This window comes from Micromonospora sp. ATLC16, from assembly GCF_057196645.1.
Genome location: NZ_JBXUOW010000004.1, coordinates 113,901 through 154,931, shown reverse-complemented (window position 1 = coordinate 154,931; position 41,031 = coordinate 113,901). Strand labels below are relative to the sequence as shown.

The 41,031-nt window shown below is 71.3% G+C and carries 40 protein-coding genes and 1 pseudogene (1 of these 41 cut by a window edge); 29 read left to right on the top strand and 12 right to left on the bottom strand.

Annotated features, from left to right (window positions below; genetic code table 11):
- Window positions 1-159 precede the first annotated feature (159 nt).
- Entirely contained in the window at window positions 160-900 is a 741-nt protein-coding gene (locus AC2CHE_RS03510; RefSeq protein ID WP_484503421.1) for a class I SAM-dependent methyltransferase, read from the bottom strand.
- Window positions 901-991: 91 nt separating this feature from the next.
- Here AC2CHE_RS03510 and lysS point away from each other — a divergent pair, with 91 nt between their 5' ends.
- From lysS to AC2CHE_RS03490, 4 genes are all read left to right on the top strand, one after another.
- On the top strand, window positions 992-2,500 hold the full coding sequence (lysS, locus tag AC2CHE_RS03505) for a lysine--tRNA ligase (protein WP_484503420.1): 1,509 nt from the start codon (window positions 992-994) through the stop codon (window positions 2,498-2,500).
- Window positions 2,501-2,612: 112 nt separating this feature from the next.
- Window positions 2,613-2,963, top strand: a complete 351-nt coding sequence (locus AC2CHE_RS03500) for a histone-like nucleoid-structuring protein Lsr2 (protein WP_484503419.1) — start codon at window positions 2,613-2,615, stop codon at window positions 2,961-2,963.
- A gap of 443 nt (window positions 2,964-3,406) precedes the next feature.
- Window positions 3,407-5,941: an ATP-dependent Clp protease ATP-binding subunit gene (locus tag AC2CHE_RS03495; RefSeq protein ID WP_484503428.1), complete on the top strand. Its 2,535-nt coding sequence runs from the start codon at window positions 3,407-3,409 to the stop codon at window positions 5,939-5,941.
- Between the two features lie 332 nt (window positions 5,942-6,273).
- A complete protein-coding gene (locus tag AC2CHE_RS03490) occupies window positions 6,274-6,927 on the top strand; it encodes a C39 family peptidase (RefSeq protein WP_484503427.1) in 654 nt (217 codons plus the stop codon).
- Window positions 6,928-7,024: 97 nt separating this feature from the next.
- Here the strand turns inward: AC2CHE_RS03490 and AC2CHE_RS03485 are convergent, their stop codons facing one another.
- On the bottom strand, window positions 7,025-7,927 hold the full coding sequence (locus AC2CHE_RS03485; RefSeq protein WP_484503418.1) for an HhH-GPD family protein: 903 nt from the start codon (window positions 7,925-7,927) through the stop codon (window positions 7,025-7,027).
- A 95-nt stretch (window positions 7,928-8,022) separates the two neighbouring features.
- Here AC2CHE_RS03485 and AC2CHE_RS03480 point away from each other — a divergent pair, with 95 nt between their 5' ends.
- The 3 genes from AC2CHE_RS03480 (at window position 8,023) to AC2CHE_RS03470 (ending at window position 9,993) form a co-directional block, all read left to right on the top strand.
- Window positions 8,023-8,535 carry a glycine cleavage system transcriptional repressor gene (locus AC2CHE_RS03480; protein WP_484503417.1) on the top strand — a complete coding sequence of 171 codons (513 nt, stop codon included), beginning with the start codon at window positions 8,023-8,025 and terminating at the stop codon, window positions 8,533-8,535.
- Window positions 8,532-9,125, top strand: coding sequence for a peptide deformylase (locus AC2CHE_RS03475; protein ID WP_484503416.1), 594 nt, complete (start codon window positions 8,532-8,534; stop codon window positions 9,123-9,125). Before AC2CHE_RS03480 ends, AC2CHE_RS03475 begins: the two co-directional genes overlap by 4 nt.
- A 136-nt stretch (window positions 9,126-9,261) precedes the next feature.
- Window positions 9,262-9,993, top strand: a complete 732-nt coding sequence (locus tag AC2CHE_RS03470; protein ID WP_484503415.1) for a hypothetical protein — start codon at window positions 9,262-9,264, stop codon at window positions 9,991-9,993.
- Between the two features lie 50 nt (window positions 9,994-10,043).
- Here AC2CHE_RS03470 and disA read toward each other — a convergent pair whose 3' ends face one another.
- From disA to AC2CHE_RS03450, 4 genes are all read right to left on the bottom strand, one after another.
- A complete protein-coding gene (gene disA / locus AC2CHE_RS03465; RefSeq protein ID WP_484503414.1) occupies window positions 10,044-11,222 on the bottom strand; it encodes a DNA integrity scanning diadenylate cyclase DisA in 1,179 nt (392 codons plus the stop codon).
- Between the two features lie 97 nt (window positions 11,223-11,319).
- On the bottom strand, window positions 11,320-12,816 hold the full coding sequence (radA, locus tag AC2CHE_RS03460; RefSeq protein ID WP_484503413.1) for a DNA repair protein RadA: 1,497 nt from the start codon (window positions 12,814-12,816) through the stop codon (window positions 11,320-11,322).
- A 72-nt stretch (window positions 12,817-12,888) separates the two neighbouring features.
- Window positions 12,889-13,611 carry an LPS-assembly lipoprotein LptE gene (locus tag AC2CHE_RS03455; protein ID WP_484503412.1) on the bottom strand — a complete coding sequence of 241 codons (723 nt, stop codon included), beginning with the start codon at window positions 13,609-13,611 and terminating at the stop codon, window positions 12,889-12,891.
- Between the two features lie 139 nt (window positions 13,612-13,750).
- Window positions 13,751-14,590, bottom strand: coding sequence for a UbiA family prenyltransferase (locus tag AC2CHE_RS03450; protein WP_484503411.1), 840 nt, complete (start codon window positions 14,588-14,590; stop codon window positions 13,751-13,753).
- 46 nt (window positions 14,591-14,636) lie between these two features.
- On the opposite strand from AC2CHE_RS03450, the gene AC2CHE_RS03445 reads away from it, so the two are divergent.
- The 4 genes from AC2CHE_RS03445 (at window position 14,637) to AC2CHE_RS03430 (ending at window position 18,365) form a co-directional block, all read left to right on the top strand.
- Complete coding sequence (locus tag AC2CHE_RS03445; protein ID WP_484503410.1) at window positions 14,637-15,374, top strand: methyltransferase domain-containing protein; 738 nt, start codon at window positions 14,637-14,639, stop codon at window positions 15,372-15,374.
- 46 nt (window positions 15,375-15,420) lie between these two features.
- A complete protein-coding gene (locus AC2CHE_RS03440) occupies window positions 15,421-16,590 on the top strand; it encodes an acyl-CoA dehydrogenase family protein (protein WP_484503409.1) in 1,170 nt (389 codons plus the stop codon).
- Between the two features lie 90 nt (window positions 16,591-16,680).
- Window positions 16,681-17,730, top strand: coding sequence for a type III polyketide synthase (locus AC2CHE_RS03435; RefSeq protein ID WP_484503408.1), 1,050 nt, complete (start codon window positions 16,681-16,683; stop codon window positions 17,728-17,730).
- Between the two features lie 26 nt (window positions 17,731-17,756).
- Entirely contained in the window at window positions 17,757-18,365 is a 609-nt protein-coding gene (locus AC2CHE_RS03430) for a hypothetical protein (protein WP_484503407.1), read from the top strand.
- Window positions 18,366-18,395: 30 nt separating this feature from the next.
- Here AC2CHE_RS03430 and AC2CHE_RS03425 read toward each other — a convergent pair whose 3' ends face one another.
- Entirely contained in the window at window positions 18,396-19,061 is a 666-nt protein-coding gene (locus AC2CHE_RS03425) for a hypothetical protein (protein ID WP_484503406.1), read from the bottom strand.
- Window positions 19,062-19,431: 370 nt separating this feature from the next.
- On the opposite strand from AC2CHE_RS03425, the gene AC2CHE_RS03420 reads away from it, so the two are divergent.
- Genes AC2CHE_RS03420 through AC2CHE_RS03405 form a run of 4 tightly spaced genes read left to right on the top strand, consistent with a single transcriptional unit; the run spans window position 19,432 to window position 22,456 of the window.
- Entirely contained in the window at window positions 19,432-19,917 is a 486-nt protein-coding gene (locus tag AC2CHE_RS03420; RefSeq protein ID WP_007073334.1) for a CarD family transcriptional regulator, read from the top strand.
- A 56-nt stretch (window positions 19,918-19,973) separates the two neighbouring features.
- The gene (gene ispD, locus AC2CHE_RS03415; protein ID WP_484503405.1) at window positions 19,974-20,669 is read left to right on the top strand and encodes a 2-C-methyl-D-erythritol 4-phosphate cytidylyltransferase; all 696 of its coding nucleotides are present in this window, start codon (window positions 19,974-19,976) and stop codon (window positions 20,667-20,669) included.
- A gap of 13 nt (window positions 20,670-20,682) precedes the next feature.
- Window positions 20,683-21,168, top strand: a complete 486-nt coding sequence (gene ispF, locus AC2CHE_RS03410; RefSeq protein ID WP_484503426.1) for a 2-C-methyl-D-erythritol 2,4-cyclodiphosphate synthase — start codon at window positions 20,683-20,685, stop codon at window positions 21,166-21,168.
- A gap of 10 nt (window positions 21,169-21,178) precedes the next feature.
- Entirely contained in the window at window positions 21,179-22,456 is a 1,278-nt protein-coding gene (locus AC2CHE_RS03405; RefSeq protein WP_484503404.1) for a tetratricopeptide repeat protein, read from the top strand.
- Between the two features lie 6 nt (window positions 22,457-22,462).
- Here the strand turns inward: AC2CHE_RS03405 and AC2CHE_RS03400 are convergent, their stop codons facing one another.
- Window positions 22,463-23,629, bottom strand: a complete 1,167-nt coding sequence (locus AC2CHE_RS03400; RefSeq protein WP_484503403.1) for a homogentisate 1,2-dioxygenase domain-containing protein — start codon at window positions 23,627-23,629, stop codon at window positions 22,463-22,465.
- Between the two features lie 79 nt (window positions 23,630-23,708).
- Between AC2CHE_RS03400 and AC2CHE_RS03395 the strand changes: the two genes are divergently transcribed.
- From AC2CHE_RS03395 to AC2CHE_RS03375, 5 genes are all read left to right on the top strand, one after another.
- The gene (locus AC2CHE_RS03395) at window positions 23,709-24,575 is read left to right on the top strand and encodes a hypothetical protein (protein WP_484503402.1); all 867 of its coding nucleotides are present in this window, start codon (window positions 23,709-23,711) and stop codon (window positions 24,573-24,575) included.
- A 43-nt stretch (window positions 24,576-24,618) separates the two neighbouring features.
- Complete coding sequence (fahA, locus tag AC2CHE_RS03390) at window positions 24,619-25,815, top strand: fumarylacetoacetase (protein WP_484503401.1); 1,197 nt, start codon at window positions 24,619-24,621, stop codon at window positions 25,813-25,815.
- Between the two features lie 174 nt (window positions 25,816-25,989).
- Complete coding sequence (locus tag AC2CHE_RS03385) at window positions 25,990-26,199, top strand: DUF397 domain-containing protein (RefSeq protein ID WP_484503400.1); 210 nt, start codon at window positions 25,990-25,992, stop codon at window positions 26,197-26,199.
- Window positions 26,200-26,288: 89 nt separating this feature from the next.
- Entirely contained in the window at window positions 26,289-26,759 is a 471-nt protein-coding gene (locus AC2CHE_RS03380) for an SRPBCC family protein (RefSeq protein WP_484503399.1), read from the top strand.
- A gap of 254 nt (window positions 26,760-27,013) precedes the next feature.
- On the top strand, window positions 27,014-28,264 hold the full coding sequence (locus AC2CHE_RS03375) for an outer membrane protein assembly factor BamB family protein (RefSeq protein ID WP_484503398.1): 1,251 nt from the start codon (window positions 27,014-27,016) through the stop codon (window positions 28,262-28,264).
- Window positions 28,265-28,346: 82 nt separating this feature from the next.
- On the opposite strand, the gene hisC is transcribed toward AC2CHE_RS03375, so the two are convergent.
- The 3 genes from hisC to hppD all read right to left on the bottom strand — a co-directional run bounded on the left by hisC (window position 28,347) and on the right by hppD (window position 31,765).
- Window positions 28,347-29,447, bottom strand: a complete 1,101-nt coding sequence (gene hisC / locus AC2CHE_RS03370; RefSeq protein WP_484503397.1) for a histidinol-phosphate transaminase — start codon at window positions 29,445-29,447, stop codon at window positions 28,347-28,349.
- Complete coding sequence (locus tag AC2CHE_RS03365) at window positions 29,444-30,412, bottom strand: RDD family protein (protein WP_484503396.1); 969 nt, start codon at window positions 30,410-30,412, stop codon at window positions 29,444-29,446. The genes hisC and AC2CHE_RS03365 overlap by 4 nt, the downstream gene beginning before the upstream one ends.
- A 147-nt stretch (window positions 30,413-30,559) precedes the next feature.
- Complete coding sequence (gene hppD, locus AC2CHE_RS03360; RefSeq protein ID WP_484503395.1) at window positions 30,560-31,765, bottom strand: 4-hydroxyphenylpyruvate dioxygenase; 1,206 nt, start codon at window positions 31,763-31,765, stop codon at window positions 30,560-30,562.
- Between the two features lie 140 nt (window positions 31,766-31,905).
- Between hppD and AC2CHE_RS03355 the strand changes: the two genes are divergently transcribed.
- The 6 genes and pseudogenes from AC2CHE_RS03355 to AC2CHE_RS03330 all read left to right on the top strand — a co-directional run bounded on the left by AC2CHE_RS03355 (window position 31,906) and on the right by AC2CHE_RS03330 (window position 38,106).
- Window positions 31,906-32,391, top strand: coding sequence for an Lrp/AsnC family transcriptional regulator (locus tag AC2CHE_RS03355; protein WP_484503394.1), 486 nt, complete (start codon window positions 31,906-31,908; stop codon window positions 32,389-32,391).
- A 16-nt stretch (window positions 32,392-32,407) separates the two neighbouring features.
- Window positions 32,408-32,629: pseudogene (locus AC2CHE_RS03350) on the top strand (MFS transporter); the annotation flags it as partial.
- 105 nt (window positions 32,630-32,734) lie between these two features.
- Window positions 32,735-34,171, top strand: a complete 1,437-nt coding sequence (locus tag AC2CHE_RS03345) for an outer membrane protein assembly factor BamB family protein (RefSeq protein WP_484503393.1) — start codon at window positions 32,735-32,737, stop codon at window positions 34,169-34,171.
- 135 nt (window positions 34,172-34,306) lie between these two features.
- Complete coding sequence (locus AC2CHE_RS03340) at window positions 34,307-35,980, top strand: fumarate hydratase (protein WP_484503392.1); 1,674 nt, start codon at window positions 34,307-34,309, stop codon at window positions 35,978-35,980.
- A gap of 38 nt (window positions 35,981-36,018) precedes the next feature.
- Entirely contained in the window at window positions 36,019-36,582 is a 564-nt protein-coding gene (locus AC2CHE_RS03335) for a GNAT family N-acetyltransferase (RefSeq protein ID WP_484503391.1), read from the top strand.
- Between the two features lie 114 nt (window positions 36,583-36,696).
- Entirely contained in the window at window positions 36,697-38,106 is a 1,410-nt protein-coding gene (locus AC2CHE_RS03330) for a class II fumarate hydratase (RefSeq protein ID WP_484503425.1), read from the top strand.
- A gap of 228 nt (window positions 38,107-38,334) precedes the next feature.
- On the opposite strand, the gene AC2CHE_RS03325 is transcribed toward AC2CHE_RS03330, so the two are convergent.
- Complete coding sequence (locus AC2CHE_RS03325) at window positions 38,335-38,880, bottom strand: CGNR zinc finger domain-containing protein (RefSeq protein WP_484503390.1); 546 nt, start codon at window positions 38,878-38,880, stop codon at window positions 38,335-38,337.
- A gap of 82 nt (window positions 38,881-38,962) precedes the next feature.
- On the opposite strand from AC2CHE_RS03325, the gene AC2CHE_RS03320 reads away from it, so the two are divergent.
- The 3 genes in view from AC2CHE_RS03320 to AC2CHE_RS03310 are tightly spaced (at most 35 nt apart) and all read left to right on the top strand, a layout consistent with a single transcriptional unit that may run on beyond the window.
- Window positions 38,963-39,922, top strand: coding sequence for an EamA family transporter (locus AC2CHE_RS03320; protein WP_484503389.1), 960 nt, complete (start codon window positions 38,963-38,965; stop codon window positions 39,920-39,922).
- Window positions 39,923-39,935: 13 nt separating this feature from the next.
- Window positions 39,936-40,676 carry an HAD family hydrolase gene (locus tag AC2CHE_RS03315; RefSeq protein ID WP_484503388.1) on the top strand — a complete coding sequence of 247 codons (741 nt, stop codon included), beginning with the start codon at window positions 39,936-39,938 and terminating at the stop codon, window positions 40,674-40,676.
- Between the two features lie 35 nt (window positions 40,677-40,711).
- Window positions 40,712-41,031 carry the 5' end (the start) of a S8 family serine peptidase gene (locus AC2CHE_RS03310; protein ID WP_484503387.1) on the top strand. The gene runs 1,360 nt beyond the window's last position, so only the first 320 of its 1,680 coding nucleotides appear in the window; it begins with the start codon at window positions 40,712-40,714; the stop codon falls past the right edge of the window.

Sequence of the window (41,031 nt, the reverse complement as noted above, 5' to 3'; positions counted from 1 at the left end):
CCGGGCCCCCCCCCCCGGGGCGGGCGGGGCGGGATACCCCCGCCCCCGGGGCGGCCGCCCCGTACCCCCTTCGGTGGGTACGCGTCATCCGTCCGCTGAGGGTGGGGTCTGTGGTGGGTGGGGGGCCGTCCGTCTGTGGCGGTCTCGTGTGTGAGTGGGTCAGGTTCTTCGGGCGCGGGCTACCAGGGTGGTGTAGGGGAGGGTGATGGTTTCCTGGGTGGCCAGGTCGGGGTGGGTGTGGAGCAGGGTGCGGACCTGGTGGTCGACGTCGGCGCGGCGGGCGGGGGTGGCGGTGAGGTAGTGGGAGCGGGTGCGGACCAGGCCGAGCAGTTCGTCGGGGGTCAGCGTGGTGGTGTGGGTGAACTCGGCCCACTCCGGGCTGGTGAAGGAGTCGCCGAAGTCGGTCACGCTCTGCCGCAGGTACTCGACGGTGTCGCCGATCTCGGCGATCCGGCTCAGCTCGGCCACCCAGCCGCACGAGTCGTCCCGCACGTTCCACAGCGGCGCGAAGACCCCGCCGGGCCGCAGCACCCGGGCGATCTCCGAGTGTGCCCGTGGCCGGTCGAACCAGTGGTACGCCTGGCCGGTGAGCACGGCGTCGGCGAACCCGCCGGGCAGCGGCATCGTCTCGGCGCTGCCGGCCAGTGCGCGCACCGCGGTGTCGACCGACATCAACTGGGCCCGCATCGCGGCGTCGGGCTCGACGGCGGTCACCCGGTGCCCCAGGTCGAGCAGCCCACGTGCCAGGATGCCGGTCCCGGCACCCAGATCGACAAGTTGCGCGGGAGCGTCGATGCCGTCGAGCGCCCAGCGCAGTGCTGTCAGTGGATAGCGGGGACGGTAGCGGTCGTAGTCGGCGGCGGCGGTGCCGAAGGAGAGGGCCTGGGTGGGGTCGGTCATGACCGGCAGGCTATCCAGTAACGGCTGCCGGAGCGTTTGAGTACGCTCGGGGCTTGACCCCGCCCGAATTCTCCCGCTGAGGAAGCGTGCCGTGACCCAACAGAGCCCCGTGCCAGTCGACCCCGCCGACGACCTTCCCGAGCAGATGAAGGTCCGCCGGGAGAAGCGGGACCGGATGCTCGCCGACGGTGTGCAGCCCTACCCGGTCGGCTTCCCGCGCACCAGCACGCTGAGCCAGCTGCGCGAGCGATACGCGGAGCTGCCCACGGACACCGCCACCGGCGACCGGGTCTCCGTCACCGGCCGGGTGATCTTCGTGCGGAACACCGGCAAGCTCTGTTTCGCCACCCTGCGCGACGGCGATGGCACCGAACTCCAGGCCATGCTGTCGCTGGACCGGGTCGGCGCGGACCGGCTGGAGGCCTGGAAGCGGCTGGTCGATCTCGGTGACCACGTCGGTGTCACCGGCGAGGTGATCACCAGCCGCCGGGGTGAGTTGTCGGTGCTGGCCGAGCAGTGGGCGGTCACCGCCAAGGCGTTGCGCCCGCTGCCGGTGGCGCACAAGCCGCTCAGCGAGGAGGCCCGCGTCCGGCAGCGCTACGTCGACCTGGTCGTCCGACCGCAGGCGCGGCAGATGGTGCGTACCCGGGCGGCGGCGGTGCGCAGTCTGCGCGATTCGTTGCACGGCGAGGGTTACCTGGAGGTGGAAACCCCGATGTTGCAGTTGCTGCATGGGGGTGCGGCGGCCCGACCGTTCGTGACCCACAGCAATGCACTCAACACCGATCTGTACCTGCGAATCGCGCCGGAACTGTTTCTGAAGCGCGCCGTCGTCGGCGGCGTCGAGCGGGTCTTCGAGATCAACCGCAACTTCCGTAATGAGGGTATCGACTCTTCGCACTCGCCCGAGTTCGCCATGCTGGAGGCGTACGAGGCGTACGGCGACTACAACACGATGGCGGAGTTGACCCGCGATCTCGTCCAGCGGGCGGCGATCGCGGTCTCCGGATCGACGGTGGTCACCCACGCCGACGGTCGAGAGTTCGACCTCGGCGGCGAGTGGCGTTCGGTCACCCTCTTCGGCGTACTTTCCGAGGCGCTCGGCGAGGAGGTCACGGTGCACACCGACCAGGCGCGCCTGGTCGAGTACGCCGACAAGGTGGGCCTGGCCGTCGACCCGAAGTGGGGGCCGGGCAAGCTCGCCGAGGAACTGTTCGAGGAATTGGTCGTACCCGGTCTGGAGGCCCCCACCTTCGTGCGGGACTATCCGGAGGAGACCAGTCCGCTGACCCGCGCTCATCGCACCGAGCCGGGCCTGGCGGAGAAGTGGGACCTGTACGTGCTCGGTTTCGAGCTGGGCACCGCGTACTCCGAGCTGGTCGACCCGGTGGTGCAGCGGGAACGACTGTCGGCCCAGGCGCAGCTGGCCGCCCGGGGCGACGACGAGGCGATGCGACTGGACGAGGACTTTCTCCGGGCGATGGAGTACGGAATGCCGCCGGCCGGTGGCATGGGAATGGGAATCGACCGCCTCCTGATGGCGCTGACCGGCCTGGGAATTCGGGAAACCATCCTCTTCCCCTTGGTTCGCCCCGAGTAGTCGTACGAAAACTTACCGCCTCGTTACCGCATCCTATTGACGTGGCAAGCATCTGGCGGGTTATTGTGCTTGTGTAGTTGGCAGGATCAGCCCTGCTCGAAAGGAATGTGGCGTGGCCAAGCAGATCATTCACAAGCTGGTCGATGACCTGGACGGCGGGGACGCGGACGAGACCGTCAAGTTCGCGCTCGACGGTGTTCAGTACGAGATCGACCTGTCAGGTTCGAACGCAGAGAAATTGCGCGAGGTATTCGCCCCGTACATCGACCACGGCACCAAGGTCGGTCGCGGCGGTGTGGTCGTCGGTGGTCGGGCCGCCCGTGGCCGCGGTGGCGCCACCGCCGACCGTGAGCAGAACAAGGCCATCCGGGCGTGGGCCCGCAAGGCCGGCAAGGACATCTCGGACCGGGGCCGGATCCCCCAGGAGATCGTCGACGAGTACCACTCGAAGGCCGGTCACTGAGACCAGTCACCACGAGCGGCCACGACGCCGGCCCGGAGAAGCTCTCCGGGCCGGCGTCGGCGTCGGCGGGGCTATATTCGGGATGTATCGCGCGTTGTCCACAACCGGTGGATGTCTTGTCCACAACCTGTGGATGGCGCCGTGGCGGTGCCGTCCCCGGGGCGGGACCCCCCCCGTGCGGCGTTCCCGGGAGTCTCGGCCACCGGACCGAATTTCGCTCTGCGCGTACAGAGACCACGCCCGGAACACCCGTTGAGCGTGGAGGGTTGTGCAAAACGACGCGTACCGGGCCTACGACGCAGACACACGAGGTCAGCCGAGTCGGCTCGCGGCGATAGAGTAATGAGGCGCGGACGCCCGTCCCGGGCGCTCGCGTATCCGGCCCCGCCGAGAGTCTTGACCACCAAGATCGAGTGCGCACGGCACGTGAGGAGCACGAGGGCATGTTCGAGCGGTTCACCGACCGAGCGCGACGGGTTGTCGTCCTGGCCCAGGAAGAGGCCCGGATGCTCAACCACAACTACATCGGTACGGAGCACATCCTGTTGGGCCTGATCCATGAGGGTGAGGGCGTCGCGGCGAAGGCTCTGGAGAGCCTCGGCATCTCCCTGGAGGGCGTGCGCCAGCAGGTGGAGGAGATCATCGGTCAGGGTCAGCAGGCGCCGAGCGGGCATATTCCGTTTACGCCGCGGGCCAAGAAGGTGTTGGAGCTGTCGCTGCGGGAGGCGTTGCAGCTCGGCCACAATTACATCGGTACGGAGCACATCCTGCTCGGGCTGATCCGTGAGGGTGAGGGCGTCGCCGCCCAGGTGTTGGTCAAGCTCGGTGCGGACCTGAACCGGGTCCGTCAGCAGGTGATCCAGCTGCTCTCCGGCTATCAGGGCAAGGAGCCGGCCGCGGCGGGTGCCGCGCCGGGCGAGGCCGCGCCGTCGACGAGTCTGGTGCTGGATCAGTTCGGCCGGAACCTGACCCAGGCGGCCCGGGAGGGCAAGCTCGATCCGGTGATCGGGCGGGAGAAGGAGATCGAGCGGGTCATGCAGGTGCTGTCCCGCCGGACGAAGAACAACCCGGTGTTGATCGGCGAGCCTGGTGTGGGTAAGACCGCCGTGGTGGAGGGCCTGTCCCAGAAGATCATCAAGGGTGAGGTGCCGGAGACGCTGAAGGACAAGCAGCTCTACACGCTTGATCTGGGCGCGCTGGTGGCGGGTTCCCGTTATCGGGGTGATTTCGAGGAGCGTCTGAAGAAGGTGCTCAAGGAGATCCGCACCCGGGGCGACATCATCCTGTTCATCGACGAGATCCACACCCTGGTCGGTGCGGGTGCCGCGGAGGGCGCGATCGACGCGGCGAGCATTTTGAAGCCGATGCTGGCCCGGGGTGAGTTGCAGACGATCGGCGCGACGACGCTGGATGAGTACCGCAAGCATCTGGAGAAGGACGCCGCGTTGGAGCGGCGTTTCCAGCCGATCCAGGTCGGTGAGCCGTCGCTGGCGCACACCATCGAGATCCTCAAGGGTCTGCGGGACCGGTACGAGGCGCACCACCGGGTGAGCATCACCGACGCGGCGTTGGTGGCTGCGGCGACGCTGGCCGATCGGTACATCTCCGACCGGTTCCTGCCGGACAAGGCGATCGACCTCATCGACGAGGCCGGTGCCCGGATGCGGATCCGTCGGATGACCGCGCCGCCAGACCTGCGGGACTTCGATGAGCGGATCGCGCAGGTGCGTCGGGACAAGGAGTCCGCGATCGACGCGCAGGACTTCGAGCGCGCCGCGCAGTTGCGCGACAGCGAGAAGCAGCTGCTGGGTCAGAAGGCGCAGCGGGAGAAGGAGTGGAAGGCCGGTGACCTGGACGTCGTCTCGGAGGTCGACGATGAGCAGATCGCCGAGGTGTTGGGTAACTGGACGGGTATCCCGGTCTACAAGTTGACCGAGGAGGAGACCTCACGCCTGCTGCGTATGGAGGACGAGCTGCACAAGCGCGTCATCGGCCAGGAGGACGCGGTCAAGGCGGTGTCGAAGGCGATCCGGCGTACCCGCGCCGGCCTGAAGGACCCCAAGCGCCCGTCGGGCTCGTTCATCTTCGCCGGCCCGTCCGGGGTGGGTAAGACCGAGCTGTCCAAGGCGCTCGCGGAGTTCCTGTTCGGGTCCGAGGACGCGTTGATCCAGCTGGACATGTCGGAGTTCCACGACCGGTACACGGTGTCGCGGCTGGTGGGTGCCCCTCCCGGCTACGTCGGTTACGACGAGGGTGGGCAGCTGACCGAGAAGGTGCGTCGTCGGCCGTTCAGTGTGGTGCTGTTCGACGAGATCGAGAAGGCCCACCCGGATGTGTTCAACACGCTGCTGCAAATTTTGGAGGACGGTCGGCTCACCGATGGTCAGGGCCGGATCGTGGACTTCAAGAACACGGTCATCATCCTGACCACCAACCTCGGCACCCGCGACGTCGCCAAGGCCGTGTCGCTGGGTTTCCAGGCGTCGGAGGACTCCGAGTCGAACTACGACCGGATGAAGCAGAAGGTCAACGACGAGCTCAAGCAGCACTTCCGGCCCGAGTTCCTGAACCGTATCGATGACACCATCGTCTTCCACCAGCTGCGCGAGTCGGAGATCCTCTCGATCGTCGACATCATGATCCGGCGGATCGAGACCCAGCTGCGGAACAAGGACATGGGTCTGGAACTGACCGACAACGCCAAGAAGTACCTGGCGAAGAAGGGCTTCGACCCGGTGCTCGGCGCCCGTCCCCTGCGTCGCACGATCCAACGCGACATTGAGGACAACCTGTCCGAACGAATCCTGTTCAACGAACTCACCCCCGGCCAGATCGTGGTCGTCGACTGCGAAGGCGACCCCGACGACATCGACAAGTCAAAGCTCGTCTTCAAGGGCTCCGACCGCCCGGTGGAGGTGCCGGACGCCGTGCCGGCCGACCTCGGCGGCAGGACGGCTCCAGCAGGCGCTGACGAGTAAGGTCGTCAGCCGAAGCAACGGCGGCCCGGTGGTGAATGCCACCGGGCCGCCGCCGTCTGTGGGGTCGGGGCGTGAGCGAGCCACCTATAGCCAGGTGGCCGATTTGTGGTGAATTGTCGTGACGGTGGTCACGGTTTGCCGGGGCATGGACCGGTCCGGAGAGCCGTTGTACCGGGAGTAACCGCGATGCCCGGTCGGCCAGCCCGCAAATGATCGGGCACCGAGGTCGTCGCAGACCTGGAGCAGGCGCGCCCGTGCCGCTTCCATCCGACGCGGTATCGCATCCTCCCATCTCCTGGTGTGGTGTCGATCCCCCGAGACGGAAGGCAACGATCATGACTAGTCCGATCCGCAAGGCTGCCCTGACCGCCGCCGGTGCCGTCTGTGCCGGTGGGATGATCGCCGGCCCGGTGGGCGCGGCCGCTGCCCCGCCGAGTTCCGACCCGCTGGCCGCCGCGACCGAGCGGGGACACGGCAAAGGTGAGCGGCAGTTGAAGCTGCGCTACGAGGCCCAGCCGAATTTCTATTACTGCGGCCCGGCTGCGGTGCGCAACACCCTGAGCATCCTGAACAAGGACGTCTCGCAGGACGACCTGGCCCGCGAGATGGGCACCACCGAGCAGGGCACCGACTCGGCCTTCCTGATCACCGAGGCCCTCAATCGGAAGGCCGGCATGGACGTCTACCGCACGGTGGAGATCCCCGGTCAGGCCGCCGGACGGGCGGAGACCGACCGGCTGCGGAAAGACGTCGTCCGCGCCGTCGACAACGGCCGGGGCGTGGTGGCCAACGTCGTGGGCACCGCAACCGACCTTCACGGGGGCAGCCACACCTTCGATGGCGGGCATTACATCGCGGTGACCGGCTACCGCGACGGTGGCGACCAGATGAAGGTCGCTGACTCGGCCAACGCCACCCGAGCCGAGTACTGGATCAGCACCGACGCGCTGGCCGACTGGATCGCCAGCCGTGGCTATTCCGCCTGATCCACCCGCCAGAGATCGAATGCTGAGGGCCGGTCCCGTTCGGGGCCGGCCCTCAGCCGGCCGCCGTTGGTCGCGGCCCGTCGACGGTGACCGGTACTCAGCCAGGCACCGGTGTCGGCGGGCCGTCGCCGATCAACCGGAACGATGCCTCACCGACCGGCTCCACCAGACCGTCGTCGACCAGTCCGGCGAGGGCCCGGGCCCGCTGCACGTCGTCCGTCCACACCTGGTCCAGGCGTTGGTGCGGCACCGGGCCGGTGGCCTCCCGTAGCACTCCGAGCAGCAGGCCGCGTACCTGGCGGTCGGTGCCCGCGTACCGCTGGGGGCGGCGGGTCGGACCGGCTGGAGCGGGGCGTCCCGAGGCCCGCCAGGCGCAGGTCGACTCGACCGGGCACGCCTCGCAACGGGGCGACCGGGCGGTGCAGACGATCGCCCCCAATTCCATGATGGCGGCGCTGGCCAGGGCCGCCGCGGCTGGTTCGGTGGGCAGCAGTTCCTCGGTGGCGACCAGATCGGCGGGGCGGGTGGTCGGGCCGGCATCCGGTTCTCCGGCCACCGCCCGACAGACCACCCGACGTACGTTCGTGTCGACCACCGGGTGACGCTGGCCGTACGCGAAGGCGGCGACCGCCCGGGCGGTGTACGTGCCGACCCCGGGCAGGGCGAGCAGTTGCTCCAGCCGGTCCGGCACCGCACCGCCGTGCCGTTCCACGACGGCGACCGCGCACTCGTACAGCCGGACCGCCCGGCGCGGATAGCCCAGCCGCCCCCACATGCGGATCGCCTCGGCGGGGCTGGACCCGGCCAGGGCGGCCGGCGTCGGCCAGCGCTCCAACCACGCCTGCCAGGCGGGCAGCACCCGGACGACCGGCGTCTGCTGGAGCATGACCTCGCTGACCAGGATCGCCCAGGGGCTCGTCGCGGGCTGGCGCCAAGGAAGGTTCCGGGCGTGCTGCTCGTACCACCGGCTGACCCGGCCGGCGAATGTGGGTTCTGTCATCGCGTCGCTGATGATGTCACGCGCGCCGTTCCCGTCGTTCGGACGGTCGGGCGGGCCGACAGCGACGGCGCGCGACGGTCGGGCAGAATGCCCGGATGAACGAGCTTGCGATCACCGTCATCGGCCGGGACCGGCCCGGCATCGTGGCTGACGTCGCCGAGGTGCTCGCCCGGCTCGGCGCCAACCTCACCGACAGCACAATGACCCGTCTGCGGGGACACTTCGCGATGACCCTGATCTGCGTCGGTCCGGCCGCCGCCGAGGTCGAGACCGCGCTGGTGCCGCTGGCCGCCGACGGTCAACTACTGGCGACGGTACGGACGGTGACGCCCGACGGTGAGACAGCGCCGTCCGGCGAGCCGTACGTGATGGCGGTGCACGGTGCCGACCGAATGGGCATCGTGGCCGCGATGACCCGGGTGCTGGCCGAGGCCGGCGGCAACGTCACCGACCTGAGTACCCGCCTGGTGGGGACGCTCTACGTGGTGGTGGCCGAGGTGGAACTGCCCACCGGCACCGCCGACGCGCTCGGCGGCCGGCTGGCGGAGGCAGCCGCCGGTCTCGGCGTCGAGGTGACCCTCCGGCCCGCCGAACCGGATGTGCTGTGAGCGGCGCGCCGGACGTGTCGAAGTCGGACCCGCAGGCCGACGCGTACGTGGGTCTCGGTGACTGGGGCCCCGAGACGCTGGGCACCGGCCGGGTGATCCCGGTGGTCTCCGCCCCGGACCCGGTGCTCAGCCGGCCGGGCGGGGAGGTCGATCCGACCGCCGAGGAGATCGTGCGGCTGGCCGCCGACCTGATCGCCACCATGCGGGTGTCCCCCGGCTGTGTGGGCCTGGCCGCTCCGCAGGTCGGGGTGAGCGCCCAGATCTTCGCGGTGAACGTCACCGGGCATCCCAAGACCGTCACCGGGCACGGCGTCTTCGTGCTGTGCAACGCCCGGGTCGTCGAGGCCACCCGGTGGAAGGCAGGTCGGGAAGGGTGCATGTCGGTGCCGGACCTGACCGGTGACGTGAAGCGCGCGAGCCGGCTGGTGGTGGAGGGGGCGCTGCCCGGCAGCGGTGAGACCGTACGCCTGGTGACGGACGGTTTCGAGGCGCGTGCCCTGCAACACGAGATCGACCACTGCGCTGGGCTGCTCTTTCTGGACCGGGTGGCCGGCGCGCATGCGATCTACCAGCGGCAGGTCTACCTCTGATTCGACCCGCACGGTCGCACTGAGTGACCGTCGTCGGGCGTACCGTCGTGAATGGAGGGTCGGAGCCGATGGGACGGGGGAGTCACGGCGCGTCGCTGCCGTCCGCCGCACGCGCCGCCGCTACGGTGGGGACATCATGCGTCTGACGGTCGGCCCCCTGCCTCCCACCGTGTACTGGCGGCGTCGCGCCGTCGTGCTCGGTGCGGTGCTGCTCTTTATGATTGTCCTGTTCTATTCGTGTAACGCGCCCACCGGGGGCAACGACGCGACCGGCGACGGCCAGCCCGACTCGGGCGTGGCGACCGGCACGCCGAATCCGACCGGTTCGGTGCTGACGCCACAGACGGGCTCGCCGCCGTCCGGTGATGCCGGGGCCGACCCCGCTGATCCAGGGGACGGGGCCGACCCGTCCGCCCCCGGAAACGAGCCGAGCCTCAGCAACGACCCGCCAGCGGTCGATCCGGTCGCGGACGAGGGCAACTGCGCGGACACCGAACTCTCGGTGACCGCTGCGGCGCTGCCGACGCAGGCCGCCTCGGGCGCCCACGTCGACCTGAACCTGAAGGTCCGTAACAGGTCCGACCGGACGTGCAGCCGGGACGTCGGCGCGACGGCCCAGGAGTTGTACATCAAGGCCGGTGCCGAGGTGGTCTGGTCCTCGGACACCTGTGGCACGGGCGCCGGTTCGGACGTGCAGTCCTTCACTCCCGGCTTCGAACGTTCCTACCAGGTCAACTGGAACGGCAGGGACAGCAGCCGGTGCGCCGACGGCGTGGCGAACGGACCGGCCGTGCCCGCCGGGACGTACGGGGTCTTCGCCCGGGTGGGCACCAAGCTGAGTCAGCCCGCGAAGCTGGTCCTCAGGTAGGTCGGCGCCCGGGCCGCTCGGCCGGGCCTCGGCTCAGTGCGACGCGCGCCTCAGACGTAGCGTTCCAGGATGGACGCCTCGGCCAGCCGCGACAGCCCCTCGCGTACGCCCCGGGCCCGGGCGTCACCGACGCCGTCGACCGCCTGCAGATCCTCCACCGTGGCACCGAGCAGCCGTTGCAGGCTTCCGAAGTGAACCACCAGCCGGTCGACCACGGCCACCGGTAGTCGGGGCACCTTGGCCAGCAGTCGGAAGCCGCGCGGGCTGACCGCCGCGTCCAGCGCGTCCGAGGCGGCCGGGTAACCGATCGCCTTGGCGACCGAGACCAGATCGATCAGCTCGGTGGCGCTGAGCAGATCCAGTTCGACCAGCGCCTCGTCCAGGGTCCGGGACTTGCGGCCGGTGGGCAGGTAGTCCCGAATGACCAGGGTACGGTCGGCGTCGACGCCGGCCATCAACTCGTCCAGCTGAAGGGCGAGCAACCGCCCGTCGGTGCCCAGCTCGACCACGTAGCCGGCGATCTCGTCGGCGATCCGGCGGACCATCTCCAGCCGCTGCACCACGGCCACCGCGTCGCGCACGGTGACCAGGTCTTCGATCTCCAGGGCGGACAGGGTGCCGGAGACCTCGTCGAGGCGGAGTTTGTATCGCTCCAAGGTGGCCAGCGCCTGGTTCGCGCGGGAGAGGATTGCCGCCGAGTCGTCAAGCACATGTCGCTGACCGTTGACGTAGAGGCTGATGATGCGCATGGACTGGCTGACCGAGATGACCGGGTAGCCGGTCTGCCGGGCGACCCGCTCCGCGGTGCGGTGCCGGGTGCCGGACTCCTCGGTCGGGATGGTCGGATCGGGCATCAGGTGGACCGCCGCCCGGACGATCCGGGTGCCGTCGCTGGAGAGCACGACTGCGCCGTCCATCTTGCACAGCTCCCGGACCCGGGTCGCGGAGAACTCGACGTCCAGCGGAAAGCCACCCGTGCAGAGCCCTTCGACCACCTTGTCGTAGCCCAGGACGATCAGCGCGCCCGTCCGACCCCGCAGGATCCGCTCCAACCCGTCACGGAGTGCGGTGCCCGGTGCCATCAGGGCAAGGTTGGCGCGCAGCGGGTCGCCGACGACGCCGCCCCCGGTGACGCTCACGCTGATGGGGCGGGCGGGCGAGCCCACGGCAGCGGTGCGGGCATGGGGCGTCGCGCCGGCTGGCTTGGTGGTATCGCGGTCGATCGGCACGGGCACAGTCTACGGACTGCCGTGCGGTGGGTGCTCTCGCGGTTACTGTGATGTGTCACGATTCGGCCCGCCCTGCCCGACCCGACCGGTGGACGATTCACTCCGCCGACGCCCGCGCGGCGGCCTGCAACGCCGAGCGGACATCGGTGACCTCGATCACGCGCATCTGTTCCGGACCGGCACCGGTGCTGGTGGGCCCGCAGCCGGGCGGCACGAGGGCCAGCCGGAAGCCGAGCCGGGCGGCCTCGGCCAGGCGGCGCGGCACCGCACCCACCCGGCGTACCTCGCCGGTGAGGCCGACCTCGCCGATCGCCACCAGGTGTGGTGCGATCGCCAGGTTCAGCCCTCCGGAAGCGACGGCGAGGGCGACCGCGAGGTCGGCCGCCGGCTCCACCACCCGGATGCCGCCGACGGTGGCCGCGAACACCTCCCGGTCGTGCAGGGTGAGCCGCTCGGTACGGCGCTGGAGCACCGCCAGCACCATCGCCAGCCGGGCGGAGTCCAGCCCGGAGACGGTACGCCGGGGCGAGCCGGCCACGGTGGCGCCGATCAGCGCCTGCACCTCGGTGAGCAGTGCTCGCCGCCCCTCCATCGCCACCGTCACGCAGGTGCCCGGGACCGGCTCGGAGTAACGGGTCAGGAACAGCCCGGAGGGGTCGGCGAGGCTGCTGATGCCGCCCTCGTGCATCTCGAAGCAGCCGACCTCGTCGGCGGCGCCGAACCGGTTCTTGACCCCACGCACCATCCGCAGCGACGAGTGCTTGTCGCCTTCGAAATGCAGCACCACATCGACCAGGTGCTCAAGCACCCGCGGGCCGGCGACCTGGCCGTCCTTGGTCACGTGCCCGACCAGCACGGTGGCGACCCCGCGTTCCTTGGCGACCGCGACCAGGGCGGCGGTGACCGCCCGGACCTGGGTCACCCCGCCGGGTACGCCCTCGGTGCCGGTGGTGGAGATGGTCTGCACCGAGTCGAGCACGAGCAGGCCGGGCTTGACCGCGTCCAGATGACCCAGCACCGCCGCGAGGTCGCTCTCGGCGGCCAGAAAGAGCTGGTCGTGCAGGGCACCCATGCGCTCCGCCCGCAGCCGCACCTGGCTCACCGACTCCTCACCGCTGACCACCAACGACGGACTGCCCGCGCCGGCGGCCCACTGCTGGGCGACGTCGAGCAGCAGAGTCGACTTGCCCACCCCCGGCTCACCGGCGAGCAGCACCACCGCACCGGGGACCAGGCCGCCGCCGAGGACGCGGTCCAACTCGCCGACCCCGGTGGGTCGGGCCCGGGCCGGTGCCGCGCTGATGGTGGCGATGGGCCGGGCCGGCTCGGCGGGCATCCGGGAACTCACCACCCGACCCGAGACGGTCGGACCGGTGATCGTGCATTCGACCACGGAGCCCCATTCGCCGCACTCGGGACAGCGGCCCACCCACTTCGGTGGCTGATGCCCGCAGGCGTCGCACTCGTACGCGGGCCGAGGCTCGCGAGTGGCGGCGCGGCCGCGCGAGCCGGTGCCCGCCCGGGACGGGGTCGATCGGGAGATGCTCACCCGACCGACGCTAACCCCCGGGTACGACGACGGCACCGTCGGCATGGCCGCACCACGCCTACGGTGCCGTCGGGACGTACCTGGACCGGCTCGGTCGGCGCGGCCGGTCCGCCGTGCTCAGTGGCCGCCTTCGCCCTCGTACTCGGTGTGCCGCTCGATGATCGGTGACGGCTGCGGCAGCGGCGTGAGCGGCACGGCGATCGGCGCCGGGCTGGTGACCGTCTCGCCGCCGAAGTCGAAGGTCAGCGTGACGGTCTGGCCGGGGAGCCGGGTCTCGTTCAGCCCGAGCAGCTGAAGCACCTGCTCACCCTCGGTGTTCAGCTGCACGTGGCTCAGCGGAGGAATTTCGATCCGCGCCGGGCCGGATGACGTGGGTGACTCGGTGGGGCTGGGTGACGGGGAGTTGTCCGGCGAGGGAGGGTTGTCCGGCGAGGGGGAACCCTCGGGAGACTGCTCCGAGGTGGGGGAGGTGGTCGGCGACGGCGAGCCGGTGGGTGACGGGCTGGTCGCGGCGGCGACCGTGGTGAGCACCACCTCGCGGGCGTCCGACGAGGTGACCGTCACCGTGACCGGATCCGGCGAGTCGTTGTGGAGGACGACATTGAGCAGGGCGTCGTCGCCGGCCTGATAGCCCTCGACACCAGGGTAGGCCAGCGCGGCTGCGCGTACGGCGTACCGCCCGTCGCCGGTCTGGAGGTTGACGCCCTGGATCGATGGCACCTTGCTGGCCGTCTCGGAGATCTGGCCGGCGCCGCATCCGGACAGCAGCAGCCCGGCTGCCGCCGCGATCCCGGGCAGCAGCACGGCAGCACGCCGGGAACCCCTGAACGAGCGCCTCACGTCGGTCCTCCTCGTCACGATCACACCCGGCTTACCCGCCGGAACCGCTGGCCATGCCCGCGCATACCGGGCTCCAGGGTAGTTGGAGCTGATCGTGGCCCGCACGCCGACCCGGTGCGGCCAGTCGTCTGGGTGGAACTCAGACCAACCGGCCGTTCGTGACCAGCAGTACGACGTCGATCAGGGCGACCAGCAGCACCGCCCGGAAGGCGGCCACCGGCCGGGCGCCTGCGTGCTCGCCGGTCCGGCCCACGTACCAGGCCACGATGAAGATCACAACGGTGGCGCCGACCGCCGCGAGGCCCACGCCCGTCGGCGGCCCGGGCGGCCCGAGCACCAGCGTGACGGTCGCCGCGATCAGCAGCCCGACGGCGGCCGCCCGACTGCCCGTGGCGCCGAGCCGGTGCGGCAGTCCACGGACCCCGGTCCGGGCGTCGTCGGCGAAGTCGGGCAGCACGTTGGCGAAATGGGCGCCCGCGCCGAGCAGCGCCGCCGCGACCACCAGCCAGGCCGGGGGCGGCGGGGCGTCGGGCAGTGCCAGCACCACGAAGGCGGGCAGGGCGCCGAAGGAGATCGCGTACGGCAGCACCGAGATCGGGGTGGACTTCAGCGGCCAGTCGTAAAGCAGCGCCGAGACCAGAGCGATGGTGGCACAGATCGCCGCCGTCGGGTTGGTGGTCAGGGCCAGCGCGACTGTCGCGGTGGCGGCCACGGCGGCGGCCACCGCGACGGTACGCCGGCTCAGCGCGCCGGAGGCCAACGGCTTGTCGGTACGCCCGACCGCGGCATCGCGGTCCACGTCGAGCAGGTCGTTGGTCCACCCGACGGTGAACTGGCTGGCAGCCACGGTGAGCACCACCGCGACGACGCCGCCGGGTGGGTGCCCAACACCGGCGGCGAGCAGACCAGCCACTGTGGTGACCGCCGCGGTCGGCTCCGGATGGCTCGCTCTGACCAGCCCTAACACCGTCGACGACATAACGGTAGTCTGGTCGTTACCGGGGAGTCGTGTCACGCTCGTTGCTATGCGTGACGCCGGCCGCGTGCTGCCCCGCAACGATCCGCGCCAGTACGACGACCTGGCGGCCGAGTGGTGGCGGCCAGACGGCGTCTTCGCCATGCTGCACTGGCTGGCCCGGGCGCGGGCCGCGCTGGTGCCCCCGGCGGCGCGAACGGGTGCGCTCCTGGTCGACCTGGGCTGCGGGGCGGGGCTGCTCGCCCCACACCTGGCCGGGAAGGGCTACCGACACGTCGGGGTGGACCTCACCCCCTCCGCACTGGCGCAGGCGGCGGCGCACGGCGTGACGGCGGTCAACGGCGACGCCACGGCGGTACCGCTGGCGGACGGCTGCGCCGATGTGGTCGCCGCCGGCGAGTTGCTGGAGCACGTCCCGGACTGGCGGGCGGCGGTGGCCGAGGCGTGTCGCCTGCTGCGGCCCGGCGGCCTGCTGGTGCTGGACACCCTCAACGACACCGCGCTGGCCCGGCTGGTCGCCGTCCGAATCGCCGAACGTCTGCCCACCGTGCCGCGTGGCATCCACGATCCGCAGTTGTTCGTGGACGATCGCGAACTGGTCGCCGAGTGCGCCCGACACGGCATCGACCTGCGGGTCCGTGGTCTCCGGCCGGCGGTGCCGGGGTTGCTGCGGTGGCTGCTCCGGCAGGCGACGGGTGCCGCGACGCCGGCCGGTCAGGCACCGCGCATCGTGCCGACCGGGTCGAGGGCGGTGCTCTATCAGGGCCACGGGCTGCGCGACGGATAGCTGATCCAGGTGAGGTAGGGCGATGGCCGAAGAGGGGGTTCCACCCATGACCGAGCGCAGTGGAGTGGCGGTGGCCCGACGGCTGGCGCCCCGGCTGGCGGCGCGGGCCGCCACACACGACCGGGACGGCTCGTTTCCCGTCGACGACTTCACCGACCTGCGCGAGGCGGGACTGTTCGGGCTGATGGTCCCCGCCGAACTGGGTGGCGCCGGCGCCAGCTTCGCGGCGTACGCGGCCGTCGCCACCGAACTGGCCCGGGGCAACGGTGCCACCGCGCTGGTGTTCAACATGCACGCCTCGGTCACCGGGGCACTCGGTGCGGTCACCGAGGAACTGGCCGAGGCGCTCGGCGTACCGGCGGAGGCGCTGGCCGCCCGCGACCGCCTGCTGCGGGCGGCGGCCGACGGGGCGTGGTACGCGGTCGCGATGAGCGAGCGCGGCGCGGGTGCCCGGCTGTCCCAGCTCGCCACGGTCTACGAGCCGGTCGACGGCGGCTGGCGGATCAAGGGCAGCAAGACCTTCTGCTCCGGTGCCGGTCATGCCGACGGCTACCTGGTGGCGGCCCGCAGCGCCGCCGACCCGTCGGTGGTCTCGCAGTTTCTGGTTCCGGCCGGGGAGGGTCTCACCGTCGAGCCGACCTGGGACGCCCTCGGCATGCGCGCCACCGCCTCGCACGACCTGCACCTCGATGTGACCGTCGACAGCGACCGGCTGCTCGGCGGGGTCGAAGGGCTGGCCCTGGTGGTGGCCCAGCTCATGCCGCACTGGCTGGTGGCCAGCTACGCGGCCGTCTACGTGGGGGTGGCCCGGGCGGCGATCGACGCGGCCGGGGAACATCTCAACGCCCGCAACCTCGCCGGGCTGCCGGCGGTACGCGCCCGCCTGGGTCGCGCCGACGCGGCCGTGGCGGCGGCGGAGCTGGTGGTCGCCGAGGCGGCTCGGCGGGTGGACGAGGCACCGGGCGACGCGGAGACCAACCGGTGGGTGTGGCGGGCCAAGTTGCTGGCCGGCACCACTGCGGCGGACGTGGCCGCGTCCATGCTGGAGGCGGCCGGCACCTCCGCCACCCGGCGGGGTCATCCGCTGGAACGCCTGTACCGCGACGCCCGCTGCGGGTCGCTGCATCCGGCCACCTCCGACGTCTGCGCCGACTGGCTCGGCATCGCCACACTCGGCGGTGACCCGGACCGTGACGGATCGATGCCTCGTTGGTGACCGTGAGGAGCGGGCTGCGGGCCACGCAGCCGCGAACGGGGACAGGGCCCGGAAGTGCGAGGAGTCAGCGTGCGAGAGGAAGGTGGGACCGTGTCCGTACCGGTGATCGCGGGCCTGGGCACGGCCCATCCGCCCTCGGCTGACCAGCAGGAGTTGTGGGAGAACTTCTTCTCCCGGCACTTCTCCGGCTCCACCCGCGCGTTGGCCGAGCGGATCTTCGCGCACTCGGGAGTGACCCGGCGGCAGGCAGCGGTCAATCCGTTGCTTGAGGACGTCTCCGACTGGCCGACCGAGCGGCGGATGCTCCGTTACCAGGTCGAGGCGTTGCCGCTGGGTAAGGAGGCGGTAGGCCGGGCGTTGACCGCCGCCGGGCTGGACGCCCGTGACGTCGGCCTCTTCGTGGTGTGCTCGTGCACCGGGTACGCCACTCCGGGGCTGGACATCCTGCTCGCCCGGGATCTGGGCATGGCCGTGACGACCCAGCGCATGTTCGTCGGTCACATGGGCTGCTATGCGGCGCTGCCGGGGTTGGGTGCGGTGGGTGACTTCGTCACCGCGCGGGGGCGCCCCGCGCTGCTGCTCTGCGCCGAGCTGACCAGCCTGCACCTGCAGCCCTCCTCGGCACGGATGGACACCCAGCAGATCGTCTCCCACGCGCTCTTCTCCGATGCCGCCGTCGCCGCGGCGGTCGTTCCCGGTGGGCGGGGCTACGCCGTACGCGAGGTCGCCTCGGTGAGCGACACCTCCACCGCCGATCACATGACCTGGGAGGTGACCGACACCGGTTTCCGGATGGGCCTCTCGCCGAAGGTGCCGAAGGTGCTGTCGGCGCACGTCCGAGGGCTGGTGGACGAGGTGCTGGCTCGGCACGGTACCCGCCGGTCGGAGGTGGATGGCTGGGCCGTGCACCCGGGCGGCCCACGCATTCTCAACGTGGTGGAGCGTGAGTTGGAGCTGGCGCCGATAGCGTTGGCGGCGTCCCGGGAGACGCTCAACGAGCACGGCAACTGTTCCTCGCCGACGGTGTTGTTGATCCTCGACCGTCTGTTCCGGTCGGCGCCGGCACCGCGCCGGGTGGTGATGCTGGCCTTCGGCCCCGGGTTGACCCTCTACGCCGCTCTGCTGGAACGAAGCGCCTGAGCGTTCAACAGAGCTACCCTTCAGGCATGGACGTCGATGCCATCCATCGGCTACGCGGGGCTTTGCTGGCCGCCGCCGCGGTGGCGGCGCTGACCCTCGGTGGCTGGTGGTGGCGGGTAGCGGCACCGGAGGCGCAGACCGGCGTGGGCCTCGCGCCGGGCGGGTCGTCGGCCGGCACGTACCGGCGGGAGAACTCGGTCCCCGCTGGCACGGTGTCCGAGCCTCCGCATGCCACCTCCCCCATCCTGGTCGACCCGCGCACCGGCGCAGTGGTCGGGGCGGACGACGGGCCGGCGGAGCGCCCGACGGGTTCCGCCGCGTCGAGCGGCTGGTGGGCGGGCGGGACCGAGCTGGTCTGGACCGAGTCGGCGAGGCTCGGCTCCGGTGCGGCGGTCATCCGGCAGACCCGGATGGAGCGGGGCGAGCGGCACCTGTTGCGCCTGCGTTGCACCGGTCCGGGTGAGTTGCTGGTAGCCGTCAGCGGCGCCCGGTCGGCGGCCCCGATGACGGTGGGCTGCGACGGCGGGCAGGTCCTGATGGACCTCACCGGCACCGGCGCCGCGGCGCGGCTGTCGTTCTCGCCAGCCGGGTCGGAGCCGGTCCAGATCGAGGCTCGGTTGATCGCCTTGAGCTGAGCGCACCCGGTCGTCTGCGTACGGGGCGGGTCAATCGGCCAGCCGGGACAGTTCGGCGTGGTGGTCGGCGATCGAGGTGACCTCGGGTACCACCAGCGTGATCCTGCCGGTGCGGTCGGCGAGCAGTGCGGTCACGCCGTCCTGGCTGGCCGGCAGGTCCACGAAGGTACGCAGGCCGCCGGCCGGGTCGGCGAGCGAGCGCACCCCCGGTGGCGCTGCCCGGGGCCCGGCGGCGGCCACGCTGACCACGGTCACCCCGGCCGGTGCCGCCATCGCTGCCTCGGCCACCTGCTCCCGGCAGGCACATCCGTCCACCAGTAGCACCACCACCGGCAGCAGCCCACGCAGCGGCACCGGTGCCTGCCCGCCGTCGACCAGGTCGAGCGCGGGCAGGGGGCGACCGGTCAGTTGCGCCGGTGCCGGGTCGGGCGTGGCGGTGTCCGGTCCGGTGCGGCTGGTCCTGGGCCAGGTGACGGCGGCCAGACCGGCGAGGGCGGTCAGGACCGCGACGATCAGCACGATCACCGGTGCGGCGGGCGGACGCCATCGGCGCTGGTCCGCCGCTGCCCGGCGCAGCTCGCGACGGACCTGTTCAGCCTCGTCGGCCAGGGCCGCTATGTCGTCCGGGACGATTACCCGGCCCCATTCCGGCGGCAGGTCGGGCAGCCCGGGACCATCGGCGTCAGCCTTGCCCATTACGACCCCCTGGAACCTCACGGGTGTGGACGCGGCACCTCTCCAGCGTCCCGCACCGGGCCGAGTACCGCTACCGCTGCCCGCGTCGGACTGCGGCGGGATACCATGGAATAGGTGCGTAGCCCTTGATCTCCAGCGGGTGTGTCGCAGGGCCTCGGCGCTTGTCCTCCCGGATCTCCACGTCCATGGCAGTGGTGTCCGGGGGTCATCCCAAGGTTACGCAACGTGTCCGAATCATCGTCTGAATGGTCTGTCAAGCCGAAGAAATACCTCTCACAGGTCCCCTGAGCTGCGCCAACGGTCAGGACAGCGGTGAGACATCGGTGCCTGAGCGTGTTACCCTAGACACAGCGAAAGGGGTTTCGAACCTATGGTTTTCAGTGTCGGCGAGACCGTTGTTTACCCCCACCACGGGGCCGCACTCATCGAGGCAATCGAGACTCGGGTCATCAAGGGCGAGCCCAAGCAGTACCTCGTCCTGAGGGTCGCGCAGGGTGACCTGACGGTCCGGGTGCCGGCCGAGAACGCCGAGATCGTGGGTGTGCGCGAGGTGGTTGGCGAAGAGGGCCTCGGCAAGGTCTTCGACGTTCTCCGGGCTCCGCACACCGAGGAGCCGACCAACTGGTCGCGGCGTTACAAGGCGAATTTGGAGAAGCTGGCTTCCGGCAACCCGCTGAAGGTGGCCGAGGTCGTTCGTGACCTGTGGCGTCGCGAGCGGGAGCGGGGGCTGTCCGCGGGCGAGAAGCGCATGCTCGCCAAGGCTCGCGACATCCTGGTCGGCGAGGTCGCGCTGGCCGAGAAGAGCACCAAGGACGAGGCGGAGACGCTGCTCGACAAGGTGCTGACGGAGGCCTAGTCCGCACTGCATCGTCGTACCCGAATCGTAGCGAACAATCCGTCGAGGACCGCGACGTGACCGCGCAGCTCAATCCGCGCGGTGACGTCGCGGTCCTCGTGCCTGCGGCCGGTGCCGGCGTACGCCTCGGGCCCGGTCGCCCGAAGGCACTTCGGCTGCTGGCCGGTGAGCCGCTGCTGGTGCACGCGGTCCGTCGGCTGGCCGAAGCCCCCTCGGTGCACAGCATCGTGGTGGCCGCTCCGGTCGCCGAGGTGGCGGCCGTGGGTGAGCTGCTCGCACCGATCGCCCCGGTGGTCGTGGTCCCCGGTGGTGCGGAACGACAGGCGTCGGTGGCCGCCGCGCTCGCCGCGGTCCCCGCCGGTCCCGAGATCGTCCTGGTGCACGACGCGGCTCGCGCACTCACCCCGCCCGCGCTCGTGGAATCGGTGGCCATGGCGGTCCGGGCGGGCCATGACGCGGTGATCCCGGTGCTGCCGGTCGTCGACACGATCAAGGAGGTCGACGCGGACGAGAAGGTGCTCGGCACCGTCGACCGGGCCGCGTTGCGCGCCGTGCAGACCCCGCAGGGATTCCGCCGAACGGTGCTGGCCGCCGCCCACGCCGCTGCCGCCGACGCCCTCACCGACGACGCCGGGCTGGTGGAGAAGCAGGGGGTGCTGGTGCACTGCGTGCCCGGTTCGGAGCACGCTCTGAAGATCACCAGGCCGTTCGACCTGGCGCTGGCCGAGCATCTGCTGGCGACCGGACGGTAGCGCGTACCCTCGGATCATGATCGTTCCTCGGGTGGCCATCGGGACCGACGTGCACGCCTTCGAGCCCGGTCGACCCTGCTGGGTGGCCGGTCTGTACTGGCCGGAGCAGGACGGCCTGGCCGGGCACTCGGATGCGGACGTGGCCGCCCACGCCGCCTGCAACGCGCTGCTCTCCGCCGCCGGTCTCGGTGACCTCGGCGCCAACTTCGGGGTGGGACAGCCAGAGTGGGCCGGGGCCAGCGGGGTGGCGTTGCTCGTCGAGACGGCCCGCCGGGTACGCGCCACCGGGTTCGCCATCGGCAACGTGTCCGTGCAGGTGGTTGGGCTCCGGCCGAAGATCGGCCCACGTCGGGACGAGGCTCAGCGGGTGCTGTCGGAGGCCGTCGGGGCGCCGGTCACCGTCTCCGCCGCCACCACCGACGGCCTGGGCTTCACCGGGCGCGGCGAAGGGCTCGCCGGGGTCGCGGTCGCCCTGGTGTACGAGCAGCCGAGCGCCTAGGCTCGCCGCGATGTCCGCCGACGTCCCCACCGATCCGCCCGCCGACGGCTACCTCGAACGTGCCACGCTCCTCGCCGAGTTGGGCCGTTACGACGAGGCCGCGGCCGAACTCGGCTTCGCGCTGGCCCTCGACCCGGCGGCCACCACGGCGTCGACCATGCTGGCCCGGGTGCACCTGGCCGCCGGCCGACCGACCGAGGCGCTCGCCGCCGCCGAGGCCGCGGTGGCCGCCGCGCCGGGGCAGGTGCCCGCGCTCGTCGTCCGTGGGCTGGCCCTCGGCGACCTCGAACGGTATGCCGAGGCCGCCCGTACCGCCGACGAGATCCTGGCCCTGGGGCCGGAGGACGCGTACGCGCAGCGCAGCGCGGCGGCGATCCTGGCCGTCTCCCGCAACGGCCAGCCGGCGTTGAACGCGGCCTGGCGCGGAGTGGAGCTGGCCCCCGACGAGCCGCAGGGCCACCTGGTGCTGGGTCTGGTCGCGGCCAACATGCGGATGTACGACCTGGCGGAGCGGGCCTACCGGGAGGCGCTGCGGTTGGACCCGCGCCTGGCGGAGACCGGCGACGACGTCGGGGTGTTGCGGCTGGAGCAGCGCCGGTGGAGCGCCACGCTGGAGCGACTGGCCGAAGCGGCGGTGGCGGATCTGCCGCCGGATCGACGCCGGGCCGACGAGGTGTCGGACGAATCGACCCGGCCGCCCGAGGCCGGCGGCGATCCGGGCCGGCCAGCCGCAGCCCAGGACGAGTCGGTGGGCGATGTCGATGCCAACCGTCCCGCCGACGGTCCGGAGGAACGCCCGAACTGGCCGGCGCAGAGCGGTGCCGTACCCGCCGGTGGGCCAGCCGTCGTCGGCCCGGAGCCGGGCGGGCGTGGTGCGGCCTGGCCGGGACAGAACGGCGTCGGGCCGGTCGTCGCACGCCAGCCGGTGCCGGCGGCGCTGCGGCAGTTCGTGCTGTGGGGCGCCGGCTGGGCGGTGGTGGCAGCCATCGTGGTCGCCTGTTCGACCGCTACCGGATCGGGATTCTCCCGACTCCTGGCGGTGGCCGCGGCTGCTGGCGGCGGCATCGTGCTCTGGCAACACGCGGCCCGGCTGCCAGGTCTGACCCGAACCATCCTGCCCGTGCTGCGGCGTACCGACCGTCCGCTCGCCCTGGCCGTGTACGCCGCCGCTGCGGCACCTGTGCTGATCCTGCTCTACGCCCTGGTCGGCACCCCGTGGCCGCTGGTACTGGCCATCGCGATCGCCACCGCCGCCCGGTTGGCGATCGTCGGCCGGCCGGTGGCCTGACGGTCTCTAGGGGCGGCGGGCCCAGGTCCAGGCGTACGCGTCGTCCTCGCACTCGGTGGCCGAGTCGCAGAGGTCGAGAGGGCGGAAGGTGTCGACCATGACCGCCAGTTCGTCGAAGAAGTCCACCCCGATGGCCCTTTCCGCCGCACCGGGCTGCGGTCCGTGCGTGAAGCCGGACGGGTGCAGCGAGATGGAGCCCTGCTCGATGCCGGAGCCGCGCCGCGCCTCGTAGTTGCCCCCGGTGTAGAAGAGCATCTCGTCGGAGTCGACGTTGTGGTGGTGGTACGGCACCGGAATGGCGTCCGGGTGGTAGTCGACCTTGCGGGGCACGAACGAGCAGATCACGAAGTTCGGGCCGGCGAAGGTCTGGTGCACCGGTGGTGGCTGGTGGATCCGTCCCGTGATCGGTTCGAAGTCGTGGATGGAGAACGCCCACGGGTAGAGGTGCCCGTCCCATCCGACCACGTCGAACGGGTGGTTGGCGTAGACGTGTCGGGTCCATCCCCGACGATGGCGGACCAGCACCTCGACGTCGGTGCCCTCGACGAGCAGCGGTGCGTCCGGCCCCCGGACGTCGCGCTCGCAGTACGGCGAGTGTTCCAGGAACTGGCCGCGTACCGAGAGGTAGCGCTTGGGCGGGCCGATGTGCCCGGATGCCTCCACGGCGAGCAGGCGGGTCGGAGTGTCGCCGGTGGGCACCAGGCGGTGCACCGTCGAGGTCGGAATGATCACGTAGTCGCCGGCCACCGCGTCGAGCACGCCGAACGTCGACTCGACCCGCAGGCTGCCGGCCTCGACGTATAGGCAGTGGTCGCCGGTGGCGTCGCGGAACAGCGGCGAGGGGCGGTCGGCCAGGACGTAGGCGATCCGCACGTCGTCGTTGGCGAGCAGGTACCGCCGGCCGAGGATCGGGTCCGCGCCGGTCCCGTCGAGCTTGTGGGTACGCAGGTGCCGGGGTTTGAGCGGCAGGTTCGGCATCCGGGTGATGGCCGGCGGGGTGAACTCCTCGGCGGCGACGATCGCGGTCGGGGCGTACCGGTGGTAGAGCAGGGACGAGTCGGAGGAGAAGCCCTCCTGGCCCATCAGCTCCTCGGTGTAGAGGCTGCCGTCCGGCTGCCGGAACTGGGTGTGGCGCTTGCGCGGCAGCTCGCCGACGCTGCGGTAGTACGGCATCTCGCCCTCCCGGTCCGCCTGCGTCCGATAATCGGACGCTGTTGTCCGCTTCTTGAAGCGTCCCGTACATTGTTGTCTCGTGTCAACGCAGCTGCCCACTCTTGTCGCCGGCCTGGTCGACGACGCCGCAGTCTTCCCGCCGGGCAATGCGCCGCTGCCCGACGCCGTAGCTGCCCACCGGCGGCACCGCGCCGCGTGGTACGCCGACCTGGTCGGTCCGCTGCTGCTGCCGGCCTCCACGATCATCACGGGTGAGCTGAGTCCGCTGGTCGACCCCGAGGACAACTTCGCCATCGGGGTGATCGGTGACACCGGTATCGACCGGCTGTCCTTCGCGCTGTCGTTCCTGCCTCCGCTCGGGGTGACCGCACGACAGGTCGAGGTGCCCGTCGCACGACGGGGCGAGGACCCGCAACCCGGACTGACCGAGCTGGTGAAGCTCGCCGAGCGGCTGGACGGCGTGCCCGTCTACGCGGAGATCCCGCTCACCTTCGGGCTGATGGGTGCCCTGGACGCGCTCGCCGACTCGCGTGCCCGGGGGGTGCCGGTCGCCGCCAAGTTCCGTACCGGTGGGCTGGCCGCCGAACTGTTCCCGACCCCCGCCGAGCTGGCCGCGGTGATCTGCGCCTGTCGAGACCGGGACTTGCCGTTCAAGCTCACCGCCGGGCTGCACCACGCGGTGCGGCACCTGGACCCGGAGACCGGCCTCACCCACCACGGATTCGGCAACGTACTCGCCGCGACCCTGGCCGCCGCCGACGGCGCGTCCGTCGGTGCCGTCGCCGAGCTGCTCACCGTGCGCGACGAGCGCCCGCTGGTGCAGACGACCGACGGCCGGCACGACGCGGCGCGTCCGCTGTGGGTGGGATTCGGCTCGTGCAGCATCGTGGAACCACTTACCGATCTGATCCGGCTCGGGCTGGTGAACGGAGGCTTTGAGGCATGAGCGAGCGTCAACGCGGCGGCATGGAGTGCGGCGGAGGGCCGGCATGAGCTGGGTACCGGGTGCGGCGGGTTCCGGGTACGGGGTGCACCACCTGCCGTACGGGGTGTTCCGGGTGGGCGACGACGGGCCGCGCATCGGCGTACGCGTCGGAGATCTTGTCCTGGACCTGGCCGGCGCGGAGGCCGCGGACCTGGTGCTGGCCGGCGGCGCGCTGTGCCGGCCCACGCTGAACGCGTTCCTGGCCCTGGGCCGCCCGCAGTGGACCGCGGTGCGGGATCGGATCACCGAGCTGCTGACCGACCCGACGCACCGGGCGGCGGTGGAGCCGCTGCTGGTGCCCGTGCACGAGGTACGGATGGAACTGCCCTTCGAGGTGGCCGACTACGTCGACTTCTATTCCTCGGAACACCACGCCTCGAACGTCGGCCTGATCTTCCGCCCCGGGCAGCCGCCGCTGCTGCCGAACTGGAAACATCTGCCGATCGGCTATCACGGCCGCGCCGGCACGGTGGTGGTGTCCGGCACCCCGGTGGTGCGCCCGCAGGGGCAGCGGCCCAGCTCCGACGGTCCGACCTTCGGCCCGTCGGCGCGCCTGGACATCGAGGCTGAGGTCGGCTTCGTGGTCGGTGTATCGAGCCCGCTCGGCCGGCCGGTGGCCGCTGCGGACTTCGCCGACCACGTCTTCGGTGTGGTGCTGGTCAACGACTGGTCGGCGCGAGACATCCAGGCATGGGAGTACCAGCCGCTCGGACCGTTCCTGGGCAAGTCGTTCGCCACGTCGATCGCCGCCTGGGTCACCCCGCTCGACGCGCTGCGCGACGCGTTCGTCGCCGGTCCGGCGCAGGATCCGCCGGTGGCCGACTACCTGCGCGACGAGCCGCACCTGGGGCTGGACCTGCGGCTGCGGGTGCTCTGGAACGGGCAGCCGGTCAGCGAGCCGCCGTTCGCCGGCATGTACTGGACCCCCGCCCAGCAGTTGGCACACCTGACCGTCAACGGCGCCTCGCTGCGTACCGGCGACCTGTACGCCTCCGGCACCGTCTCGGGCCCTCGGCGCGACCAGGTCGGCTCGTTCCTGGAACTCAGCTGGGGCGGCACCGAACCGGTCACCGTGGGCGGAACCGAACGCACCTTCCTGGCCGACGGTGACACGGTGACGATCACCGCCACCGCACCCGGGCCGGACGGCACCACCCTCACGTTGGGTGAGGTCACGGGCGGCGTCCTGCCGTCGAACTGACCTGAACCCGACAGCAGTCCTTGATCGCACAGCGGGTGCGATCAAGGAACGTCACCGTCTTCGTTTATCGCCTCGGAGTTCCGTCGCCATGCCGCGCCGGGCCGGCCGGTGTCCCCTTTCCGGTCGGCCCGGCGCGGCATGGCGGAACGTCGAAAACTGAGGGAGATGACGACGATGCGCGATCTCGTGGACGCGGTCTGGCGTACCAGCAGCCGATCCAACGACCAGGGCCTCTGCGTGGAGGTGGCCGACAATCTGGCGGCAGTCCACGGTGTGGTGGGCATCCGCGACTCGAAGGACCAGGCCGGACCGGTGCTCGTGGTGAGCCCGCCGGGCTGGACCGCATTCCTCGACGCGATCCGGGACGGTCGTTTCGTCGGCTGACGCCCGTAGGGGGTCTCCGGCGGGGTTTCTCCGCTCGGGGACCCCGCGCCACGCTCACGCCGCGTACCGTCGGTGCCACGGGAGGTGGCATGACGACCGTTGCGGTGAACGGGGTGGTCGCGGCATCCGCGGCCGATCTGTGGCGGGTGCTTACCGACCTGTCCCGGTCCAGGTGCGGTGATCGGCCCGTGCAACTGCTGACGCCGGGTCCGCTCGGCCCGGGTACGTCCTGGCGGGAGATCCGGACCAGACCGGGTGGCGGCACGATGGCCGAGGAGTTCGTCGTGTTGGCCGCCGAGCCGCCCCGGCGGCTGGTCCTCGGCTCGCCCGGTGCGGGAGCCGACTACCGGATCACCTGGGCGCTACGGGACATCCATCGTCGTGGACGCGACTGCGCCTCCGTGACGGTGACGGTGCGGGCTCAGCCGGCCGCGGCCACCGGCCGGGCGTTGGCGCTGTTGCTCGGCGGGCTGGCGGTGCGAGCGGCGGAGCAGGTGCTGCGGCAGGACATAGCCGCCCTGGCCGCCGCAGCCGGTGCCCACCACGCCGACGCCGCCTGACCCACCGACGCCGCCCGCCCCGTCCCGACGCCGCCCGCCCCGTCCCGACGCCGCCCGACTCCGCTACCGCCGGACCCGGGCGAGTGTTGTTCTCGCGAGTTGCGGTAAACAGTGGCATCAGCCCATCGGGAGGCCGCGGAATGCCGCGGGTCGGGACGAGCCGGCGGCGAATTCGGGGCCGCGGGCCTGGCGGAGCCTCGGGGCCGGGGGCAGGCCCGGGGGAGGCTGGGTAGGGTGCCGTGCGGAGGTGCGGCATGAGGTGGGCGGCGGGTCGGCGGCGGGTCGTGGCGGCGGTGGCGGCGGTGGGTGTCGCCGCGGCGGTCGGGGTCGTCGCGTACCGGGTCCTGGGGCCGGCGGAGGTGAGCACCCCCGCCCGGGACGACTACCCGGCGCGGAGCACGTCTGACTCGGGGGTGACCGGTCGCCTGCCGGTTGCTCCGCTGATCGTCGACGGTCGGCTACGGGTGTACGCCGCCCCTCGGCAGGTCTACGCCGACCAACCGGTCGACAGCCGCAGCCGAGGTACGCCGTACTGGTCCTTCCGGCGCTGGCCGGTGAGCCTGGACGCGGTGGTGGCGAGCGGAACCACTGTGGTGAGCCGGTGGTCGGACGGGCAGCTCGTGGCGATCGACGCGGGTACCGGTCGGGTGGCCTGGCGGGCGGACGGGCCGGAGCCGGCGGCGGAACGGGTGGCGCGACGCACCGGCACGGCCGTCGTCTGGCGGCCGAGCGGCCTCGCGGTGAGCCGGACCACCGACGGCCGCCATGTGGTCGTCAGCTCCGGCGACGGTGCGGTCCAGGCGGTCGACCTGGCCGATGGCGGGCAGCTGTGGCGGGCAGCGGTGCGCGTCGGCTGCCGTGAGCCGGTGGGTGCCGGCTCCGGTGGTCGGCTGCTGACCGTGGACGACTGCGACGGGCCGGCGGTGGTGGAGTTTCGGAACACCGCGACCGGCGTGGTGACGGCCAGGTGGCGACCGCCGGACGCCGGTGACGAGCTGACCGCCGCGTTGCTCGGCTGCCGGCCGGACGGTGACGGCTGTGCCGCGCTGCGCACCGCCCGCCCCGGCGACGGGCCCGCCCAGGGTTGGTTGCTCGGCCCGGAGCATCCGGTCCAGGTGCCGGCGCTGAACGGCCCGGGCACCGAACTGGCCGACGGGACGGCGGTGAGCCTGGGCGACGGGGTGCTCATCGGCCGGGCCGTACCCGGTGGTGCGGAGCGCTGGCGGGTCGAGGTCGGTCCGGGTCGGGTGATCGCGGTCCAGCCCGGCCGGGTGCACGTGCTGACCGAGGCGAACGAACTCGTGACGCTGGACCCGGCCACCGGTACGCGACTGTCCGGCTTCGTGCTCGACATCGGCTCCGACGGCACCGGATGGGCGCCGGGCGACGCGTACGCGGCCGACGGGTTCGTGGTGGTGGAGCGGCTGCGCCGGCCGGTCGATCCCGACGGGGACGACCAGCGGTACTACCTCACCGCCGAATCGTTGATCATCGCCGCGACCTGACGGTCGAGCGCCGACCGGTCGAGCGCGGTGCTGGCCGGCGGACTTGTCGCCTCGGGGCCGGTACAGCCCTCGCTGGGCCGGTTCAACCCAGGGCGGCCTCGGCCGCAGCCAGGAATGCGTCGTTCTCGGTCGGCGTGCCGATGGTGACCCGCACCCCGTCGCCGGGGAACGGGCGCACGATCACGCCCCGCGACTCGCACGCCTTGCCGAACTCCACCGACCGGTCGCCCAGCGGGAGCCAGACGAAGTTCGCCTGGCTGGCCGGCACGCCGGGGACGAGCTTGGTCAACGCCTCGCCGACGCGCTCGCGTTCGGCCACCACCAGCGCGCACCGCCGACGCACCTCGTCGGCCTGGGTCAACGCCGCCAACGCGCCAGCCTGGGCGGCCATGCTAGTGGAGAACGGCGTGACGACCTTGCGGACCGCCGCCGCCACCTGCGGCTGCGCGACCAGGAAGCCGATCCGCAGGCCGGCCAGCCCCCACGCCTTGGACAGGGTGCGCAGCACCGCCACGTTCGGCCGGTCGGCGTAGGTCAGCCCGTCCGGCACCTCCGGGTCGGTGACGAACTCGCGGTACGCCTCGTCGATCACCACCAGCACGTCGTCCGGTACGGCGTCGAGGAAGCGGTCCAGCTCGGCCCGGCGTACCGCGGTGCCGGTCGGGTTGTTGGGATTGCAGACCAGGATCATCCGGGTGCGTTCGGTCACCGCCGCGGCCATCGCCGCCAGGTCGTGCCCGTGCCCGGCGTCGTTGGGCACCTGCACGCTGGTCGCGCCGCTGGTCGCCGCGATGATCGGGTACGCCTCGAACGAGCGCCACGAGTAGACGAGTTCGTCGCCGGGCAGGCAGGTGGCACGGACCAGGTGCTCGGCCAGGGCCACCGAGCCGCAGCCGGTCGCCACCCGGTCGGCGTCCACCCCGTACCGCTCGGCGAGCGTCTGGCGGAGCGCGACGACACCCATGTCCGGGTAGCGGTGCACCCCGGCGACGGCCTCGGCGACCGCCTCCACCACACCGGGCAGTGGGCCGTACGGCACCTCGTTGCTGGCCAGTTTGATCGCCTCGGGCAGGCCCAGCTCCCGGGCCAGGTCGGCCGGGCTGCGTCCGGGCACGTAGTTGGGCAGCGCGTCGAGGTCGGCGCGGGTCAGTCGCACCGCCGGCTGGTGTCGTCCGTCGGTCATGGGGTCTCTCCCGGGGGGTTGGCGCGGTCGTCGGGGGTACGCGGAAGCTGGACCACCACGGTCTGCGCCCGCTTGTCGTGCAGCGCCTGCCGTAGCGGATGGTCGAACAGCGGTGAGAGCGCGTCGATCAGTTGGAGCAGCAGGCCGAGGCCGCAGCAGTACCAGAGCAGCGTGGGCAGGCCGAGGGTGTTCCATCGACGCAGCGCCCGGCCGAAGCCCAGGGGTGTGTCCGCCTCGACCGGCACCGCCCGGACCCGCAGCAGTCGCTTGCCGAAGGTCTGCCCCCTGGCCGCCATCGACGGCACCTCGTACGCCAGCCAGAGCGAGGTGGCGATGAGCAGGATCGTCACCACCAGTGCACCGGCCTGGTCGCCGGCGGCGGGCAGCGGGTCGGTGGTGCGGTCCTGAGCCTGCACCCGACGCCAGAACTCGTCGAGTGGGGCCGAGAGCTCCTGGAGGTAGCGCCAGACGAACCAGCCGTTGACCAGGGCGTTGAGCAGGAAGACGATGCCGAAGTCGATCAGCCGGGCGGTCAGCCGGGCACCGAACGAGGCCAGCGGCATCCCGTGGGGGCGGGGCGCCGGCGGGCGTCCGGGCCAGGTCGGGTACGGCCAGCCGGGCGGCGGCCCCTGCGGCGGATCGCCGCCCGGCCAGGCCGGCGGCGCCCCCGGAGATCCCTGATCGCCGGGCCGACCCGGTGAAGTTCCGCCGCCCGGCTGCCCTGCCGGCGGGCCCTGCGGCCAGGTGGCCGGGGGGGTGCCGGCGGACGGCAGCTCGGCTGCGGGCGGTGCCGAGACGGACGCCGGGTTGGTGTGCTCCGGCACCTGCTCGGGCTCGGGCGGAGGTGGGCCCTCGGGCGGTGTGACGTCCACCGGGATGGGCGCGCCGATCCAGCCCTCGCCGTCCCAGTACCTGCGGGTTTCCGGGTCTGCGGGGTCGACGTACCAACCGGGTGCCACGCTCACGTCACGGCCTCGCTGCGCTCGTTCACCTCGACACCTTAACGACGACCGTTCCGGCGAACGTGGCCCGTGGGCGGCACGGCACCGCCGGCCGGGGGCTGGCCGGCCGGCGGTGCCGGGTGGGGTGGGGCTGGGTCACGCTCGACAGTTCTACAGGTTGCCGCGCTTCTCCTGCTCCCGCTCGATGGCCTCGAAGAGCGCCTTGAAGTTTCCCTTGCCGAAGCCGAGCGAGCCGTGCCGCTCGATCAGCTCGAAGAAGACGGTCGGACGATCCTGCACCGGCCTGGTGAAGATCTGCAGCAGGTAGCCGTCCTCGTCCCGGTCGACCAGGATCTTGCGGGACTTGAGCTCCTCGATGGGTACGCGCACCTCGCCGATGCGGGCGCGCAACTCCGGGTCGTCGTAGTACGAGTCCGGGGTCTCCAGGAACTCGACGCCGGCCGAACGCATGGCGTCCACGCTGGACAGGATGTCGTTGGTGGCCACGGCGATGTGCTGGGCACCGGGGCCCTGGTAGAACTCCAGGTACTCGTCGATCTGCGACTTCCTCTTCGCGACGGCCGGCTCGTTGAGCGGGAACTTCACCCTGCGGGTGCCGTTCGCGACGACCTTGCTCATCAGCGCCGAATAGTCGGTGGCGATGTCGTCGCCGATGAACTCGGCCATGTTGGTGAAGCCCATGACCCGGCGGTAGAACTCGACCCACTCGTCCATCCGGCCCAGCTCGACGTTACCGACCACGTGGTCGACCGCCTGGAAGAAACGCTTCGGCTGGACCCCGGCGTCGATCATCGGCTGCCGGTCCACGATCGGGCCGCGGGCGACGAAGCCGGGCAGGAACGGACCGGTGTAGCGGGACCGGTCGACGAGCGTGTGCCGGGTGTCGCCGTACGCGTCGATGACCGCGAAGCGGACCGTGCCGTGCTCGTCGGTCATGTCGGTCGGCTCGGTCCGGCCGTTGGCGCCCTGCTGGACGGCGTGCGAGTAGGCCGCATCAACGTCCGGCACCTCCAGCGCGATGTCGACCACGCCGTCGCTGTGCTTCGTCACGTGTTCGGCGCCGGGCGCGTCGGGGCGTACCGCGCCGGTCAGGACGAAACGGGCGGAGCCGCTGGTCAGCACGTATTCGGCGTAGTCCCGGTAGCCCTGCTCCGGCCCCCGGTACGCCACGCAGGTCATGCCGAACGCCGTGGAGTAGTAGTGCGCCGCCTGCTTGGCGTTGCCCACCATGAAATGCACGTAGTCGAGACCCTTGACCGGGAACGGATCCTTGCTGGTGTCGTGGTCGACGGCGCCGACGAGAGCGTCGACGTCGACCTCCTCGGTCGGCTGGGGTCGGTCGATCGCCTGGGTCATGGTGGCCTCCCTCGCGTACCGGCCGGCCTGGTGGGCCGACGGGATCGTGTGCTGTCTGCCGAGCATCGCGGTGACGGGTGCACTGGGCAACCCTCACGGCGTACGTTGGTCAGGTTGCACAAACGGTATGGTCTTCCCGTATGAATGCTGGTCAAATTGCTCAGCTCGACGAGCTGGATGTGCGACTCATCGAACTGCTCGCCGAGGAACCGCGGATCGGCGTGCTGGAGTGCTCGCGCCGACTCCATGTCGCCCGGGGCACCGTCCAGGCGCGGCTCGACAAGCTGGTCGGGCGGGGGGTCATCGCCGGGTTCGGGCCGGATCTCGGCCCGGCCGCGTTCGGCTTCACGGTGACCAGCTTCGTCACCCTGGAGATCAGTCAGCGGCACGGGCACGACCCGGTCACCCGGCATCTGGCGGCGATCCCCGAAGTGTTGGAGGCGCACACCATCACCGGGTCGGGCGACCTGCTCTGCCGGATCGTGGCCCGCTCGAACACCGACCTGCAGCGGGTGATCGACCAGATCGTGGCGTACGAGGGGATCACCCGCGCCTCGACGATCATCGCGCTCGCCGAGCAGATCCCCTACCGTGCCCTTCCGCTGCTGCGCTCGGCGGTGCGCTGAAGGAAGGGCACACCGAACGGTGGGTTTCGCCTACCAGTTCGGGCTGGCCCGACGGTTCCTCGACGCGGTCCCCGAGGTACGCCGAGGGCAGGCTTTCGGCCTGGCCGGCACCGGCATGATGGCGGCGCAGGGGCTGTCCGCCGCCGGGGCCGGCGCGCTGAGCGAGGTGCTCGCGCCGGGTGCGGTGATGGCCGGCGCCTCCGGCGCGGCCCACGCCGGCTCCGGTGGGCTCCGCTGACCGCTGAGTCAACCACCGTGCTCGCGGTGCTGCCCGCGCGATCTTTCCTCCGCGACACGCGGGATGGTGCGGGCGGTGGCGGGCGCGGATGGCTACCGTGTCCCGGTGGCGAAGGGGAGCGGCCTCGGCGTACGTGGCTGGCTGCTGCTCGGCCTGATCACGGTGGTGGTGCTCGCCGCTACCGGAGTCTGGAACCCGTTCCCCACCATGTGGGACTGGGTGAACCGCCCGCAGCCGATCTCCCAGCCGGACGTGGTCTGGCAGCAACGTATCGGGGGCACCCCGCGTAGCGTCACCATCGCCGGGGAGAGCGTCGTGATCGAGCAGCGCACCCGGGTGGAGTCCCGCAGCCTGGCCACCGGCACGCAGCTCTGGGAACGCAAGGCCGACTGGAGCGCGGTCACCGGCGCCGGGCGGGAAGCCGTCGTCGTCGTGGGCAAGCTGCTGGTCAAGGGGTACGAGGTGCTCGACCCCACCACCGGGGTGACCCGCCGCCGCGACGATGACGCGGTAGCCGTCTGGACGTACCGCAACCTGCTGCTGGACGCCCGTTGCGTGGAGGCCACCGACTGCACGTTGAGCGCCTGGGACCCGCGCGGCACCGCTCCGCTGTGGACCGCCTTCCTGCCCGGGGTCAGCACCGGCCTGCTCGCGGACAACCCGAATCTGCTCGACAGCCGGCGACTCACCAGCAACCGGATCGACGGCGAGGTGGCCGGCCCGGAGGCGGTGCCGCCGCTGCTCGGCTTCCCGGTCGACGGTCGGGTGCACGTGGTGGACACCGCCACCGGTCGGGTGCTGCAGAACGTCGAGCCCGGCCGGGAGGAGCGGCTCGCCGTGATCGGTGGGCGCCTGCTCCGGATCACCGCCCGGTCGCAGCATGGGAGCTGCTACTACGCCGTCTCCGGTCGGGACTCGGCCACCGGTCAGGAGGCGTGGCAACAGTCGGGGCTCAACCTCCGCACCGCCGACGGCGCCGGTTGTGCGCAGCGGGAGGATCCGTACGGTGCCCGTAACGTGCTGCTCGGCGTGTCGCCGGACGGCCGGGAGGCGGTCCTCGACGGGTACGACGGGCGGCTGTTGCTGGTCACCGCCGACGCCGAACGGGTGCTCGCCGTCGACGACCGGTACGCGCTGGTGCGCACCGCCGACGGCGGTGCCGTCTCCGCCCGCGAACTCGGTGCCGGGCGGAGCCGGTGGAACCGGCCGGCGGGGAAAAAGGCGGGTGCGGCTCTCACCCCGTACGCGGCGATCATCGCCGACGAGAAGCCCAACCGACTGGTCGCGCTGGATCCGCGTACCGGGCGGGAACTGGCCGTGCTGCGTACCGCGGCGAACGCCCTCGCCGTGGGGCCCGCCGGCATGGTGATCGGGGAGGGCCGGGAGATCGGGTACGTCCGCTTCGGCGCCGCTGCCGGCGGCACGCCGGGCGAGGCCGACGGGGCGGAACCGGGGCCCGCCGGCAGCGGTGCGGTGCCGCAGCCGCAGGACAGTTGTGGTCCGAAGAACGAGCTGTGTGCCACCCCTGACCCCGGTAAATGAGCGGGCCCCCCGGCGGGTGGGACGGGCCAGACTCTCTGCCCTAGGCTTTGCCGTCATGAGCGAGCGGCAGCGAGCGAATCATCGGTGCGGTGCGGTGGTGCCGCACGGCGGCACGGAGCGAAGCGGAGTGCCGTCGTGAGCGGCGCCGACTTCGCGTACGCCCCGCTGCTGCCGACGGGTCCGGACCAGACGGACTACCGCCTGGTCACCGACGAGGGCGTCGACGTGGTCAACGGCCCGGGTGGTCGCCGGTTCCTGACGATCGAACCGGCCGCGCTGACCGCGCTGACCGCCGAGGCGATGCACGACATCGCGCACTTCCTGCGCCCCGCGCACCTCGCCCAGCTGCGGTCGATCATCGATGACCCGGCGGCCTCCCCGAACGACCGGTTCGTCGCGCTGGACCTGCTGCGCAACGCCAACATCGCCGCCGGTGGGGTGCTGCCGATGTGCCAGGACACCGGCACCGCGATCGTGATGGGTAAGCGGGGACGGCACGTGCTCACCGACGGGACCGACGCCGAGGCGATCTCGCGGGGGGTGTGGCAGGCGTACACCCGGTTGAACCTGCGCTACTCGCAGCTCGCCCCGCTCACCATGTGGGAGGAGCGCAACACCGGCAGCAACCTGCCTGCGCAGGTGGAGTTGTACGCCGAGGACCCGGACGGCCACCCGGACGCGTACAAGTTCCTCTTCATGGCCAAGGGCGGCGGCTCGGCCAACAAGTCGTACCTCTACCAGGAGACCAAGGCGCTGTTGAATCCGACCCGGATGATGCAGTTCCTGGAGGAGAAGCTGCGACTGATCGGCACCTCCGCCTGCCCGCCGTACCACCTGGCGGTGGTGATCGGCGGCACCAGCGCCGAGTACGCCCTCAAGACCGCCAAGTACGCCTCCGCGAAGTACCTCGACGCCCTGCCCACCTCCGGCTCGATGACCGCACACGGCTTCCGGGACCTGGAGTTGGAGGCCGAGGTGCTGGAGTTGACCCGCAACTTCGGCATCGGCGCGCAGTTCGGCGGGCGCTACTTCTGCCACGACGTGCGGGTGGTACGGCTGCCCCGGCACGGCGCGTCCTGCCCGGTGGCCATCGCCGTGTCCTGCTCGGCCGACCGGCAGGCGGTTGCCAAGATCACCCCGTCGGGCGTCTGGCTGGAACGACTCGAAACCGACCCGGCCCGCTTCCTGCCCGACGTCACCGAGGCTCAGCTGGACGCGACCGAGGCGGTCCGCGTCGACCTCAACCGGCCGATGGACGAGATCCGCGCCGAGCTGTCCAAGTATCCGGTGAAGACCCGGCTGTCGCTGAGCGGCCCACTGGTGGTGGCCCGGGACATCGCCCACGCGAAGATCGCCGAGCGGCTGGACGCGGGCGAGCCGATGCCGCAGTACCTCCGTGATCACGCCGTCTACTACGCCGGCCCGGCCAAGACCCCGGAGGGTTACGCCTCCGGCTCGTTCGGCCCGACCACCGCCGGCCGGATGGACGCGTACGTGGCGAAGTTCCAGGCCGCCGGCGGCTCGCTGGTGATGCTGGCCAAGGGCAACCGTTCGGCGCAGGTCACCCGCTCCTGCGAGCAGCACGGCGGGTTCTACCTCGGGTCGATCGGCGGCCCCGCCGCCCGGCTCGCCCAGGACTGCATCAAGCACGTCGAGGTCCTGGAGTACGGCGAGTTGGGCATGGAGGCGGTCTGGAAGATCGAGGTGGCGGACTTCCCCGCCTTCACCGTGGTCGACGACAAGGGCAACGACTTCTTCGCCGATGTGATGAGTCCTAAGAGTGTCCTTCGGATCGGTTCTCGACCCTGACAGGGCGGTCCACCACGCGGACTTTCTAATATCGCTGGATGTTCCGACCGACGTACCCGATTCGTACTGCGCGGCTTACCTTGCGCCCGGTCACGCTGGATGATCTCGATGATGTGTATTCGTGGCAGCGCCGACCGGACGTCTTCCGCTGGATGCTCGGCGAGCCGCGTACTCGCGAGGAGTCGCGATCGTCGGTGATCGCCATGGCGGGTGAGGACGCGTTACGGGCTGAGGGCGATTGCTTGACGTTGGCCGTATCCACCGACGCCGGGGTCATCGGGACGGTGGAGCTGGTCTGGCGCAGCCAGACCGACCGCACGGCTGAACTCGGGTACGTCTTCCATCCGGATCATGGAGGTCGCGGGCTGGCTACGGAAGCCGCCACGGCGTTGCTGCATTGGGGGTTCACCGAGTTCGGATTGCACCGGATCTACGCCCGGTGTCACGGCCGGAACGCTGCATCTGCCAACCTGATGGTCCGGCTCGGCATGCGTCAGGAGGCGCACCACGTCGAAAGCTACGTGTTCAATGAGGAGTGGGCCGACCAGCTCGTCTACGCCATCCTGGCCAGCGAGTGGAGCCGACGCCCGCTACAGGGCTAAAGGAACTCCTGAGGGCTTCTTCGCCGAGGTCACCAAGCCGGTCCTCACCATCGGCAGGCGCTGAGCGTCACTGGCTCAGCCGATCATCTGCACGTGCCCGCCGGCCGGGGCAGGATGGTACGCGTGACGACTCCAGAGGCGACCGGCTACCGGATCGAACGCGACTCGATGGGCGAGGTGGAGGTGCCCGCCGAGGCGCTGTGGCGGGCCCAGACACAGCGGGCGGTGCAGAACTTCCCGATCTCCGGCCGAGGCATCGAGCCGACCCAGATCCGGGCGCTGGCCCAGATCAAGGGGGCGGCGGCAGAGGTCAACGGCGACCTGGGGGTGATCGACGCGAACGTGGCCGCGGCGATCGCCGCCGCTGCGGCGCACGTGGCCGACGGCGGGTACGACGACCAGTTTCCGGTGGACGTGTTCCAGACCGGCTCCGGTACCTCGTCGAACATGAACACCAACGAGGTGATCGCCACCCTCGCCGGTCGGGAGTTGGGCAGCAGCGTCCATCCCAACGACGACGTGAACGCCTCGCAGTCCAGCAACGACGTCTTTCCCTCGTCCATCCATCTGGCGGCCACCGAGGCCGTCGTACGGGATCTGCTGCCGGCGCTGAACCACCTGGCCGCCGCGCTGGAGGCGAAGGCGTCGGAGTTCGAGACCGTCGTGAAGGCCGGGCGTACGCACCTGATGGACGCCACCCCCGTGACGCTCGGGCAGGAGTTCGGCGGGTACGCCGCCCAGGTTCGCTACGGCATCGAACGCTTGGAGGCGGCGTTGCCCCGGCTGGCCGAGCTGCCGCTGGGCGGTACGGCGGTCGGCACCGGCATCAACACTCCGCTCGGTTTCGCCGCCCGGTTGATCGAGAAGCTGCGGGCCTCGACCGGGCTGCCGTTGACCGAGGCGCGCAACCACTTCGAGGCGCAGGGCGCCCGGGACGCCCTGGTCGAGACGTCCGGGCAGTTGCGTACCGTCGCGGTCGGGCTCTACAAGATCGCCAACGACATCCGCTGGATGGGTTCCGGCCCCCGCGCCGGCCTGCGTGAGCTGCGTATCCCCGACCTCCAGCCGGGTTCGTCGATCATGCCTGGCAAGGTCAACCCGGTGGTCTGCGAGGCCGTCCGGCAGGTCTGCGCGCAGGTGGTCGGCAACGACGCGACGGTCGCCTTCGCCGGGTCGCAGGGCGACTTCGAGCTGAACGTCATGCTGCCGGTGATGGGTCGCAACATCCTGGAGTCGATCCGGCTGATCGCCGCGTCGAGCCGCCTGCTCGCCGACCGGTGCGTGGTCGGCCTGGTCGCGGACGCCGAGGTCTGCCTGTCGTACGCCGAGGGCTCGCCGTCGATCGTCACCCCGCTCAACCGTCACCTCGGCTACGACGAGGCCGCATCCATCGCCAAGGAGGCGTTGGCGAAGCAGATCTCCATCAAGGAGGTGGTGATCTCGCGGGGCCACGTCGACTCCGGCAAACTCTCCGAGACCCAGTTGGATGAGGCGCTCGACCTGCTCCGCATGACCCACCCCTGACCCCGCCCACCGCCCGCCCGCCCGGCCACCGCGCCCGCGGCGGCCGGTGGGGCTGGCTTGATCGACTCCGATTGCGGTATCTCGGCCTATCCGGGCGGCTGATGACCGCAAGATGCCGCAACCGGAGTCGATCAGCCATCGGTCATTCGATGCCTGGGCACCCAGGCGAGGAAGCGGGCGAAGAGCACCGCCGGATCCGGACCGTCCTGCGGGTTCAGGCGTCAGTGCTCAGGAGCGGGCAGCGGCCCTGCGGGCGCGGTACGCGCTGACGGCGGCCCGGTTGCCGCAGCCGGCCTCGCAGAACCGGCGGGAGCGGTTTTTGGAGAGGTCGACGAGCACGTTGTCGCAGTCGGGGTGCTCGCAGGTGCGCAGCCGGCGCAGCTCGCCACCGCGTACCACGTCCGCGATCGCCATCGCCGCCTCGACCGCGATCCGGGTGGCCAGCGGGGCGTCCCGGGGTACGGCGTGCAGATGGTACGGCTCGGCGTCGTGCGTGATGAGCTGGGGCAGTGCCCGGTGCTCGCGGAGCAGGCCGTTGACGATCGACACGATCTCGTCGACCTCGGCGTGCCAGATTCGGTGGAGGCGGGGGCGCAGCGCGCGTACCGCCCGTAGCTCGGCCTCGGTGTGCTCGTGCCGGCCGCTGTAGGAGTGACGGGTGTAGAAGGCGTCCAGGGCGGCGACGTCCGGCAGCCCTTCGCCGTCGGATCCGGCGGTGTTCACCAGCGCCGCGGTGGCGATCAGCGAACATTCGGTGTCATGGGCGAAAAGCAACTTGACTCCTGTCGTAGCCCCGTCTAGCGTCATCGGCATAATCTATTTTGCCCATGGCAGGCAGTCGTGCCAAGGAGAGCCCATGCATCAACCGCCCGCCGCAGGTGCCGGCCTCGCGCTCGCGCTGCTCTCCGCGATCACCTTCGCGACCTCGGGCACCTTCGCCCGGTCCCTGATCAACGATGGCTGGTCGGCCGAGGCGGTCGTCATCGCCCGGGTCGGCATCGCCGCCCTGATCCTGGCGGTGCCCGCCGTGCTCGTCCTGCGGGGGCGATGGCCGGTGTTGCGCCGTAATCTCGCCTCGATCGGCGTTTTCGGGCTGCTCGGGGTCGCGGTCGCCCAGGTTTGCTTCTTCAACGCCGTGCGCTACCTGCCGGTCGGTGTTGCGCTGCTACTGGAGTACCTCGGCATCGTCCTCGTCGTCGGCTGGACCTGGCTGGTGCAGGGCCAGCGCCCCCGGCGGCTGACCGTCGCCGGTTCGGTGGCATCCGTGGCCGGGCTGGTCCTCGTGCTCGACCTGACGGGTGCCGGACGGCTCGACGCGGTCGGCGTCCTCTGGGGGCTCGGCGCGGCGGTGGGGCTGGCCGGGTACTTCGTGCTCGCCGGTCGGGTCGACCCGGCCCTGCCATCGATGGTCATGGCCAGCGGCGGGATGGCCGCCGGTGCCGGCGTGCTGCTGCTGCTCGGCCTGACCGGCGTACTGCCGCTACGGGCCACCTTCGACACCGTGCAGTTCGCCGGCGCGCAGACCAGTTGGCTGGTGCCGATCGCCGGTCTGGCGCTGGTCGCTGCGGTGATCGCCTACCTGGCCGGGATCGCCGCGGTACGGGTGCTCGGTTCCCGCCTGGCCTCGTTCGTCGGGCTGACCGAGGTGATGTTCGCGGTCCTGATCGCCTGGCTGGTCCTGGGCGAGCTGCCGACGATTGTGCAACTGCTCGGCGGGTTGCTGATCGTCGCGGGCGTGGCGCTGGTCCGCCTCGACGAGCTGCGGATACCGGTCCAGCCGGCTCAGGCGGAGGCGACGGAGCCGGCCCTGCGGTGACAAGCTGAACGGCATGCTGACCACAGTGGTGTTCGATGCCGACGAGACCCTTGTCGATCTGCGACCGGCCGTCACCGCCGGGTTGGAGGTCGTACTGGCGCAGATGCGGCGGCTCACCCCGTTCGCGGCCGGCGTCACGCTGGCCGACCTGGAGTCGGACTGGGACGCGGTCTTCGGTGACCTGGCCGCCGCACCGGTGGCTGAGATCCGGCGCGCCGCCCTGGCCCGGTCCCTGGACCGGGCGGGGCTCGGGGCCCACCTGGACGAGATCAGCGCGATCTTCTTCGCCCGTCGCTTCGCGCTGACCCGGCCGTTCGCCGACACGCTGTCGGCGCTGGCGGCTCTGCGGCGACGATGGACGCTGGGCTTCGCCACCAACGGCAACAGCCGCGCCGAACGCTGCGGCCTCGCCGGCGAGTTCACCTTCGAGGTGTACGCGCATTGCGACGGAGTACCGAAGAAACCGGCGCCGGATTTCTACGCGGCCGTGTGCGCTGCCGCCGGAGCGGACCCGGCTCAGGTGGTACACGTCGGCGACAACCCGGCCCATGACGTGGTCGGAGCGCAGCAGGCGGGCCTGCGGGCCGTGTGGCTGAACCGTCGAGGCGAGCGGTTGCCGGCCGACGTGGCGCCGGATGCCGTGGTCTCGACCCTGGCCGAACTGCCCAGCGTGCTGGCCGATCTTTCCGGCGAAGCGGATCTTCCGCCGCCAATCCGGCGCTGCTCTGGCGAAACCTCACGTGTTGATGTCTGATGACGCCACGTCCCTCAACGAGAGGATCCGATGTGGTGAGCAAGCGCTTCACCGTCGGTGTCGTCGCGACCGCGACGGCACTGACACTCACGGTCACAGGTCTGACAGTTCCCGCCAGCGCCGAGCCGGCGGACCTGCGGACCTTCACCGTGGTCGCCGAGGACGGCGTCTCCACCGACGCGGCGATCGCCGCGATCCGGTCGGCGGGCGGGACCGTGGTCTCCCGCAGCGACGAGGTCGGTGTCTACCAGGTGACCACCGACCGTGCCGACTTCGCGACGAAGGCGACCTCCGCCGCCGCCCTGATCGGTGCCGCAGAGGAGAAGGCGATCGGGCGCAAGCCGCGCCTCGACCG

What these genes read in the sequence shown, in the direction of transcription:
- AC2CHE_RS03315 (WP_484503388.1), top strand. Translation starts at nt 39,936, where the DNA reads ATGCTGACCACAGTGGTGTTCGATGCCGACGAGACCCTTGTCGATCTG.
- AC2CHE_RS03510 (WP_484503421.1), bottom strand. Translation starts at nt 900, where the DNA reads ATGACCGACCCCACCCAGGCCCTCTCCTTCGGCACCGCCGCCGCCGAC.
- AC2CHE_RS03375 (WP_484503398.1), top strand. Translation starts at nt 27,014, where the DNA reads ATGAGGTGGGCGGCGGGTCGGCGGCGGGTCGTGGCGGCGGTGGCGGCG.
- AC2CHE_RS03485 (WP_484503418.1), bottom strand. Translation starts at nt 7,927, where the DNA reads ATGACAGAACCCACATTCGCCGGCCGGGTCAGCCGGTGGTACGAGCAG.
- AC2CHE_RS03355 (WP_484503394.1), top strand. Translation starts at nt 31,906, where the DNA reads ATGAATGCTGGTCAAATTGCTCAGCTCGACGAGCTGGATGTGCGACTC.
- hisC (WP_484503397.1), bottom strand. Translation starts at nt 29,447, where the DNA reads ATGACCGACGGACGACACCAGCCGGCGGTGCGACTGACCCGCGCCGAC.
- fahA (WP_484503401.1), top strand. Translation starts at nt 24,619, where the DNA reads ATGAGCTGGGTACCGGGTGCGGCGGGTTCCGGGTACGGGGTGCACCAC.
- AC2CHE_RS03425 (WP_484503406.1), bottom strand. Translation starts at nt 19,061, where the DNA reads ATGGGCAAGGCTGACGCCGATGGTCCCGGGCTGCCCGACCTGCCGCCG.
- AC2CHE_RS03385 (WP_484503400.1), top strand. Translation starts at nt 25,990, where the DNA reads ATGCGCGATCTCGTGGACGCGGTCTGGCGTACCAGCAGCCGATCCAAC.
- AC2CHE_RS03320 (WP_484503389.1), top strand. Translation starts at nt 38,963, where the DNA reads ATGCATCAACCGCCCGCCGCAGGTGCCGGCCTCGCGCTCGCGCTGCTC.
- AC2CHE_RS03380 (WP_484503399.1), top strand. Translation starts at nt 26,289, where the DNA reads ATGACGACCGTTGCGGTGAACGGGGTGGTCGCGGCATCCGCGGCCGAT.
- AC2CHE_RS03420 (WP_007073334.1), top strand. Translation starts at nt 19,432, where the DNA reads ATGGTTTTCAGTGTCGGCGAGACCGTTGTTTACCCCCACCACGGGGCC.
- AC2CHE_RS03330 (WP_484503425.1), top strand. Translation starts at nt 36,697, where the DNA reads ATGGTACGCGTGACGACTCCAGAGGCGACCGGCTACCGGATCGAACGC.
- AC2CHE_RS03480 (WP_484503417.1), top strand. Translation starts at nt 8,023, where the DNA reads ATGAACGAGCTTGCGATCACCGTCATCGGCCGGGACCGGCCCGGCATC.
- AC2CHE_RS03470 (WP_484503415.1), top strand. Translation starts at nt 9,262, where the DNA reads ATGCGTCTGACGGTCGGCCCCCTGCCTCCCACCGTGTACTGGCGGCGT.
- AC2CHE_RS03495 (WP_484503428.1), top strand. Translation starts at nt 3,407, where the DNA reads ATGTTCGAGCGGTTCACCGACCGAGCGCGACGGGTTGTCGTCCTGGCC.
- AC2CHE_RS03400 (WP_484503403.1), bottom strand. Translation starts at nt 23,629, where the DNA reads ATGCCGTACTACCGCAGCGTCGGCGAGCTGCCGCGCAAGCGCCACACC.
- hppD (WP_484503395.1), bottom strand. Translation starts at nt 31,765, where the DNA reads ATGACCCAGGCGATCGACCGACCCCAGCCGACCGAGGAGGTCGACGTC.
- AC2CHE_RS03405 (WP_484503404.1), top strand. Translation starts at nt 21,179, where the DNA reads ATGTCCGCCGACGTCCCCACCGATCCGCCCGCCGACGGCTACCTCGAA.
- AC2CHE_RS03445 (WP_484503410.1), top strand. Translation starts at nt 14,637, where the DNA reads ATGCGTGACGCCGGCCGCGTGCTGCCCCGCAACGATCCGCGCCAGTAC.
- AC2CHE_RS03335 (WP_484503391.1), top strand. Translation starts at nt 36,019, where the DNA reads ATGTTCCGACCGACGTACCCGATTCGTACTGCGCGGCTTACCTTGCGC.
- AC2CHE_RS03440 (WP_484503409.1), top strand. Translation starts at nt 15,421, where the DNA reads ATGACCGAGCGCAGTGGAGTGGCGGTGGCCCGACGGCTGGCGCCCCGG.
- radA (WP_484503413.1), bottom strand. Translation starts at nt 12,816, where the DNA reads ATGCCGACGGTGCCGTCGTCGTACCCGGGGGTTAGCGTCGGTCGGGTG.
- AC2CHE_RS03450 (WP_484503411.1), bottom strand. Translation starts at nt 14,590, where the DNA reads ATGTCGTCGACGGTGTTAGGGCTGGTCAGAGCGAGCCATCCGGAGCCG.
- AC2CHE_RS03430 (WP_484503407.1), top strand. Translation starts at nt 17,757, where the DNA reads ATGGACGTCGATGCCATCCATCGGCTACGCGGGGCTTTGCTGGCCGCC.